Origin of the sequence: Oceanobacillus sp. FSL K6-0127, assembly GCF_037983385.1 — a bacterium.
Classification (GTDB): Bacteria; Bacillota; Bacilli; order Bacillales; family Amphibacillaceae; genus Oceanobacillus; species Oceanobacillus profundus.
The window spans coordinates 2,825,903-2,883,573 of the sequence record NZ_CP150287.1; the positions used below are offsets into that span (position 1 = coordinate 2,825,903).

Consider the following 57,671-nt stretch of genomic DNA (forward strand, 5'->3'; position numbering starts at 1 on the left):
CAGATTCACGTAAGCCAGCTTTGATTAATGCTGGGGTTATTTCATCTTCATCAATCCAAGCATTAATTGTTTCTATCTCAAAAGGAGATAATGGTCTTCCAAATTCTTGTTCAAACACAATAAATATGGTACCAATCGTATCAATCGAATTCTCTTCTTGAATTTCTTCTTTTGAAAATAGCTTTTCCCAAAGGGGATCCAGCGAGTAAGCTTCACTCAATTGCTTACTTTCATTTTCTTTTTTTTCAATGGAAAGGAGGTCTTTTTTGACTAATTTTCGCAATAAGTTTGCACATTCTTGCTCATCCATTGTTACATGAAGAGAAAGCTCATACGGTGTAGGAAAATCATTTCTAATTTGTAGATAACGAAGTAATTGAAGAACAAGCATTACTTCCTTTTCATTTAACCCTAGTTGCTTATACTTAGAAAGCAATTCGATTGGTACCTGTAATTGATTGAGAATAATTTGTTGTAATGAAAATTTATTTGTCATGTTTTGTCTGCACCTCTATTTTAAGTATAGCATGAAAGGTATATTCTAACATAAAGTGGAGCTTATTTAGTAGGATCCCCCCAAATGTAAGCACCACAAGACAGACCAGCAAGTCCTTAAACAGAAATTAAAATCCCTTGCTTATAATTTTGCAAGGGATTTTAAGGGTTGCTTATGGATATAGACGATTAAGCAATCTAGGGAATGGAATCGTTTCTCTTACGTGCTCAACCCCAGACAGCCAGGCAACCGTACGTTCTAGACCTAATCCAAATCCAGAATGTGGTACACTTCCATACTTACTTAATTCTAAATACCATTCATATGCTGGTCCTGTCAGTCCGTGCTGTTCATACCTTTCCTGCATTAATGCTAAGTCATCAATACGCTGTGAGCCACCAATAATTTCACCATAGCCTTCTGGTGCGATTAAATCTGCACAAAGGACGACATCAGAGCGTTCTGGATGAGGCTTCATATAAAATGCTTTAATCGCTGCTGGATAATTAATAATGAACACAGGCTTATCAAAGCTTTCTGCAATTGCTGTTTCATGCGGAGCTCCAAAGTCTTCTCCCCACTCGATATCATCAAAGCCTTTTTCTTTTAACAATTCAATCGCATCATCATACGTAATTCTAGGGAATGGTGCTTTAATATTTTCCAATTTGGTTGTATCTCGTCCAAGAACTTCTAGTTCAAGTTTACAATTTTTCAGTACAGACTGAGCGATATAGCTTACATAATTCTCTTGAATTACTAGGCTTTCTTCATGATCGACAAATGCCATTTCTGGTTCAATCATCCAGAATTCAATTAAATGCCTGCGCGTTTTCGATTTTTCTGCACGGAAGGTTGGTCCGAATGAAAATACTTTACCAAACGCCATTGCTGCTGCTTCCATATAAAGTTGACCACTTTGTGATAAGTATGCTTCCTCGTCAAAATATTTCGTATGGAATAATTCAGTTGTTCCTTCTGCTGAAGATCCTGTAAGAATTGGTGGATCAATTTTTACAAAATCATTTTCATTGAAGAATTGGTATGTTGAACGAATAATTTCATTTCGGATTTTCATCACAGCATGTTGTTTCTTTGAGCGTAACCATAAATGACGGTGATCCATCAAAAACTCAGTACCGTGATCTTTAGGTGTAATTGGATAATCAACTGCTTCCTGAATAACTTCAATGTCACTAACCTGTAGTTCATAGCCAAAAGAAGATCTTGTATCCTCAACAATTTTACCGGTAATATACATACTGGTTTCCTGCGTAAGACTTTTTGCTAGTTGAAACGTTTCTTCTGATACGTCATTCTTTACGACTACTCCTTGAATAAATCCTGTTCCATCACGTAATTGTAAAAAAGCAATTTTTCCACTAGATCGTTTGTTTGTAAGCCAAGCACCAATTGTTACTTCTTGATCTTTATGTTTTGCTGCTTGTGAAATAGTTGTTTTCATATTTATATTTCCTCCAAATACTAAAATGTTTTTCCATAAAATGAAACTCATTCAGTGAAGGCTTTTTTTCCTCCCCACTGAATGTTAGCACCACAAGGGAGAGCCACAGGCCCTTGTGCAGAGTCAGGAATTTACGAGCTGTTTTATCCTTCTTCTTTACATTTTTTATTCTCAATCTTTGAGGTAATGCGTGATAAATAGCTCGTCTTAGAACGCTGGGTGGGTTTAGCACTAATTAAACATTCTTTTAAAGCGATACATATGGACGTCGGATCCATCATAGATGGACTTATAGTCAAGCACATAATCATCATTCATGTCGTTATAGGCAATTTCCCATAATGCTTCGTTTTCTTCCAATGCAGGTGTGACCTTGATGAGCTCACAGCTATCGCATTCTGCTTGCCATCTTTCAATGATTTCTTCCTCTGTCAATATTTCAGATTTGTCAATCGTTGTCAAGCTTTTTTCATTCCCTTCGAGCGGGTAAAAAATAAGCTTTTCTTCATTTGCATCATTTTTTCCAAATAAAACATGATAAGCCGCCGAGCCATTATATTGCTCAATTTTTTCTATTTCTGTAATAGACGTTTGACTTAGGATCTGCCTGCTTGTTTCATCAAATCCTGCTGTCTTGCTATCATATAAGTTATTGTAGAGAACGATACCATAAATACCTAATGCAATAAGGATAATAAGTAAGGTCAATGAGCTCCATAATAGCCATTTTGATTTATTCATCATTATTAATAACTCAGCCTATAGATTGAATTTTTAACTTTATGATGCGAACAATCAACAAAAGTATTTGAAAATAAACTTACTGTATATTGATTCATCAACATCCCTCCAACAATTGTGTTTCTATTTTAGATATTTTTACTATACATAGCTCTTGTAAGGATGTAAACAATAAAAGCAACGTCGAATTAAAAAGCACAACTACAATAATCCAGTAGTCGAAGACTTTGCTTTAATTTGTTAATTTGACCAAAAAACCTAACCCATATCACATCTTCACTCACTACTGGTGTAATAACATCAGTAGTTTTTTTCGTCCCTCTCCTGCGAGCGAGACTTTCCTCTTCTCTTTATACCGCTACAGGCTCACGCTGTTGTTGTTTAAAACCATTCTTCTGCTTTATCCAGTAACTCTTGTGTGGAATCAAACGAAATAGGTACGTCTGGTATTGAGTCTGTGAAATATTTGCCATACCGTGTTTTAATGATACGGGCATCACAAATAAAAACAATGCCTCTATCACTTGATGAACGGATAAGCCTGCCAAATCCTTGCTTAAATTTAATAACGGCATTTGGTAATGATAAATCCATAAATGCATTTTTTCCGGCTTCTTTTAACAGATTAGACTTCGCTTCAAACACTGGATGGTTTGGCGGCTGAAATGGAAGTCTAACGATCACGAGGCACGACAAATCGTCACCTGGTATATCAACACCCTCCCAAAATGAACTTGTTCCAAGCAAAATCGCATGATCAAAGGTTTGAAAATTCTTTTTTAGTCTTGACCTACTACCACTCGTTATTCCTTGTCCAATTAAGACATATTTACCTGTATCAATCGTTTCTTTTAAAAGTGTATAGGATTTCTTCAACATATCGTACGATGTAAATAAGACGAGCATTCTACCCTCGGTAATTTCAGCCAAAGACAATATTGCTTCACATGTAGCGTAAATAAAATCATCAATGTTTCCATACTTAATATCTGGAAAATCATTTGGAACAAGTAATTGAACTTGATTCTTATAGGAGAAAGGCGACGCTATTTTCTTCGTTATTAATCGATCCGTAATTAACCCTAACCTTTTCTGAATGTAATCGAATGAGTTCTTCATCGTCAATGTAGCACTTGTCAAGATAACGCTTTTCTTACTTTGGAAAAAATCATTAGCAAGTAGTTCTGAAACCTCTGCTGGCTCTCTATATAAATAAACCACATTTTTGGTGCCTTTTGTATCAATTTCAATCCATTTAACATGTGGAACGTTTCCTTCAATAAAGAAAAACAGTTCCAATCGATCAATAAAGTCCTCAAATGTGTTCGTAATTCCATCTAATTCTTCTTTATCATATTTGTCCATTATCTTCTTTTTCGTTAAATGCTGTTCCATAAGTGCAAGGACATGAATAAGATCTCTAATAAAAAATGTAAGCCTTGTTACCATTTCTTGAATTGCATCCCATGTTTGTCCTGTTTCTTTTTCTTCAAGTCGGTATTGTAATCTACCGATATCACTTAATGATTTATTGTTTTTATGTTGAGACACTACATATTGATATAAGCTTTGAAATAAGTCATCAATTTCATATTTTGCCTGATCAAATAGGTGATCCCATTTTTCTAGTGGAACATCCACATCTGTCAATGAATAACTCGATACAAGCTTACTAAATAATTTACCATCATGCGTCCGGCCGATCTGATTAAAGGTAAATTGTATATTGTTGTAATCAAGTTTCATTCCATAATGATGTGATGCAGTTTCTTCAAAGTGATGTGCTTCATCGATAATTACTTTTTCATATGCTGGTAAGAATTGATAATCATTGAACATATCTGTACATAGTAATGCATGATTCGTTATCACAATATCAGCTTTTTGCGCTTTTCTGCGGGCTTTTTGATAAAAGGACTTTGAGTACCATGGAGAGAAAGGCTCTACCTTTCCTTCTGCATCTGTGGATATTTTATGATAGAAAAAATATCCACTGGATGGTAACTGTATTTCGTCAATATCTCCAGTATCTGTTTCCGTTAACCATATCAGTAGCATTGCTTTTGTTAACGCAATATCATAGTTGTCGTTTGAACTATCATGTAACTCATATGCAAATTTTTCTAAGCTAATATAGTGGCTTTTTCCCTTTAGGAGTGCTACCTGAAACGGAATGGCAATCAGCCTTCTTAAAGCAGGAATCTCTTCTTCCAGCAATTGACTTTGCAATTGTGTAGTATATGTACTAATAATTAGCCTTTGATTTGACTTTACCGCTTCAAAAATTGCAGGAATTAAGTATGCCAGCGACTTCCCTGTTCCAGTTTCAGCTTCAATCAATGCATGTGAGTTCGCTTGAAAGGAGTCAAAGATTAATTCTGACATTTCACGTTGACCAGTTCTTTTTTCATACCCTTTCATCTGCTTCTCCATAGAACCATTTGTTTCATAAATTCCATCAAGATATTCACCAAAGGACTGATTTAAATTAGGTGTCTCTATTTTTGTCTCCGTTGCTTCTTTAAATGCAAGACCTTGATAAATTGTTAGCTCTTCAGGTGCGGTAGTTGCAAATGCCAATTCATCTATTCGATTTGACAAAATTTCGTGGAGATCGGAAATAAATAGTTTCTCCAGTTTTAATAATTGGGCAATCGTTTCATATGGTAAAGTCTTTAATTTGTCCATCAGTTTTAAAAATAACTTGGCAGTAACATATGCATCGGACAGTGCTCGGTGTGGGTCATCATGATGAATATCCAAATGTTCCGCTAACTGTCCAAGTTTATAACTAGGTGCTTGAGGAAATAGTATTCGTGAAAGCTCTACCGTATCTAAAACTGGATTTGTCAATCGATCTCTTCCATTAGCTGCAAGTTCTGTGTTTAAAAAACCAAGATCAAATTTTACATTATGAGCGATTATATAACTATTTTTAAAAATATCAACTATTTTATCAGCCTTCTCATTAAATAACGGTGCATCTTCCACATCACGATCAGAAATCCCGGTTAAATTAGAAATAAACGGTGGAATTGGTATCTTTGGATTAAATAAGGTTGTACGGGTATCCGTGATTTCGTTATTTTCTATAACAACGATACCAACTTCAATTATTTTATCATTTTTTAAAGGAGAATGCCCTGTTGTTTCCAAGTCAACTACGACAAATTTATTCACCTGATCCACCTTACCTTCTGAGTCCGGTTTATCTAAATGTTATTCTCATTAAATTCATTCGATTTTTTCAGACCTTTTATTTATTAATAGCAAAACTCTTATCGTATATATTGATAAGAGTTTGTTAACTTAGTGGTATGCCCACACATTTTTACAGAATAATGAGCTCCATAATAATGATAGCAGGATTTCTACCAACGTCAACTACTAACTGTTGCTGAGGTTAAGAAGGTTTCAGCTGTTTATTTCATGCTACTATCATCAAACCACTCTATTTCAGCAGAATAAAGTGAGATTGGTTTACCTTCCATTGATTCTGTACAGAGTGCACCATCGTCAGATATCCCAAGAAACGGTGCTCTCCAACGATCCTTAAATGTTTTGATAATAATATCTTCTCCCATTTTGAAACCGTAGCTTTCCCATTTCTTTTTAATTGGTAAAAATCCTTGTGCTATATAGTTGTCGAAGGAAGCTTCAAAAGCAATTAACAGCTCTTGGATAATATTTTTAATGGATAGTTCATTGCCTGTTTCAATTCGCAATGACGTTGCTTTGGATTGGATATCCTGATGTAGATCATCTCGCGCTTGATTTACGTTTAAACCAATCCCGATTAAAATGTATTGTATTTGATCTTGTTCTGCCTGCATTTCCGTTAAGATTCCTGCTGTCTTCTTTTCGTTAATCAGAATATCATTGGGCCATTTGATAAATGGTTGAATAGAATCATATCGATCCAATACATCTGCTAAAACAGTAGCTGCTAATAATGTAAGCTGAGATGCATGGGTAGGTGGGATTTTAGGTCTTAGAATGAGACTTAACCACATACCCTGTCCCTTTGCAGAGTGCCATGATCGGTTCATTCTTCCTCTTCCGCCAGTTTGTTCATCCGCGACAATTATCGTGCCATGTGGTGCCCCTTCACGAGCTGCTTGATGTCCAATTGCTTGTGTAGAATCTACTGTCGGATGATGAATAATCTTCTTTCCAATCCACTCTGTACGGAGTCCCCATTTTAGTGTATTACTACTTAACTTATCTGGAAATTCAGTTATACGGTAACCAATTCTTGATTTAGCTTCGATTTGGTAACCATCTTTTTCGAGTTCTTTCATTTGCTTCCAAACAGCATTTCTTGAGATGCCGATCGCATCGGATAGAGCTTGTCCAGAAATATAAGCATCTCCATTTTCTGCGAGGAGCTGAATCAATCGGTCTCGGGTGGATTCCATTTTATCCACTCCTTTATCTCTTTTTTATTATTATTTAATTCACCGGATACAACCTTATATTCAATACAATTTAGTAATTCTTGTATCCAACGCCCTCTCTTCCTCTCGGGAAAAATCGCCATTAAATCATATCCATCAATTGTCAGCTCTTCTTTCAAACGAATGGAAAGCTGTTGTTCAATTGCTTCCAACTTGTGCAAGCTAACTGTTGTTTGTGTTAAATTTTCGCTAATTCGTATGAAACCTTTATATAAAGACGGTGTTAATTGATAGATAAGCCATCGATCCAAGCCATGCGTTTCGAAATAAGAATAAGCCTCGACTAATCGGAGTGCCTCTTGTTTTGTTTTGTTCGAGCATTTCCATTCCTTGACCCACCGAATGACCTCTATCTTTGGATTGACAAGATGGAATAGCGCAATAACTTCGGCAAAGGATTGTAATGGTGTTATTGATACCGGCAATGAGAAAAGAATCTGAGGGGAATCGCAAAATACAGGTAAGTATCGTTCGATTTGCAAATTCCTCACATAAGTTAAAGCTTGGTTAACATCATTCCCAGCAAATAGCTTCGAAAATTCATTAGCAATCCGCTCAATTGCAAGTGTTTTAATTTCACTGCTTACTTCCTTCATTTCCTGTAAGGTTTTCGGGTCAATTGTAAATCCTAGCTGACTTGAAAAGCGAATCGCACGTATAATCCGAAGTGGATCTTCCGTAAATCGCTCATAGCCATTTCCTACTGTTCGAATAACTCGATTCTCAATATCGTGGATTCCGTCAAATAAATCAATCATATTACCATTTAAGTCCATTGCTAGTGCATTAATGGTAAAGTCCCGTCTCTCTAAATCTTTATCAATATTGTCGATGAATACGACTGAGTCGGGGTGTCGTTTATCCGTATAATCTCCATCGATACGGAATGTAGTTACCTCAAAAGATTCGTGATTATGCCGTACAATTACAGTTCCATGCTCTATACCAACAGGAATCACCTTTGGGAAAATTTTCTGAATGAATGAAGGTGATGCCGAGGTTGCAATATCGATATCACCGATAGGGCGCTTTAACAAATAATCACGTACACATCCACCTACAAAATAAGCTTTGTGCTGATGTTTTTCAATATGTTCAAGCACTGGTATTGCCTGTAAAAATGCTCCTGGTAGCATGGTTAATCACCATTTTCTATATTGGATGTTAAAACAGTATCATATAGATGCTGATATTGGTTTACAATTTTTTCTGACGCAAATTTTTCTTTAGCCTGTATTAAAGCATTTTCCGAAAGACGACGCATTAAATGATTATCTGTTAGCACTTCAATCGCATAATTTGCTGCCGAATCAGTATCTCCCAGCTCGACCAAATACCCTGTTTTATCATGCTCAATCACTTCAGGGATCCCACCTATATTGGTACCAATACATGGTACACCGCATAACATTGCTTCAAGTAGAACAAGACCGAAGCTTTCTTTTTCTGATAATAGCAGCATTAAATTGGATATAGATAATAATTCACTTATATTTGTTTGTTTTCCTAAAAAACGTACATGCTCTTTTAACCCAAGTGCCTCTACGAGTTGTACCGTATCAGGGTATTCCGGTCCATCGCCGACAAGTAGTAATGTACTTTTGACTTCATTTCGGACTTGTTTAAAAGCATATATGATGTCTCGTACGCGTTTTACTTTTCGGAAGTTTGAGATATGGATAAGCACTTTTTCATCGTTTGATATTCCGTATTGTTGCCTTAATGCAGGGACATCTTGCTTATAATAGTCCTCTTCATTTACAAAATTATAGATTGTCGCTATCTCTTTATTTACATCAAGCATTTCAGTTGTTTGCTTAACAAGACTCTTTGAAACAGCAGTAACAGCATCCGATTTTTCGATTCCGTGCTTAATCACCTTTTTAAAGGTTTGGTCAATACCAAGTACGGTAATATCCGTTCCATGAAGGGTTGTTACTATTTTTACATCGTGGTCTGCAATATCCTTAGCCATGATAGCACATATAGCATGCGGCATTGCATAGTGAACATGCAGGATATCAAGTTTTTGCTGATCGATAACCTCAGCCATCTTTGCTGCAAGTGCTAAATCATATGGTGGATATTGAAAAACCGGATAATGATTTAATTCCACTTCATGATAAAATATTCTGGGGTGAATTTTCGTTAGCCGAAAAGGAATGCTAGACGTAATAAAATGAATTTCATTTCCCTGTTCAGCGAGCAGTTTACCAAGTTCTGTTGCAATTACTCCTGATCCACCTACACTTGGGTAGCATGTAATCCCTATTTTTTTCACATTTCTCCTTCTTTCTATACCATTACTCTCACTTTTTACATTTTAGAAAACAAAGACACCCACCAATTCTAGGCCAATGAATGCCTTTCCTCTGTTTTTTATGATTAATGTAGCATAACAAAAGATATTCACAGCTATAAGAATACATCACTATATATTGACTGGATGTTAGAATTTGTACTATCCTAAATTCAACTTCATCCTACTAATATGACTTACAAGATGTTTTCCAATCCGTAGGCAAGCTCCTTCATGTCCATAACATGATTAACAGAAAGTTTAATCCCATTCATAAATGATTCACGGTTTAAAGAGTCATGCTTGATGGATAGGGTTTGACCAGGGCTTCCAAAAATCACTTCCTGATGTGCAACAAGCCCTGGCAATCGAACACTATGAATGTGCATTCCGTCCATTTCAGCGCCACGTGCACCTCTTATTGTTTCTTCTTCATCTGGATGACCTTGTTTTTTATATTCTCTAGATTGCCTGATTAATTCTGCAGTTTTCTTTGCAGTCCCAGAAGGGGCATCCAATTTTCGGTCATGATGCTTTTCAATTATTTCTACATCGGAAAAATATTTGGCAGCCATTTGGGAAAATTTCATCATTAGTACAGCACCAACTGCAAAATTGGGTGCAATAATACAACCTAAATTACTGGACTTTGCAAGCTCCGCTAGCTCATTTAATTGTTCATCTGTAAATCCTGTCGTTCCAACTACAGGTCTTATATTATTTTCTAATGCCAATTTTGTATGGTAGTAGCCAACCTCGGGTACAGTTAAATCGATAAAAACATCAGCTTTTACTGCTTCAAAACATTCTTTTGCATTTTCGTACACTGGTACATGTAATGGAGGTAAACCCGCAATATCCTTAACTTCTTTACCACCATTTTTCCGATCGATGCAAGCTACTAATTTAAAGTCGGATTCCTGATTCACCATATTTACTGCTTCTTGACCCATTCTGCCTCTTGGTCCAGCTAAAATAATATTTATTGTCATCAATTTCTCTCTCCTTTAGTTCTGATCATTTTTACGAGTCCAACGATCTTTATCTCTTGTCTCAATTTTACTTATCGCCATATGAAATGACTCGGAAAGGTCGATATCTAATGAATTTGCAAAACAAGCGAGAACAAATAAGATATCCCCTAGTTCTTCTTCAACAGTATGTGTTTTCTCAGAAGTTTTTTTTGGCTTTTCGCCATGATAATGATTTACTTCCCTGGCAAGTTCACCGATTTCTTCTGTTAATCTTGCCATTTGAGATAAAGGTGAAAAGTATCCCTCTTTAAACTGAGAAATATAAGCATCAACCCGTTGTTGTATTTCTTTTGTGCTATATGTAGGTGTATCGATGATATTCCCTTCTTCCTTTTTGTTCTCCTTTCATGTTAGCTAAAAGCTACACGTTTGACAAATTTTTTATATGGGAAAATAAAATTGTTGTTCAAAATTAAATTGACTATAATAAGAAGAGGTTTAATTCATATACGAAATTGATATCGTTATCTGGAGGTTATGCAGATGCTAAAAGGGTTAAGACTTAAAAATATACTTTTTATTGTACTAGGAGCCGCCATTTTTTCATTTGGTATTGTTCACTTTAATATGCAGAATAACCTTGGTGAAGGTGGTTTTACCGGAATTACATTGCTGCTTTATTTTCTATGGGAATGGGATCCTGCTATCTCCAATATTATATTAAATGTTCCACTGTTTTTTATTGGGTGGAAATTTTTAGGAAAAAACACCTTTATTTATACAATACTTGGAACGGTTATGGTTTCGGTTTTTCTAAGGATTTTTCAGACCTACCAATTTAATGTCCCGTTAGAAAATGATATGACGTTGGTTGCTTTATTTGCTGGTGTATTCATCGGTGTTGGCCTAGGAATTATATTCCGTTTTGGAGGAACAACAGGTGGAGTTGATATTATTGCAAGACTGGTGAACAAATATGTCGGATGGAGTATGGGCCGAACAATGTTTTTATTCGACTTTATTGTTATAGCAACATCCGTATTTGTAATATTAGATTTAGTGGAAGGTATGTATACACTTGTCGCTGTATATGTTGGTGCTCGGGTAATTGATTTCCTTCAAGAAGGAGCTTATTCAGCTAAAGGAACAACCATCATCTCAGGGAAAAGCAATGAAATCGCAGAAAAAATTCTTACTTCAATGGATCGAGGAGTAACTGTATTAGATGGGCGCGGTAGTTTTTCAGGTGAAAAGCGAGATGTACTTTATTGTGTTGTTGCAAGAAACGAAATTGTAAAAATAAAAGCGATTATTAACAGTATAGACCCACATGCATTTGTCGCTGTAACGACCGTACACGATGTGCTTGGTGAAGGCTTTACTCTCGATGAGAATAAAAATCCGATACAAGATTAAGCAAGAACACAATCGGGACGCCCGGTTAGCGACGTACGGACTGCGCCCCGAACTCTGGTGTTCGATGAGTCGAACATTCCTACACAGGAGATTCACTCCAAAGTATAAGATGAACGATGACTTTCGTCTCCACGGGCGAAAGTCATCGTTCATCTAAAAGGAAACATGCCAATTTAGGGGTATGCCGATATCAGGCGTAGTCTGGTTTTAATCGGCCACCCTTTTAATTGGAGACGATGCCCGATGTCACCACAAGGGTATAAGTGCGCCTAAGCCTTTTATAGTTTCCTGAGCAGATAGAAAAAAGGATGGCCCGTAGCGTCATCCTTTTTTCTACTTTATTTACCTAAAATGGTGTTCAGCAAATGATCGTTTTTACATACTATTCTCTGCTGGCAAGATAAATCAATATAAATCTAACAAGTTCCGCTACCGCTACAAGTGCTGCTGCTACGTATGTTAAAGCTGCGGCATTCAGAACCTTCTTTGTTTCTCGTTCTTCATTATTTCGAATTACTCCTGAAGAAACTAATTGCCCCATCGCGCGGTTAGATGCATCAAATTCTACAGGAAGTGTAACAAGTTGGAATAATACCGCGGCGGACATAAAGATGATACCAAATAGTACTAAGTTCATGGCTCCTAATATCATACCACCAAGGATCAAGAAAAGGGAGATGTTGGAACCAAAGTTTGCTACAGGTACCAATGCACTTCTAAACTTCAAAAATGCATATTCCTGCTGGTCTTGAATAGCATGTCCTACTTCGTGAGCTGCTACAGCAGAGGAAGCCATAGAGCGACCATCGTATATTCCATCAGAAAGTTTAATTACTTTATTTCGCGGGTCATAGTGGTCAGTTAATGTTCCTTTTGTTCGTCCTATTTGAACATCATAAAGTCCATTATCATCTAAAATTTTGCGAGCAACTTCAGCACCCGTCATTGCAGATGATGTTGGCTTTTTTGAATACTTTTTGTACGTGCTTTTTACTCGCGATTGCGCCCATATTGGTACAATCATTAATATAGCAATATAAATCAAGTAACTCCCTAAACTCATTTGCATTCCTCCATTAGAAGTTTAAAATACTTTCTAAGGTCAATTTTAGTCAAATTTAATGTATTAGTCAACTGATTTATCCTTATTACGTGCTTCTCTTGCTTTTACTTCTGCTTTATATTTTCTCCAACTTACATAGGATAATGTAGCCGTTATACAGCCACCAACAATTATAGCTGCCCAAATAAACGGAGTAATACCAGACTGCTTTTCAACTATATGTTCAGTATTTCCCACACTCGCTTCAATCCATACAACTCCAAAGTAAATGTTTAACCCTATCCCTATGAGTACCGCAGCTGTGACCCGAACAAGCAGTTTTAATCTGTTTACCATAGAGATCACCTCATATTTTTATTATTACTTGAAGTGTATGAGGAAAGATCTCGGTATATAACAGTTAAGTTTATAATACTTCCTTTAATAAGGAAGTCAAAAAACTAATCCGATGAATACCGTTTGTTCTCGAAGCCATTTTAATGGCTATTGGAACAACAACCACTTATATCAATTTTTTTCGATGAATTGTTAACCAATACGTGATAAAGATACAAAGGATACTTAGCCAGAAGGTAAAATAACCAATTTCATTCATGTACTTTGTCAAAGAAGAATACATTGGCATCATTTCAAATACATAGTCTATAACATCATTATGTAAAGTCCAAATTGCAGCGACTGCAATATGTTTTAATTTAATTTTATAGAATGGAGCATACAAAAGCCCTTGGATTGCCATTCCTGCATGAGAAGCCATTAACATATACCCTTGCCAGCTTAGTGATCCTTCAATGATTAATGTAAGTAGGTTCATCACAACCGCCCAGGTACCGTATTTGAGTAAGGTCACTACACCGAGAGCTTCCACATACGGAATATTTCTACCGAAAAGAAAGAACAACAAAAAAATGGTAAAAAACAAGCTTGCAGTAGGACTATCTGGAACGAAGATGAGAAAAATACTTGGCGTTATGGAAAGCTGCGCCTTATACCAATAATAACCATAAATGGTACCCAAAAAGTTAATTAGAAAAAGGCAGAAAATAAATCGCTTGTCTAGTAATATATATTTAATCATTCTTCCTATCCTTCCTGTCATTCCGATGTAAAAACACCTTCACCAATTTTAATGGTAAAGGTGTTTTAAAAAGCAATTATTCAGCTGATTCATTTACTGTGATGATAAAGTCGGCTAACTGCTCTAACTCTTCATCTGTTCCTTGGAATTGATCTGCTGGCATCGTACCGATACCATCTACAGCAATCGTAGCAATTTCCTCGGCGCTAAGTTCAATTCCTACTAAAGATGGCCCCGCGCCACCCTCTAATTCAGCACCATGACATGCTAAACAGCTATTTTCATAAGCTGCAAATCCAGGATGACTCTCATCAATTGTCACTTCTGCTTGTGGGACTGGCTTGTTCGCTTCAGCACGGCCTTCCCAATCAACATGTGCTGCCGATGTATAGGTTAACCATATAACAGCTACTAATCCAAGTAGCATCATTCCAATTGCAACTGGACGTTGGTGTGGTCTGCGGCCAGGACCGTTGTCCAAGAACGGCGCAAGTAATAACGCACCAAATGCAAGCCCTGGAAGGATTAGTATCCCCATTAATGTCCAATCTCCACTTGCAAATTCATATTTCAATAGTTCATATAGGAATAAGAAGTACCAATCTGGCAATGGTATATACGACGCATTAGTTGGATCGGCCATCCCCTCTAATGGTGATGGATGTGCCAATGTTAAACATAAAAATCCAACTAAAAATACTGCACCAACCAACCATTCTTTTAATAAAAAGTTGGGCCAAAAAGCTTCTGTTCTTCCAGGATACTCAGAATAATCTTTCGGTATATTAGGTTTTCTTTCAGCAGAGATTCGAGAATCCCCAACAAACTTCATACCTTTACCCTTATGCATCACTTACCCTCCTTTTTATAGTGGTCCGGATATACCTTGTCTACGAATTAAAATAAAGTGAATTGCTAATAGCGCAAATAATGCTCCCGGCAGGAAGAATACATGAATTGCAAAGAATCTTGTTAATGTTTGGGCACCAACAATGGTTGCATCTCCAGCCAGTAAAGTTTTCAATTCTTGTCCAATAAATGGAACTTGTTCAGCTATTTCTAGTCCAACTTGTGTTGCGAAATATGCTTTATTATCCCAAGGTAATAAATAACCAGTAAAACCTAAGCCGAGCATAACGAAGAAGATTAATACACCGACCATCCAGTTAAGTTCACGTGGTTTTTTGTAAGCACCTTGGAAGAATACGCGTAAGGTATGTAATAATAGCATGACAATTACAACACTAGCACCCCAATGGTGCATACCTCTTACAATCTGCCCATGAGCTACTTCAGTTTGCAGATAGTAAACGGACTTCCATGCATTTTCAATATCTGGAACATAATACATTGTTAAAAACATTCCAGAAAGAATTTGAATTACCACAACGAAAAATGTTAAACCACCAAAACAATACACAAATGCAGAAAAATGATGAGCAGGGTTAACATGTTCTGGTACTTCATGATCTGCGATGTCACGCCATATCGGCGTAATATCAATACGATCATCAATCCAATCATATATTTTCTGTAACATTCGTCATTACGCCTCCCCTCTTGGTTTTGGTTCGCCTAGGAATAGCATTCCATCTCTTACTTCCTGCTCATATTCGTCTAGAGGAGCTAATGGAGGTGTACCTGGAACGTTGGTACCATCCTTGTAATAGCGTCCATCATGACAAGGGCAGAAATATTCGTTTGGATGCTGGTCACTGCCTTCCCATGAAACAACACAACCTAAATGTTTACATACTGGGGAAAAAGCTACAATTTCATCATTTTCATTTCGATAAACCCATGCAGCACGATTTACTTCAGATTCATACCAGCCATCAACTTGATCAATCGTCCAATCGATTCGCTGTGGCTCTGCTGTAATATCGTCGACTGATAAACCTACGTTTGCCATGTCTCCTGCAGAAGATTCTTTTAATACTGGATCAATGGCCATCCTTATTGGAGAAATAAGTAGCCCCGCTGCCATAAATCCTCCTACCCCTGTAAGCGTATAATTTAAAAACTGTCTTCGGGATACTTGCTGTTTTTCATCACTCATGATTTTCCCCCCTCTTTACCATAATCACGGACATATCATTTTTAATCAGATTACTAGGACAATACCATGATAGCGCAATCTTTTTATTCGGTCAATATAAAACAATATTCACAAACAAAAGATGACACATTATCGAGAATTTTTTAATTACTGACACACTAAAATATGACGTTTTTTATACTTCTACTATATCTATTATTACCAATATGCACGAATTAACTCTACCATTTGAGCAACTTGTTCACGGACGGTTTTATGCATTTCTTTTGAGTTCAACTCTCCTGTTTGTACAGCCGGTATCCATAACAGGGTACTTTCTAGTTCCTGCTCATGCTTTTTCCAACTTGGGTCAAATGTTAAGTGAAAGATATGCTTAAAAGGCTGTTCTTTCATTTCTGCCGACCACCTATTCAATCGGGCTACCTCTGTTTGTTTATCAATTGACTTCAAGTAAGAATAATGTGGTGCTAGTAACATTCTTCCGGTTAACTCTTTTTCGAGTTCGTGTGAGAGGAGGGTAATCATCTCGGCTTGAATAGCTGCTTTTTCTGACTCTTCATCATTTGCAATACCAAACGGGACTAGAGGAACTACAATAGAATCTATGTATTCTTTACTCTGGAAATATGTTTGAAGATCTGCTTTTCTCCATTTCACCGCTGTATCATCCTTTCTATAACGATAATTGTGTACTATTATTAAATCTTATCTTATATAGACAAAAAAAATCAACCTAAAGCTTAGGTTGATTTTTTCAAATCGGCTAATTCTTTTGTAAGTACCAGGAACCTCTCACGGTCTTTGCTCTTCAATGCATTATCAATTTCAGAGAGTATTTTTTCCTTTTTATATTGATGTAAGGAATAATTTAATAGCTGGTTAGCAATATCCTTATCCTGATTTGTAATATAGTAATCAACTGGGATGAAAGGATTTTCTTCCAGTACAGAAGCATAATATGAATTCTGATTAGCATTTTTAAAATTCAGCTGTAAATATAAGGACTCATCCTGATTGAGCCGAATATCATGGAAGGACTTTTCTGCATCTGTGGTTACAAGGTGGTCCTTGTAAAATCGAAATGCTACTTCATCAGAACAGTGACTTGTCATCATAATCCCTCTAGAACAATATTTCACATCTCTGACAAAATGCACATTTGCTAATAAATCACTATGATTGATTAAATAATTCAGGATCCAGACGCTTTCTCGTTTTTTAAGGCGGTAATGATTTAAAAACCATTGAATAAAACTTTTTTTATCTTTGGCAGTGACAGGCGTTATCATCTGTTTTACCCCCCTTTTAAAGTTTTATTAGAAAACAAGGCTCCTTTGTGTATATCTTAGTTGCACTTACACGGCTAACACTTTAATAGCTGCTGAAATTCTACTCACCTAATTCATATGTTTGTTTTAAACGTGCTAAGTATGACTCAACTTCCTCGTCCAACGGCTGCAAACGAACATAGGATTCAAAAACTGGGATAGCTTCTTTGATCTTACCGTCTTCCGTAAGAAAATAGCCAAACTCTTTCAGGAAGTCGCTATCTTGATTTAAACTAGTATATGCATCACGGTAGCTTTTTAATGCATTATCAAACGATTCAATTTCATTAAATGCACGTGCTAATTCCCAATCATAAAGTGGATCCTCTGCACCTAATTTCTGCACCTCTGTTATAAGGTCTGTAATATTTATATGTGCTTCGTTCTTTTTAAATAACTCAATTAAGAACAGGATAGCCTCTTTATAATCAGGGTCTAATGCGATTGCTTCTCGAATAAATTTCTCACTCTCATCATCCTGACCTAACTGATGTGCAATAGAACCTGTTAGAAAGAATAGTTCTTTATTGTATTCATCCATTTCGAGCCCTTTTTTTGCGGTTTTATACGCATCCTCTAATAGCCCTTCCTTTTCATAAACCATTGCTAGCTGATAATAAGCTGTATGGTAAGACTCGTCGATTTCAATTACATGCTCCCATGCTTTAATTGCAATATCATTTCGATCTGTTTGATATGCAGTAATTCCATATTTAAATAGCTTATCGGCATTTTCATTACCATCCTCAGTAAAGTAGGTTAATGATTTTTCATATTCGCCAGCAGCTGCATAGGATTCACCAAGTCTGTCATCTATTGAAATATGGGCAACTTCATCACGCTTTGACTTAACCTTTTCGTAATAGGTAATCGCTTTGAGATACTCTCCAATCGAAAAATATAATTCTCCAAGCGCAAAGTCGATGACAACCTCTCCTGGTGCAAGTTGCTTCGCCGTTAATAGTTTTTGCTCAGACACCTCGAATAATCCTTGCGCTTGATATAAATCAGCTAATTGGATCAGCGCTTGTATATATGCTGTATCGTCCTTTTCTATTTCATTAAGGAGCGTTATTGCTGGTTCATCTTCCTCGAGCTCAATAAAAATATCTGCCAAAGAGGTTTTTAAATCGCTTTCGTCCGGGTATCGTTTCAATAAATCTTCTAAAATAAGTCTTGCATCTTGCAGATGTCCCCATTGTCTATAAAGCTCTGCAATCGTATATTTTTCATCATCATTTGCTTTAGATAAGTAATCCCCCAATAGTTGGATCCCTTTTTCAGCTTGATTATTTTCTATTAATTTTACTGCTTCCATAATGGTGTCCATGACGAACATCCTCTCTTCAAAAAACTCGCATGAATTTCGACTATTATTAATGAAATAAATGATTGATTCAATTATACAATAAAAGCGAAGATGACTGAAACAGAAATGCATCTATATACGTTTGTTTTTGCATCAAAGTTGTACATTATGTTAAAAGAGAAGAAATTGTTATCTGGTTTTTAGTTTGAAACAAAAAGAGCCTGCTTTGCGCAGACTCTTTTATTAGGAGATGGATTCTAAATCTTTAAAGAAGTTCGGATATGAAATTGCGATACAGCTAGTATCATCGATTGTCACTTCACCATCTGTTATGAGGCTGGCGATTACTCCCATCATTGCGATACGATGATCATCATAAGAAGCTATTTTACCACCTTTTAATGGTGTTTGTCCTTTTATAATTAATCCATCCTCAGTTGCTGTAATATCAGCCCCTAGGGTTGATAAAACATCTACTATTGCTGTGATTCGATCTGTTTCCTTGACCCGTAATTCTTCTGCGTTTCTAATTACCGTTGTCCCTTCTGCCTGTGTCGCTAAAAGAGCTATTACTGGAATTTCATCGATTAATCGAGGAATGATTTCTCCTTCAATTGTGATACCTTTTAAAGAGCCATGGGCAATTCGAACATTTCCAAATGCCTCTCCACTTGTAGAATGCTCAGTTACAATTTGAATTTTTGCGCCCATTCTATTTAAGACTTCAATTATACCAGTTCTGCTAGGATTCAACCCTACATTTTTCAGTAAAATTTCACTACCAGGTACAATAGCTCCCGCAACTAAGAAAAATGCAGCAGATGAAATATCGCCCGGAACATGTACATCTGTCCCAGTTAGATCACTTTTGTTCGTAACAGTGATTGTGTTTCCATCAATTGTTAGATCTGCACCAAAGGCTTTAAGCATATTTTCCGTGTGATTTCGCGTCGGAATTGGCTCTGTAACTTTTGTTTCACCTTCTGCAAGTAAACCAGCAAGAAGAATCGCTGATTTAACTTGAGCGCTTTTAACTGGCAGGGTATAATTGATTCCTTTAATCGCCGTCCCTCTGACTGCTATTGGAAGTAAGCTTCCATTAAATCTGCCATCAATTATTGCGCCCATCTGTCTCAATGGATTCACTACTCTGTCCATTGGTCGTTTGGAAAGAGAGGCATCCCCATAGATTGTCGTAAAGAAAGGTAACCCAGCTAGGATTCCAAGCATTAGTCTAGTTGTTGTTCCTGAATTACCGAAATCTAAAGGTTGATCTGGCTCAACTAATCTTTTTACACCCTTACTTTTAATTATTAATGTTGTATCATGAACATCGATAGAAACGCCCATTTCCCTAAATGCTTCCACCGTCCTCATGCAGTCTTCCCCATCAAGAAAATGCGTGATTTTCGTTATTCCATTTGCTAAAGAACCGAAAATTACTGCTCGATGCGAGATTGATTTATCTCCCGGAACTAAAATTTCTCCCGAAAGCGGATTGTTCGATTGCTGCAATGTACATTCGCTCACTATCTATTCACATCCTTTATTCTATTGGCATTATTGTTGTATCATCGTTTCGTACCCATTATTCTCTAATAATGTTGAGCTTGCTACCTGAGCTTTCTTTGAACTAAAGCTCAGTCTCATATGGCCCGTAATATCTTCACGAACTTCAAGAATTTCTATGTTCTTAATACTAATTTTCTCTTGGGCCAATAACTGCACAATGGAAGCAATTGCACCGGGCTGATCTCTAATATCAACATACAAGTCGTAAAAAGCAGGAATAGCACCTTTTTTTGATTCTGCCAAACCGTCTCGATATAGCTTTGCTTTATTGAGATATGTAATCATTTCCTCTTTTTGATCATGATCCAGAAGCTGCTTTAGACCTTTCATCTCTTCTATCCACTCTTGAAGTAACACGGACATTTTATCCCGATTATGATAGAAGATATCCTGCCAAAGCTCTGGATTGCTTGAGGCAATGCGCGTAATATCCCGAAAGCCTCCTGCTGCGAGCTTTGGTAGGAATGCATGCGTATTTTCCCATTTTTTTGCTTGATGTACAAGGGATGAAGCGATTAAATGAGGAAAGTGTGATACAACACCAGTCATTTCATCATGCTCATTTGGCATTAAGACAACAAATTTACTTTTCGTTTGAATTAAAACGCCTTTTAAAGCTTCAATCTCATTGTGTTGATTTCCATTTGTAGGTGACAATACATAAATCGCATTTTCAAATAGATGTGCCTTTGCTGCTTGCACACCTCTTTTATGTGAACCAGCCATCGGATGGCCACCAATGAAAGTTACATTTTCACTGTTTAACGAACTTGCTGTTTTTAAAATCGCTCCCTTTACGGATGCGGTATCAGATATAATCACTTTCCGTTTAAAGGATACCGTTTTAAGTAGATTCACCAATGCGATTGTTTCCGAAATTGGTGCTGCCAGAATAATAAAATCGGATCGCTGTGCTGCTTCTATAAAATTAGTACTTGCCTCATGAATGATACCGTTTAAACGTGCAAACTCAAGTGAAGCTTCATTCAGATCATATCCGATAATATGATGATCACTTGATTGCGCCATGCCCTTTGCAAGGGAACCTCCAATTAAACCAATTCCTGCTACTAAAATCGTCTTTCGCATTTTATCACCTTACTTTACTATTGCTTCGTTATGGAATTCTAACAGAACGCGTTGTAGGTCTTCCATATCTTCACCTGTCCCTAAAGACACTCGAATTGTCTTTGGAATACCAAGTAGTTCACCAGGCCTTACTATAAAACCACGCTCTAATAAATACTGAAATACATCGATACCGCTTATCGGTGTTTCTACTAGGAGAAAGTTTGTTTCTGAGTGAAAGTATTTCCAACCGATTTGATTGAGAAAGTTTTTAAAAGATGCTTTCACCGTTTTATTTTTTTCATAACTATTCGTTATAAATACGTCATCGGATAGTGCAACAAGTGCAGCTTGCTGTGCAATAGAGGTAGTGTTAAAAGGTCCTCTAACAACATTTAACTTATCGATAATCATATGATTTGCTATACCATAGCCAATTCGTAACCCTGCTAATCCATAAGCTTTAGAAAATGTGCGCATTACAATCAAATTGTTATGACTTTTGATGTACGAAAGCACATCTATGTTAGCTTCTGGATCAACGTATTCAAAATAAGCCTCATCAAAAGCAATAAGAACGTGTTTCGGACAATTGTTCAAGAAAGCTTCAAATGCTTCTTTTGGAATTACAGTCCCGATTGGATTATTCGGTGAACAAAGCCAAATGATTCTTGTTTTTTCATCAATAGCTTCAAGCATCTTATCCAAGGCATGATAACCGTCAGCAGTTACTTCAATTTCCTTTACCTCTGCCCCTTCGATTAGGGAATAGTGTTTATATTGGCCAAAAGTCGGTGTTGCTGTAACAACATTCGATCCCGGAGCAAGGTATGTTCTGCACAGCATTTGAATGATTTCTTCTGTCCCGCTTCCAAATACTAATTGTGATTCTGCTACCTCCAGCTTGTTTGCTAATGCAGACCTTAATTCAGCAGTATAGCCATCTGGGTATATATTAAAGTCGGGCAATCCTTGTAAAAGCGCCTCTTTCACTTGATTTGAATAACCATATGGGTTTTCATTCGACGCGAGTTTTACGATTCGTTCTAACCCAAATTCTTGCTGGATTTCTTTCGTCTGCTTTCCCTGCTTGTAAGGAGTTAGCTGACTTAAGACTGGCTTTGCTTCCATTAGTTATTATCCCCCTTTACAAGGTCAGGTCGTAATTTAACAGCATCATGATGGAAAACATGCTGAATTTTTTCTTGTTCTTCCGTTGTATTAACAACCATCATTACTCGAATACATTTCGGTAAACTGTTCGGCACATCGATTTCAGCCATACACATGACAGGAACATATGTCCAACCCGAAATCTCCCTTAGAGCTTTTGCGGGAAATCCTGCATTTAAATCTTTCGTTACAGATATGAAAACGTGTGAAACATCAGTAGGTTGGACATTATTTTTCGCTACCATTTCCTCAATTAGTAATCTTGTATTTTCTATCATTTGGTTTTCTTCGTTTTGTAAGACCGTAGTCGCCCCTCTTAATCCCCTATTCATTGTACCATCAACCTTCTCTCAAATGATGTTAAATAAATTTCGATTTCAGTATCCTCTAATTCTCTTGTAACTGGTTTAGCTACATCCTCTAATAGCACCATTTGAATTTTGCTCTTTAATGCCTTTTTATCTGACTTCATTTTACTTATTAATGCTAAATTGTTTAAGTCCGTTCCAATAATCGGATATTTATTCGTTTTAAACCATTGAACAAGCTCATCAAATGGTAATTTTATCGAATATAATGCTTCGCTCACATGAATAGAAAATAAAAGACCAATCGCTACTGCTTCTCCATGAGTCAATGTCCCATATCCAAGTTCAGCTTCTAATGCATGACCTAATGTATGTCCAAGGTTTAAATACTTACGCACCCCTGATTCTCTTTCATCCGCTTCTACAATAGCAGCTTTAATTCTAATGCCTTGCTTCAGATGCTTCTGTAGCCCATGATTCGATACATTATAAATATCCACCATTAACAATGTATTGAAAAAATTCTTATCAGCAATCAACGCTTCCTTAATCAATTCCGCATAGCCTGACCGCACTTCACGCTCACTTAAAGAATGTAGTGTGTCAACATCATAAATAACTGCTTCTGGCGGATAGAAGTTACCGATCAGGTTTTTACCAAACTCATGATTAATTGCTACCTTCCCACCGACACTACTGTCATGAGCAAGAATCGTTGTCGGTATTTGAATATAATCAATCCCACGCATATAAGTTGCAGCAACGAAACCGGCAAGATCTCCAACAACGCCTCCGCCAAGGGCAATGATTAGTGATTCACGATCCAGACCAAATTCAATGGCTTCGGTTTGTAATTGGTAGAAGGTTTGGAGGTTTTTTGACTTTTCTCCAGCTGGGACGATAGACTGGAAAACCCGATATGCAGGTAGGTTTTCCAGAATATCCTTTAAATAGAGTGCTGCAACATGCTCATCCGTTACAACCAAAATGGATGAATATTCTTTATTCAGAAATTGCTTGATTTGCAATCGTAATGATTCTCCAATTGAAATCGTATAGGCGTTAGTGCTTGATTTAACTAAAATTTTCTCCACTAAAAACACCTTATTTCTTCGCGATAATCGTCAATTGCTTTTTTCAGTCTAGAGAATTCATCACTCGGAAATTGCTCCGTAATAGCTTTTGCTAGTTCAAATGCGACAATATGCTCCATGACTACAGAAGCAGCAGGAACTGCACATGCATCAGAACGTTCAACAGTTGCTTTGAATGGCTCCTTTGTTTCAATGTCGACACTTTGTAGTGGTCGTTTCATCAATGTCGGAATTGGCTTCATGACACCTTTTACAACAATCGGCATACCAGTTGTCATGCCCCCCTCAAAACCGCCAAGTCGGTTTGATGTACGGTAGTAACCTTTGTCTTTGTCCCAAGCAATTTCATCGTGAACTTCACTACCAAACAATTCAGCAGCTTTAAATCCAATTCCAAATTCGACCCCTTTAAATGCATTGATACTCATTACACTTCCGGCGATTCTGCTATCAAGCTTACGATCATAATGAACATAAGACCCTACTCCAGCAGGCATGCCTTCTACATATACTTCACAGACTCCGCCAATGGAATCTCCTTCTTTTTTCGTTTTATCAATTTTATCCATCATTTCTTGTTCTACATTTTTATCCAAAACCATAACTGGTGATTCCTGCGATATCTTTATACGTTCTTCAATCGTAAGGTCGTCCTTATCTTCTGCACGAATACCCGCGATCTCTTTCACATATCCGCATACCTCGATCCCAAGGTGCTTTAAGAAAGTTTTGGCAACGGCTCCTGCAGCTACACGAGCAGCAGTTTCTCGGGCAGAGGATCTTTCTAAAACATTTCGCATGTCACGATGGCCGTATTTCAATGCACCATTTAAGTCTGCATGGCCTGGTCTTGGTTTTGTAACAACTCGTCTAAGCTTTGTATCCTCTTTAATAGGATCTTCTCCCATAATATCTGTCCAATGTTTAAAATCATCATTATGTATAACGAGCGAAATAGGAGAACCCAACGTATATCCATGTCGAATACCACTTGTTACCTCGACCAGATCCTTCTCGATCTGCATTCGCTTTCCTCTTCCATGCCCCCCTTGCCGACGTATTAAGGACTCATTAATGTCTTCTTTTAATAATGGCATTTGTGCAGGGAGTCCCTCGATAATTGTTGTTAGTTGTTTCCCATGAGATTCCCCTGAAGTTAAGTAGCGCAATGAACATTCTCCTTTACAATGATTTACTTAAAAAGCGGATATGATAAATCCAAAGTTTTTCTAACTACTATACCATAACTCCATTTGTTTATGTTGCATTTTTTCGAAAAAAATAATTTTACAAGTGATGAAGTCGGAGTAACCCAAAATTAAAGAGACGTTTTAACTGGTGACTCATTAATTTTTTGATAAAAAAATGTTTCTGCAAGATTGAAATCATATTTAGCTGGGTTAAAAATTTGCTCTGTACTTCCAACGAATAATACGCCATTTGGTTTTAATGCATTGCTGAAGTTTTTATAAATATTTTCCTTAGCAGAATCCGTAAAATAAATTAAAACATTTCTACATACGAGTAGATCAATGTTTGTAGGGTAGCGATCAGCTAGTAAATTATGCTTTTTGAATGTAATCATTTGCTTTAGTGACTCATCAATTTTATAAAGACTGCCCGTCATTTCAAAATACTTCTTTTTATAACTTGTTGGCAACTCTTTCAAAGCCTGTTCCATATAGATTCCTTGCTTTGCCTTTGCCAACACATTCGTATCAATGTCTGTTGCCAATATTTGAACAGGTACAGTGGGGAAATGTTCTTTCATCAAAATTGCTAAACTGTATGGTTCTTCACCTGTTGAGCAAGCGGCACTCCAAATAGATAACCGATTCCTATCCTTTAGCAGAATTGGCAGGATAGTGTCCTTTAAAACCTCCCACCTTTTTGCATTGCGGTAAAATTCAGACACGTTAATTGTTAATCGATCCGTAAATTCATTTAGCATATCTTTATCTTTGTTGAATGCTTCAAAATAAGTTACGAAGCTAGAATAGCCTCTTTTATTTCGCAGTGTTGTAATTCGTCTTTTCATCTGTGTTTCTTTATATAACTGTAAATTAATTCCTAGCCTTATCTTTACCTTCTCAATGAACTCCATATAGTCATCTTTCATTGTTCTTAGCCTCTTTCACCCATAATTGTAAAAAAACCTCCGTTAAAAACGGAGGTTTTTTTTTACTTAGTAAATCCATGCACTATCTTGTTTATTGTAAGAAACGATTTCACTTTCATCAAAGAATAGTGAAATTTCTCTCTCCGCACTTTCTGGAGAGTCAGAACCATGGATAATATTCTTTCCGACCGTCACGCCAAAATCTCCGCGAATTGTACTTGGAGCAGCTTCTTGTGGATTTGTTTTACCCATCATCTGGCGTGCAGTCGCGATTACATTCTCGCCTTCCCAAACCATTGCAAATACAGGACCAGAAGTAATAAAATCAACAAGCTCGCCAAAAAATGGTCTTTCTTTATGCTCACCATAATGCTTTTCCGCAAGCTCGTTTGAAATTACCATTAGCTTTGCACCAGCAAGTTTAAATCCTTTTGATTCAAATCGTTTTACAACTTCTCCAATCAAATTACGTTGTACGCCGTCTGGTTTTACCATTAAAAATGTCTTTTCCATTATTTCACCTCGTTATTATGTATAAAAACAGTAACCTCTAAAATTTTAACAAATTTTTATAAAAATAACAATATACATTATGAACGCCTTTTACCAATATATTTCGCAATATCCTGTAAGGTTTGCTTTGCCTTTGAAGCCGGTAACGAATCCAATGATTTTAAAGCTTTTTGGAGGTATAAATCGCTCGTTTCGTATGCCTGCTTAATCGCTTGTGTCTTTTTCAATTCAGAAATAATCTGCTGCATCTCCTGATCGCCAACTGTGCTGGGATTTGCAAAAATCTCCCTCAACAATTTGTAAAAGCTTTGATCCCTCATCGCATATAATACAGGCAATGTTATATTTCCTTGCAGCAAGTCATTTCCTGCTGGCTTTCCAAGTTCCTTGGCAGATGATGTAAAATCAAGGATATCATCGATAATTTGATAAGACATACCAATATAATATCCATACCGATACAATTTCCCTGCATCCCGTTCAGATAAGCCGCTTGCGATCGCACCAAGCTTGCAGCTCGTTGCAATAAGCAATGCAGTTTTACGTTTAATTCTTCTTAAGTAGTCACGAAGTGTTTGATCCCACTTAAATTTATCTTTGATCTGCTCTACTTCTCCAATACTTACCTCAACAAGTGTTTTAGAAAGCAATTGGTGAACTTGCACGTCTTTAATAGACGTTACAACCTCTAAAGCTCTTGCTAATATGTAATCACCTGTATACATAGCAACACGATTGCCATATACAGATTTAATGGTTGGTTTCCCTCTCCGAAGTTCAGCTTCATCAATTACATCATCATGGACAAGTGTTGCCATATGAATTAATTCAAGGGTAACTGCAATCTTTTGAATACGTTCTATGTTATAATTTCCAATTTGTCCTGCAAGCAATACAAATACTGGACGGATTCTTTTTCCTCCAGCATCCAAAAGAGCAACAGAAGCATTACGCAGAACAGGATGTTCTGCTTGTATACTTTGATGCAGTGCGGATTCAATTAGATCTAAATCTTTTTTTAAAAAACTATACATTTTTGGAAGTCTCATATTATGTCACCTTATTTATAACCTTGAAAAATAAATAGTATATTTGCGGGGTTAATTTGTATTTTGTGAATAACTTAGTTACCGGTATAGCCACGTCCACAAAGTGCTAAAGCCGCAGTAAGCCTTCCACACCCTCTTGACAATCTAAATTAACATCAATTTTATATGAAGAATGGCCGAATAATACCGGGACAAAACCTAACTTCGGCATCTCCCTACAGGAGCATGTTCCATTTTAGATGAACTTGACTTTTCGTTCAAATCGGGAAAAGTCATAGTTTATCTTATACTTAGGAGTGAATCTTCGCCTAAGGTATTATCGACAAGTTTAACCACCCGGGACAAGGTCCATATGCCACTAACCGAGCTTTTGTTCTACCATTATTTCTTAAAGCCCATATGCATTGCTGCAACCCCGCCTGTATAGCTTTTCATCTCAACATGAGAGAAACCAGCATCCAAAAACATCTGTTTTAATTCGGTTTTTCCAGGGAAATCCTTCGCAGATTCTTGAAGCCAGGAGTATTCTTTATAGCTTTTCGCAAATAGCTTGCCGAATAAAGGCATAATAAAACGGAAGTACAAGTAATAACCCTGTCTGAAACCAATTAGCGTAGGTTGTGATGTTTCTAAACATACAACCTTTCCACCAGGCTTTACAACCCTGTACATCTCTTTTAAGACCGTCATATAATCAGGAACATTTCTTAACCCGAATCCGATTGTAACATAGTCAAATGTATTATCATCGAATGGAAGTTCCATTGCATTTCCATGTACGAGTTCCAATTGATCCAGTTTTAATTCCTGTTGCTTCTTTTTAGCGATAGAGAGCATATTCTTACTAAAATCAAGACCAATCACGGTGCCTTCTTTTGCAACAGCTTCTGCAAGTGAGATGGACCAATCCCCAGTACCGCAGCATACATCTAATGCTTTAGACCCCTTCTTAACCTGCATTCGCTTCATGACATCTTTACGCCATGCAACATGTCGTTGAAAAGAGATAATCGAATTCATCGAGTCATACTTCGTATAGATTTTTTCAAAGACGTGGTGCACACGTTCTTCTTTACTTTGTTCGTGCATAAGTCAACCTTCTTCCACAATCGAGGATTGATAAAAACTCATATTTTCTAGTTTTTTTCTAATTAACGATTGAAATGCTGCATATTTACCAGGTACCTGTGATAGAGCTTTATCAACTTTATCTAGTTGTTTTTCGATTAACGAATCAATTGGATTTAACCCCGTTTTATACGAAGTATCGATATTCATTTCCTTCCACTGTACGAGTAATGGTGTCCTATTAGCCGTAGCACCTATTTTTTCATGAACTAACCTTTCTGTTAGCAACCAATCACTTATAACTTGATTCAATTCGTCTCCATGAAGAAATCGCGCTACTCGTACAAGCAGCATGGAATCAATTTGTTTTGTTACATCCATAAACGTCTCAAATGTTTCAATCTCTTTGTAATAAAGTTTCATTTTGTATTCATTAATATTCTTAATTGCAATTGCAAGTGTATGTATTAGTTCAACATCTTCTATTTCAGACAATAGATAATAATATAATCCACTGTAATAATCTCCTGCTAAAACATTAAGCTGCTTGCTTAGCTTCTCTTCTTTCGTTTCATTCTCTTCATTACCAATTGGTACTAAATCATGTGTATCAAGTGCCATCTGCACCATCATCGTTGTGATGACGAAACGTTCCTTTTGAATGATGCTTAAAGAATCACAACTAAAGACTAATTCAGCTAAAATCTGCAGTTTCCCTTCATGAATTATGGGCTTTTGTATATGTCTTTCAAGATATTCATTATGGATTTTATCTTCTAGTAGATTTCTTATATGTTGAATTTCTGTCATTGAAGTGTTCAAAGATATCACCTTAGCCCTTTCATCCTTCGAGTGCTTTCGTTATTATAGCATATATTGTCGGTTATAAAAACGAAAGAATACGGAGGATGGTTAAAAAGTGATAGGATTTACTAAAACCTTATCGATTATCTAGTTCACCGTGACTCGTTTGAATAATTGCCTTACCTCTAACTTTTACAGCTGAAGTGTGCTCTGTAAATTGCGCTATCATAACTTCACCTTCATCCAGTTTTTCGGTGTGATGAAATTTCGTGTCATTCCCTCGGGTCAAACCGATTACATTTACTCCATCTTCTAAAGCCTTAATAACAAAAAAATCCGATTTAATCGAAGAATTGTTCATTGCTGTTTTTTGCCCCTTTTTATATTTACTATGTCCTATTATATTATGAAAGTCAATTTAATTCTCGGCGTTTTTAGAAAACTTGACGTTCTTTAAATGGATTCCTAGTAAGTGTATTTTGCTTTCTTAGAATCACTTATGCAGATATGAAAGTTTTATACTTTCATATCTGCCAAAATAATAGAAAAAGGGTACGTATGATTACGCACCCTTTCTACGCCCTATGTAGCTTATTTTACGCTGTCTTTAAGGGCTTTTCCTGGTTTGAAAGCAGGAACTTTACTTGCTGGAATTTCAATCTCTTCTCCAGTTTGCGGATTACGTCCTTTACGTGCTGAACGCTCGCGTACTTCAAAGTTACCAAATCCGATTAACTGTACTTTTTCACCATTTTTAAGTGAATCCATGACAGATTCGAAAACTGCGTCTACAGCTTTTGTAGCGTCTTTTTTAGAAAGCTCACTTTTTTCAGCAACTGCATTCACTAAGTCTGTTTTGTTCATGACATTCACCTCCTCCCAAAATGTATGCTTCGACATGGGAACAAAATAAATCCATTTCTATGAATCCATTCTGCACACTTGTTTGCCTCTTTATACGCAAATGTCATTCAGTTCATTTGATGACAAGGCTTATATTAACTGAGTTTGCGATAAAATTCAACAATAAGTAACGATTTTATTGATATTTATTTGCAAAAAAGCCAAAAATGCCCTCTGAATGACGAAAAACCACCCATTTTTTGGTAAATCTGTAAAAGCTATGTGTCCCATGGATTACAGCTGGTTTATTATACATATACGACACTAGCTATAAATTTCCTTCCGTTCATAAAAATTTTTTTATCAATAATTAGCCTATAAGAAGTAAAAATTTCAGCTTTGCAAACTGAAATTTTGTTAATTTCTATGAAAAAAAGGTAATTAATACGTCATTTTTATATCCCTATTTTCACAGCGTGAGATTGAAATACATTAGAATTGAAAGAAACTGCGAACTAACTTCTCGGCTGTTTTCTTCAAGTATGTGCAATAATCGCTGTCCGGGATCGCTTCGAGCGGATGCTTTCCGTGGGCACGGCTTCAGGCTCTCCGGAAGAAGAGCATCGGTGAGACTACGCAGTGCGACAGAACAAGGAGGCTCACCAGCACCCCTTTGGATGCGCGAATTATATTTCCGGAGCGGATATACGCACAAACATTATGTGTTAATTCGAAGTTTATATTCATTTTGAGCTAAGTTAAAGCAAAACAAAAAGCAGCTTATAATCAGCTGCTATAAAATAATTGCTATTAGTCCTCCGGATCCTTCATTTATGATTCTTTCTAGCGTATCCTTCAGTTTATATCTGGCGTTCTCAGGCATTAGTGATATTTTAGCTTGGATGCCTTCGCGCACAATGGAGCTGAGTGATCTGCCAAAAATATCGGATTCCCAGATGGATAATGGGTCTTCTTCAAAGTCCTGCATTAAGTACCGAACAAGTTCTTCACTCTGTTTTTCCGTTCCGATAATAGGAGCAAATTCAGATTCTACTTCTACTCGAATCATATGGATGGAAGGTGCAACGGCCTTCAAACGAACACCAAATCTTGAGCCTTGGCGAATGATTTCAGGCTCATCCAATAACATATCCTCCAAAGTTGGGGCGGCAATTCCATATCCCGTTTGCTTTACCATTTGTAAAGCTCCGGAAATATGATCATATTCCCTTTTCGCATATGAAAAGTCTTGCATTAATTCTAAGAGATGATCTTTCCCGCGAATTTCTTCTCCAACAATTTCCTTTAAAATTTGATCATATAAGTGATCTGGTGCATGCAAGTCAATCTCAGCTACCCCTTCACCCATTTCCATTCCCGCAAGGTTTGCTTTATCAATATACTCGAATTCAGAAAAATTGCCGACAATATGATCAACATCCCGTAATCTTCTAATATCTTTCACGGTTGTTTGAATTGCTTCTTGGTAGTTCTCTCTTAGCCAATGGTTTTCTTTTAAAACCATGACCCAACTTGGAAGATTAACATTCACTTCAAGAACTGGGAATTCATATAACGCTTCACGGAGAACATTATAAACATCATGTTCTGTCATCGATTCGATACTCATAGAAAGTACTGGGATATCGTATTTTTCTGCTAAGTCTTGACGTAGTAATTCTGTTTCCTGGCTAGATGGTCGAACGGAATTAACTACCATAATAAATGGCTTCCCGACCTCTTTCAACTCTTCCACAACTCGAGATTCTGCATCTTCATAATCATTACGCGGAATTTCTCCAATGGATCCATCTGTGGTCACAACTACACCAATCGTTGAATGCTCTTGAATAACTTTTCGTGTACCGATTTCGGCTGCATCATGAAACGGAATCGGGTCTTCATACCATGGTGTGTTAATCATCCTTGGTCCATTTTCATCTTCAAACCCCTTAGCCCCTTCAACTGCATAACCGACACAATCCACAAGACGAACATTTACGTCAAGCCCTTCATCCACAGTTAGTTGAACAGCTTGATTTGGGATAAACTTTGGCTCTGTCGTCATAATTGTACGTCCAGCTGCACTCTGGGGTAATTCGTCATGCGCCCTCGTTCGTTCACTCTCATCTTCAATATTCGGTAACACAACTAACTCCATGAACTTTTTAATAAATGTCGATTTTCCTGTACGGACTGCACCAACGATTCCTAGATAAATATCTCCATTTGTCCGTTTGGAAATATCTTTAAAAATATCGATTTTTTCCAAAAGATCCCCTCCCGATCTCCGTACTTTAATATGGACCACCCGTAATATATTGACATTATGAGTCTATGATGTTGTCCTATTAAAATATGACTTGTTTCAGTCTGTTTCCTAAATTAATTCACCCTAGAGCAATTTATTCAGGCAAAATAAATGAAAAAAATAAAATTCCCTTGCAACAATATATGTTACAAGGGAATTTATATGTTATATTTATCAAAACTTTAACCGTTATTTCTAATTTCCTCACATCCTACGCTTTACTCCTCTTCCATTAAGAAAACCGGCTCATTATCTTTAATGGTATAAGGAAGGGAATATGCTGGCACAAAAGGAGTATGATCGGCTAAAATGTAACGGATGTCGTCGCCTTCTTTATAATCATGATCATATTCATTTAAGGCATTATTTAAATCGATACTGTAATCAACATAGAGATTACCATCCACATCCATAATAATAGGCAAATTCTCCTGTGAATACGGACTGACTACAGTTGGAGCGTTATTTAAACCTAGTTTTTCATAATCAATTGTATATAGACCGTTTACAATTTTTTCGCCGTATGCTGGATAAATATGTTCACTCCGAAAAATATCTAATTGGACATTTACACTGCGAATTGCTTCGGTTACACGTAAGTCAATTAATTTAACCCTTGGATCATCTTCAGGTGTGATTAATGTATATTGATAAACGCCGCCTTGTTCATAAGCATTTCCAGGTGCATTAGATAAATTGCCGTTTTCTTTTAATAAAGTGAAATCAACTAAATACTTTTCAAAGATTGGCGTATCGCTCGACTTTGTACGTATTGGCACCAAACCTTGTTTCTCTTCTCGATAATCGTTAACAGCATTTTGAACGGTATCCAATTGATCTTCGTATGGAATTTGATTTTGCTCTCTTTCACTTTGTGGATACAGACAGCCACTTAATAGCACTGAAAGTAATAGTATTCCGATAATCTTATAATATGTATGCTTCATTGCAATAGCCTCCTTATCAGCTACCGTGTAGGACCACTTAATACGACGTAAAGAATGATTAATCCACCCGAAATTAATGAAAGGTATGCCATAAAGGACACAATCCCAGCTAACCATCCCTTCAATTTTTTTCTACTCAGTACAATTAAACCAATAGCTACTATTAATAAAAACATTCCAACAAAAGAGATATACATCATAAGCATCGATAATGACATTTTTGTTCACCCCAGATCTCTATTTTCCTTTGCACACCGTATTATAACATATGAGTCATACCTGCACGTATCGAAATGGTAAATTAGTACAGCCGCTTTCAACAAACAAATACCCGAAATGAAGGGGGCCTCTCCATCCCGGGTTGACTAAATAAAATCCTCAGCAACTCTATCCATGAATGCTTGTGCGATTTATCTTATGCAAGGATATAGTATATCGTATCCGCAGGTTACCTATGATTCGTTATTTTTTAAATAAATGGTTTAACGATTGCATGTCCCCTGGCATTTTATTATTAACAATTGCTTGAACAATTTTATCTTCTTTTTCTTTTGTTAAAGGTCTATCTGCCATTTTTGCTAAATGCCTCACTAAATTTCGAACTGTTTTTTCATCCGAAAAATTTGCGTTTTTTACAGAATCGGCCACCTTCATAACATCATCCGGGTTAATATTGGCATTTTTTTGTAACTTGTCAAACATTCCCTTTTGAAAATTATTCACTTATTCTCCTCCTTGCTATAATCATTCAACATAGTATATGCAAGGAGGTTGATAACGTGTTATTGCGTATAACGCTCGTTTAATAAGATTGAAATATCATCCATTTCGTCTCGTTTATCTCTGCTCATGAGTTCATCAACAACTGCTTTAGGTGTTTTTTCTTCAAATAATATTTGATAAATTCCCGAAGTAATTGGCATCTCCACTTGTTGCTCTTTTGCAAATTGATATGCTGCTTTTACGGTCCTTACACCTTCAACAACCATTCCCATTTGCTCAAGAACATCATCTAGCTTATTGCCTTTTCCTAATAAATTTCCAGCACGCCAATTTCGGCTATGGACACTTGTGCACGTTACAATTAGATCTCCAACACCTGGCAGCCCCAAAAAGCTAAGTGGATTTGCACCAAGCGATGTTCCTAACCGAGCAATTTCAGCAAGCCCCCTAGTCATTAATGCAGCTTTTGCGTTATCGCCATAGCCAAGCCCATCCGAAATTCCCGCTCCTAAAGCGATTATATTCTTTAAAGCCCCACCTAGCTCTATACCAAGTATATCTGAGCTTGTATAAACTCGAAATGTATCACTATTAAAAAGGTCTTGTGCGATCTTTGCATTATCCATGTTAACAGCAGATACTGTAACAGTTGTAGGGTGCCTTAATGCTACCTCTTCTGCATGACTAGGACCTGAAAGAACAACGATTTCCTCATAATCGTAGGTTGTCAATTCCTCACTAATCATTTCAGAGACCCTTTTTAATGTATCTGGTTCAATTCCTTTCGATGCATGAATAATGGTGGGCTTTTCTGCTAACATGTTATTTAAATTCTGGGAAACTTCTCGAATCGCTTTTGTTGGAACTACAACAATTATAGCGGCAACTCCAGTAACAGCTTCTTTTAAATCGTGAAAAGCTGTTATTTGCTCCGGCAAAATGCCCTGTAAATATTTTTCGTTTTTACGAGTACGATTAATGGTTTCTGCCTGTTCCTTACGGTGTGACCATAGGCGAACATCATGCCCATTATCTGCTAGTACAATACTTAATGCAGTACCCCAGCTTCCTGCTCCTAACACTGCAACATTTGCCATAAGTCTGGTCTCCTTTTTTCTAGCTCCAGCGCCTAGCGAGACTTCCTTCACCTCCGTATGATAAAGAAGACTTGCCGACTGTCAAGACACGAGGCCTAGTCGCACTTATACCCTTCCGGTGAAGTGAATCTCCAAAGTACGGGAGTCCGTACATCGCTTACCGGGCGCTTCCGCTTTTGTTCACTATTGTCTTCTTCTTGCAAATAGTTTAATTGGTGTACCAGTAAAACCAAATGCATCCCGGATCTTGTTTTCCAGAAAACGTTCATAAGAAAAATGCATCAATTCAGGATCATTAACAAAAATGACAAAGCTTGGCGGCTTCACAGCTACTTGTGTCGCATAGAGCACCTTTAATCGTCTCCCTTTTACGGTAGGAGTTGGATTCATAGCGAGTGCATCCATAATGACATCATTGAGTACATTTGTTGGTATACGTTTTGCATGACTTTCACTTGCAATTTTGATGGCTGGTATTAGTGTATGCAGCCTTTTCTTCGTCTTTGCGGACAAGAATACAATTGGCGCATAATCTAAGTATTGGAAATGCGCACGTACATTTGCTTCAAATTCTTTCATTGCCTTTTCATCTGATTCAACAGTATCCCATTTATTTACAACAATTACAATACCTCGACCAGCATCGTGGGCATACCCAGCAATACGCTTATCTTGTTCTCTAATGCCTGTCTCTGCATCAATCAATATAAGGACGACATCTGATCGTTCGATTGCCTTTAAAGCTCGCAAAACACTGTATTTTTCTGTTGTTTCGTATACTTTCCCTCGTTTACGCATTCCTGCAGTATCAATAATCACGAAATCCTGATCATCTTTATAAAGATGCGTATCAATGGCATCTCTAGTCGTTCCTTCTATTTCACTTACAATAACTCGGTCCTCATTCAAAAGTGCGTTTACCAATGACGATTTACCAACATTTGGTCTACCAATCAGACTAAAATAAATGGTATCTTCATTTACTTCGTCCTCTGAAACCTCTGGAAAATGACTGACAACCTCATCCAGTAAATCACCGAGTCCAAGTCCATGTGAACCTGAAATTGGGAATGGTTCTCCGAATCCGAGTGAATAATATTCATAAATCGTCTCACGCATTTCAGGGTTATCAATTTTATTGACTGCCAGTACTACTGGTTTATTCGATTTGAATAATAATTTTGCAACTTCTTCGTCTGCGCCCGTTATTCCTTCCTTACCATTGAGAATAAATATAATAACATCTGCTTCATCAATAGCAACTTCAGCTTGTTGACGCATTTGAACAAGTAAAGGTTCATCACCGATTTCAATTCCACCAGTGTCAATTAAATTAAATTCTTGATTCAGCCATTCAGCAGAAGCGTATATCCGATCACGGGTTACACCCGGTATATCTTCAACGATTGATATTCTTTCACCAACCAATCTATTAAAAATGGTTGATTTTCCCACATTTGGTCTTCCTACAATTGCAACCACAGATTTCCTCATATAAAGGAACATCCTCTCTCTTTATGTCTATTTACCTTGTTCACGCGATAACGGACTGTAATCCCCACCTTTATGCTTATAGTAGCCAAAACATGTGAAAGTGGAGAGGAACAGCTCATAAATTCCTAATTCTGTTCAAGGCTTTCGGTCTCCCTTGTGTACTAACTTTCAGCAGGAGTAAGACCACCCACTGAATGAAGTTTCACTTTATACATTCTAGCAAAAGAAGGAAATATTAACAATAAGTATTAATGTTTCACAATAATAAACAGTTCTTCACTTAAAGCATGCGCAATCCCATCCATAATTGCTTCAAGATTAGCTGCAATTAGTTCCAGTTCCTGTTTTGTTTCGCATAAAAAGATCGGGGCACCACCAGCTATTTTTTCCCTATTGGTTGTAATTACAGCTAGAATAGCTTTTTCGATATTCATTTCTTATGCGCTCCTTTTTTATAAGCGTTTGTTTCCGAAGGCATTCGAACTGCATTTTCTAGTACTGGTACAGAGCCGATCACTTTTTTAGCTACCGCTGCATCACGGATTTGCGGAAGAACAAAAACACCCAAACGACCATCGTCTAAGTCACGTTTAATTAATGGCATAAGTGCAGGTGTCCCTGAGTCTCGAAAAACACCTAATGCAACAGATACATCGTGAATAATCGCTTGACGTTGACCAAGATTGCCAATTGTAGTTATTGCATTCATATTCTTAGGTGTTACAATAAACCCCATACCATATTTCATAATCTCCTTTTGCCGCTCAGCTAATCCAATGTTCATAATATAAATATTATCTACATGAAGTCCAGCTCCATCAAAGGAAATATCTGCTCGATTAATTTCTGCAATATCTTCTAGTATTGAGCCACTCATCAAAATGTGCCCTAAAATAAAGCAGATAATAGCAATGATAATTGCGATAAACACATTCCATATAATATACGTTAGACTTGTTAGAAATCCTGTAAACATAACTAGATAATTTCTGCTTTCAAAGGAGATTGCTATTCCTTCAATATATGTCTTCCCTCTTGTTACAAGTTCAAAGCTGTCCATTTCTGTTAATGTATTTCTTTCCATATTGCGTACATCCCTAAATTGAGTTGCAGCAACCGTTAAGAGCGTCACAGCAGTGAATTCTTTTTCCAATAAAGCAGGTACAGCCAATGCCCCCAACGACGCGGCAATAAATCCTAATGACAAATGAATGATTTTGCCGTGTAAATAAGTAGGATATTGTCTGTAATCCGTTCGCAATAAAAGAATTCTCGCTATTGTTCCAGTCACAATCCCAAATAGAATCGGGAAAATATATCCACTCATTTTCTCACCTCTAGAAATTCTGTAGAAATGCTTATTTGTAGTATGTCTAAAAATGAATAAAATAGTAGTGGATATTAAAAGTTATCGAGAATAGTATTTCGAAAAGTTATTAATTTATTACCTACAAAAAATGATCCCTGTTTTTATACAGAGACCATTTTCATTTAAAAATGGGTGAGAACACCCCAAAATGTATTATTTTTTATATTTATTTAATTGATCACCGATAAAGTCACCAAGCTGGAACCCAGTTTGTTCGTCATCTTTTTCGTATTGCTGATATTCTTTTTGTTCTTGCTCCTGTTCTAGTTCTTTAATACTTAATGAGATACGTTCTTCAGCTTCATTCACATCAAGTACTTTTACTTTTACTTGTTGCCCTACTTCCAGAACTTCTTGTGGTGTGCCAATATGACGGTTTGCAATCTGTGAAATATGAACCAACCCTTCTACACCAGGTAGAATCTCAACAAAAGCACCAAAGTTCACTAAGCGTTTCACTGTACCTTCAATAGTCGATCCAGCAGTAACACGATTTTCGATATCTGACCATGGCCCTGGGAGTGTGTTTTTATGTGATAGTGAAATACGCTCATTATCGCGATCTACAGATAGTATTTCTACTTGAATCTTATCTCCCTCTGAAACAACATCCGAAGCTTTAGCAACATGTTCATGTGCTAATTGAGAGATGTGAACTAAACCATCGACACCACCGATATCTACAAATGCACCGAAGCTAGTAATCCGTTGAACAGTTCCTTCTAAAACCTGTCCCTCCTCAAGTGATTGCAGTAACTCATTCTTTTTTGCGTTTGCTTCATCTTCCACTACTGCGCGGTGAGAGAGGATAATACGATTTTGCTCACGGTCTAAATCAGCAATTTTAACAGTTAGAGACGTATCCTTATAATCAGAAAAATCCTCTACAAAATGCGTTTCTACTAACGATGCTGGGATAAACCCTCGAAGCCCAACATCAACAACTAGTCCGCCTTTAACAACTTCTTTAACAACCGTTTCAAATACCTCATCGTTGTTGTATTTCTGCTCTAAATCTTCCCAAGCAGCTTCAGCATCTACTGCCTTTTTTGACAAAATAACTTCATCATCTTCTAATTTTTTTACTTTTAGTGTAACTGTATCGCCTTCTTTTACAACATCAGACGTACTTTCAACATGCAAGCTTGAAAGTTCACTGATTGGCAAAATACCTTCCGTTTTATAGCCAATATCTACAAGAACTTGTTTCTCTTCTAATTTTATTACAGTTCCTGTAACCGTTTCCCCTACATTTAATTGCTGTAAATCTTTGTTTTCTTCACTCATATCCATAGCCCTCCTAGACAGTCCAATATCCCAATATAATGGAAATAGTAAACATGATTAAAACTATTCTTTCTATAACTTCTAATAATTACAATTATTTGTCAAGTAAAGTTTACTCATTTTGATATTTTTCTTTTAAAGCGATCATTTCCTGTGTGATGTCATGTGCCGTTTACTTTGGAGATGCTTTAGATTCTAGTTAGTAAACTTTCTATCTGAAAGACCTCTTTTTACTGGAAAGGAATTGATTCATAAACATAATTCCCCTAAAAAACGTCTTTCAAACAATTCCTTTTTCACTATAGACAGATGTTTGCTGTAAAAGTGATTTCAACAAAGGATCCAATTTCGAATGTGGTTGAAGCATATAATTAATGGCCCAATTTTAGGTATGTTGTCTCTTCCAATGGACCCTATCTCATATCTTTGCCACAGCTTTTAGAATTTCCCCTGCTACTTCATTAATACTTAGGGATGTCGTATCAACCTCGATTGCATCTTTTGCTTTAATTAAAGGAGAAGCTTCGCGATTTGTATCAATCCGATCTCTTTCTTCGATTTCTTTCTTTAATTCTTCCATACTCGATGCAATGCCTTTCTTGATGTTTTCCTCATATCTTCGTTTCGCTCTCTCTTCAACGGAAGCAATTAAGAAAATCTTCACCTCTGCATCTGGAAGTACATGTGTACCTATATCTCTTCCATCCATGACTACACCACGATCGTTTGCCATCTCTTGTTGTCTTTGAACCATTTCTTCCCGAATCGATGCATGCTTGGCAACGTGAGATACCTTCGTCGTTACATCTTGAAATCTTATTTCATTGGTTACATCTTTTCCGTCCAATAAAACAACTTGTCCAGCTTCCGATTGTTTTAATTCAATTACTGTATGCATTAATACTTCTAAAATAGCTTGATCATTTTCTAGATCAATACCTTGGTTTATTGCTTTTAACGTTAACGCCCGGTACATAGCACCAGTATCGATATAAATATAAGATAATTTTTCTGCGACAATTTTAGCTACGGTGCTCTTCCCAGCAGCTGCCGGGCCATCGATGGCAATTGCAATGTTTCCTTTTTGCATTGTTGACATTCATTCCTCTCATCAAGTAAAACTTCATGCCTGCTAATTACTGAATAATCCCATCTTGTTTATTATGTACCTATTAAGTAGGATATAAAGCAGCAGATAACTAATTAAAACTTGGCAAACGCCAAGTTTTTCATACTTAGTTTATCATAACATAACTCCTCTGTTGCACCAATAAAATACGTCAAACCAGTCAACATATTATGTTAATTCTTTCTTTTTCGCTTCTCGTTGTTTATCAAAACAGAATCGTACAATCAGTTGACGATTTGGCTTTGTGATAGTATGGAATTTCAGCGATATAAGATTAATTCGACTATTAGCTTCCCTATTTAAAACTACTTCAGCCCGGGCATATATATAATAAAATTGATTATCATTCATTTGTAACGCAAACCAAGCATCAACTATTGTACCAATCTCCAACGAAATATGTTTTGGTACGAGGACTGCAAGCCCACCTCCACTAATATCGGAGGTAACTGTAACAAATGGTTCAAATTGATGATTCGTACTATGTATGGCGATATCGACTGCTGTTTCAACCCTTACATATTCCCTGCGTTGTATCCGCTCCACTTTATCTGGTGAAGGACTTTTAATAGCGAGTGCTGGTATGTTTAAATTTACCTTTGCCACTATCTCAGATGTAAATTGATAGACGACTTGATCTTTTCCTACGAATTTTACTTTAAATAGTCTTCTTTTCGGTAATATTTTTGTTTTTCTCGTTTTTTCATCGATTGGATAATCAATAATTAAATAGTTATCATTTTTTTCAATAATTTTGCAATAATAAGTATACTGTTTTCCGGACTCTTTTAGTTCAAGATTAAGTAGTGTTCCGATTTCCATAATGAATCACCCCAGTTTATGCAATTTTCAAACGTCATACGATATACCTATATTATTGCAGAAACATAGAAAAAGGGAAAGGCTTTTTGCCTATCCCTAAAAGTTTGCTGCAAAATTAATTTCAGTGCCGTCTAATTTCTCTACCTTTTCCTCTCTGCCATTCATTGCATTAATAAATATACGATAGGTGTCATTATCCATAACACCCAAAAATTCATAGGTCAGTACTTCTTCGTCAAGATCATTGTCGATAACAGCTAAAAACTCTTCCTGAATATCCACATTCGAATTAACCATTTCTTTCGCTTCTTCCATCGATAATGTTGGTTCAGGTATATCACGTTCGGTGTGATTCATATAGTAGTTACGCGCTGTTAATCCAATAACCTCTCCATCATCCAATGCTACTTTTACTTCTACTGCATCCGAGTATACTCTTACTCCATCTTGATTATAAACAAAGGAATAGAGACCGACATTATCGTATTCGCTGCTTTCAAAAAGCATCATACTATCAAGATCGTGCTTTTCTAAATAGTCTTGTGCCTTTTCTGCTCCTTCATTCAGACTAATTTTATTTTCAGCAATTGGTCTTGTAATCAAGACTGTTAATGGGTGACCTCCTTGCTTGGCCAAATCCATATAACCACTTTCATCTCCATTCTGATAGGAAAGACTGTAAATCGGAATATCTGATCCTTCGCCAGTTTCTGCTATAGTCAGGTTTTCTTGATTTTCTACATTTAAAATTTCCATTCCCTTTTTTAATGCCTCTTCTTCTCGAATTTCTTTCCCGTTTAAATGTTTGTACTGATGTTCTTCTGAAGAGGTCCCAATAATTGGAGAATCCGCATATCCCTCGGAATAACCTTCAACCGATTTTTCAACGGTCGTGAAACCATCAATAATCGTGTTATCCATCGGTTCATCTTCATTTGCCAATGCTAGTTGTACATCCATCCAGCGTAAATTATTCTCTAAAGCCATATGCTGAACTTCTCTCAACTCATCCTTAATATCTCCTGATTGACTATATAGCTTTTTCAATGTACTCGTTTCATCATCTGTAAGAGGTGAATCATCCAAATCCCTTACAGCTGTTCGATACGTAAAATCACCGATATTGGAAAGAAATTCCTCGGTTTTATTAAAAGGTAGCAAACCTAATGGCAGCTGCCCTACATTGGTTAACGCCTCTGATGTCAATCTCCAAATTTCTACAAATTGGGGTGATAATTTTTCTGACGAATTCATTGCTAAAGTAGTTCCGATCTGATCATGCAACAAGTCCATATGATACGTTAATTCATGGAATGAACGTTGATACGTATTTTCCGCTTGGATTAGAATGGAGTTTTTCTCTTGATGTTCCATATAGCCCCAGAACGCTGTTCCTGCAATTCCTAAAGCAAGTAAACCAATTAATATCCACCGAAACATTTTCTCACACCTTTCTAATTACAGAATATATGTTTACCAATTTTCTTGATTTGAGGTCTTGTCCAAATCCATCCTGATGTTGCGGTATCCGGATTAAAATAGTAAGTAGCATTTCCTGAAGGATCCCACCCATTTATTGCATCAAGAACAGCTTGTCTTGCAGTCTCGTTTGGTGTTAGCCAAATCTGACCATCCGCAACTGCTGTAAAAGCTCTCGGTTCAAAAATAACACCTGATACAGTATTTGGGAAAGTCGAACTTTCTACTCTATTTAGAATTACGGCAGCAACTGCCACTTGACCTTCATATGGCTCTCCTCGTGCTTCGCCATATACAGCATTCGCCATCAATTGAATATCATTTTGGGAATATCCCTGAGGCACATTTACAGCCGTTACATTTGATCCGGATTGATCACCTTGCCCTTGTTGCTGCTGTGCATTACGATCGCCACCACCATAATGGGAGAAGTCCTTCCCTTGATTAATATTTTCTTTTACAAACCCCTCATCATAGTTACTAGCTTGAACAAGTTTATCTTTAGTAGTCTGACCAGCTAACCCATCCACTTCCATACCAAATTCATATTGAAAGTTGCGAAGTGCCCAATACGTACCCCAGCCAAATACACCATCAATTTTACCATTGTAGAAACCAAGGTATTGCAACCGGGATTGTAATTCAATAACGTCATCCCCTACCGCTCCATGCTGTATGACTTGTGAGCTAAAAGCATTTACAGTTTTTGTAGTTGAATCTGGCTGCAGTCCAATTAGTGATATAATCATAATCATGAGTAAAAAGACTGCTTTTCGATTGACCATACTTTTTCCTCCCGTTAGTTCTATTGGATTGCAATACCTATTTTTTGAGTAATTAGCCTTTTTATTCATCTTTGGCCATTTAAATAAAAAACCTCCTGCAAATCCACAGATTTACAGGAGGTAATTTTCTTTATAATGAATGAAAAGGACTGAGAAGTTCGAGGCAGCAAAGCTCTCCGTAACGGGCTTAAAAGGATGTGGTGACTTCAACGTTCGACACAGGACGTGTGGGTACTTAGTCGAAGGACCTCTGTTCTTTTTCACCGGACTTTTTGAATAACCTGTTTATGATGTTCCATTTGAAGTGGTGTTTTGTTCGCTATTTTCATACGATGCAAAGCAATAACCCACAACACGACCATGAATGGGATTAAGAAGTACATCCAATAGCTAACCAAGCTCGTTAATATATAGTTATAGATTCCATGTAACGTAAACGGAATAATAAATGCTAATCCTAAATTTAGTTTCTGCTTTTGTTCATTCATCTTGGCCTTTCCAAAATAGTAACCCATAATAATACCGAACAATGCATGGGACGACACAGGGAAAAATGCACGTAAAAATGCGTACTCAATCCCATTTGTTACTAGGTAGAGAACATTCTCGACAGATGCAAACCCCATACTAATAGATCCAGCATAAACGATACCGTCATAATGGTCATCAAATTCAGGATGGTGATAGATAGCAAACATAAAAATAAACCACTTAAAAAATTCTTCAAAAAAAGCAATCTGAAAAAAAGATTCAATGATTCGATTACTATTTATCCCTTCAGCTGCAAAAGCATATTGGATAAACATAATTGGAAACACCAATAAAGCCCCCAGTATAAACATTCGAATAATTAAAGGGATTGGTTCCGTAATACGATCTTTTAAATAAATGAATGACATTAATGCAACAATCGGTGCAATTCCAGCTGATAAAATTGCAATCATAATAGTTTACCTCTTTCCAATTACATTACTTTTATCGTATCATTAAGTCATGTAAATGAAAATAGAAATTAAAGAACAGGTGATTTTCATGAAAAATATACTCATTATTCATACTGGTGGGACGATTTCCATGCTGGAAGATAAAGAGACGGGTGAAGTAAATACAGCAGACATCCATCCATTAAGTGCATTAGGTAGTCAATTAGGACATTACGCAACAATTGATGAGAAAATTGTTTTTGAGTTACCCTCCCCTCAAATCACGCCAGTTCACATGCTAGAATTGGCAAAGAAAATTATTGAATTCATTCCTAACTATGATGGTATTGTTGTAACGCACGGCACGGACACATTAGAAGAAACAGCTTATTTTCTAGACGTTGTATTGGAAATTGACAAGCCCGTTATCGTAACAGGAGCGATGCGTTCGAGCAACGAAATCGGCTCTGATGCATTGTACAATCTAATTAGCTCCATTCGCGTTGCCAGCGATGAAGATGCAGCACGTCAAGGTGTATTAGTTGTGATGAATGATGAAATCCATGCTGCTAAAAACGTAACAAAGACATCAACTAGTAACGTAGCAACCTTCCAAAGTCCGCAATTTGGACCAATTGGCTTAATTACAAAGGATTCTATACTTTTTCATCGAAGAATCCGCACTCGCCGAGTACAGCCCGTTCAAACAATATCGAAAAAGGTATTTCTGCTGAAAGCCTTTGCTGGTATGGATGAACAATTTTTGCAATCAATTCGGCTAGCAAAACCGGATGGTCTCGTGATTGAAGGTCTTGGACAAGGCAATTTACCAAAGGATACAATTAAACCAATCCAACAACTGATTGAAGACAATATACCTGTAGTACTAGTATCTAGATGCTACCAAGGTGTTGTCCAACCGACATATGGCTATGACGGTGGAGGCAAGCAGCTGAAACAGTTAGGAGTCATTTTTGCCAGGGGGTTATCTGGTCCAAAAGCGAGAATTCGTTTATTAATTGCTCTAGAAAAGACATCTAATTATAACCATCTAAAAGAACTATTTGAAACGCTATAGAGCACAAAAGCAGACGCATTCGGTTAGCGACGTACGAGTTGCGCCCGCTGCGTGTACCACTGCTCACACATTCTTATGGAGACGATCAAGTCAATACTCTTGGACCGTAAGGAGTCGAAGCTGACCAAGATCGCTAGCTGGGATGGAGCTGTTAAAGAACCGAATCTGTCCACAGTAACTTTATAGTAATCCTTATAACCTAAAAAACATACTAAGATTAGTGGGTAAGGTCATCGACGGGTGACTTTACCCACTATTTCTTTTTTAAAGTTATAGTGAGACTGAGACAAAAGTACTTTTATGAAATAAAAACCGAACATGATTAATGCAAATAACTCGCTCCCGAAATATAATTCGTGCACCCAAAGGCGGCTGGTGAGTCCCCTTGTGCTATCGCACTACGGTGTCTCACCTATGCCTTACCTCCCGCTGGAGTCTACGTATATTTCCTGCGCTAAGCTTATGCATCGTTCGTCTTTAACATTAAACACTTTTGTTATGCCCCAGCTTCTTCTATGATTGACCTGGCAATTTCCTGACCATGAAACCGCCCATTTTCAATGAATATTTCGTTGTTGTTGTAACCAGCAGCCACAACGCCTGCTACATACATCCCTTTTACGTTTGTTTCGTATGTTGCTGAACTATAGTTCGGTTTCCCGTTCGATGCATCAACCTCTACTCCACTTGCATTTAGAAATGAAATATCAGGCTGATAGCCAATCATGGCAAATACAAAATCATTTTTAATTACATTTATTTCTCCATCAGCTTCAAAATAAACTGCATCCTCCGTAATTTTTGTAACCTGTGAATGGAAAACCATTTTTACAATCCCTTTCTTAACGAGCGAATCAAACTCTGGAAGGATCCAAGGCTTAATACTGTTTGAATACTCACCTCCACGATAAAGAACTGTTACATTAGCTCCGGCTTTATGCAGTTCCAATGTCGCATCAACAGCAGAATTTTTCCCTCCAATGACAACAACATCTTTATTAAAGAAAGGATGTGCCTCTTTAAAATAATGCATTACTTTTTTCAAATTTTCTCCAGGAATATGAAGATAATTAGGTTGATCATAATAGCCAGTCGCAATAATGACCTTTTCTGCCTGATAGGTCGTTTCTTGTCCATCAACCTTTTCCGTCATCACACGAAATATATCGTTATCCTTTTTTACTTCCTTCACTTTTTCATATGTATGCATACGAATCTGTTTCCGCTTCGCAACTTCACGATAATAGGCCAATGCCTGATTTCTAACAGGTTTTTTCATTTCCGTTATAAACGGCATATCACCAATTTCTAACTTCTCACTAGAACTGAAAAAGGTTTGATGCGTAGGGAAATTATAAATGGTGTTTACTACATTACCTTTTTCAATAATTAATGGATTAATTCCGTATCGTTGCAATTCAATAGCACATGACATACCACACGGGCCTCCACCAATAATAATTACTTTTTCCATTTGCATATAAGGCACTTCCTTTATTGTTGAAATAACTTTTAAACTTCAAAATTTAGTAATGATAAACTTTTGAACGAATGGCAGTTTAGTGCGTATTCTGCCACTAAAATAAAAAACTCTTATCCGATAAGAGTTTTTTATTTCACATATGGATTAAATCAATTGGTACAATACAGCTAAACGGCTTCATTAAACCCAACCACGGAATCTAGATGCTTCGGCCATCTTTCGTACACCCACCATATACGCTGCTAAACGCATATCCACACGTCTTGTTTCAGCTGTGTTATATATAGAATTAAAAGATCTAATCATAATTTCATGAAGCTTTTTATCGATTTCTTCCTCTGACCAATAATATCCTTGATTATTTTGAACCCACTCAAAGTATGATACGGTAACCCCACCAGCAGATGCTAATACGTCCGGGACTAGAAGAATGCCCCGTTCTGTTAAAATTTTAGTAGCTTCCATTGTTGTTGGACCATTGGCAGCCTCTACCACAATGCTTGCCTTAATATTATGTGCATTGTCCTGTGTAATTTGATTTTCTACAGCCGCAGGAACAATAATATCACAATCCAACTCAAATAATTCTTTATTTGAAATTGTATTGTTAAATAGCTTGGTTACGGTTCCAAAACTATCTCTTCGATCTAAGAGATAATCAATATCTAGTCCATCCGGATCATGCAGCGCGCCGTATGCATCTGAAATACCAACAACTTTTGCACCTGCATCATGCAAAAACTTGGAAAGGAAGCTTCCAGCGTTTCCAAATCCTTGAACGACTACCCTTGCTCCTTTTAACTCAATACCTTTTTTCTTCGCTGCTTCATTCAATACAATCGTAACACCTTTTGCAGTAGCAGATTCTCTGCCATGTGAACCACCTAGAACAATTGGTTTTCCCGTAATAAAGCCGGGACTATTGAATTCGTCTATTTTACTATATTCATCCATCATCCAAGCCATAATCTGAGAATTTGTAAATACGTCTGGGGCAGGGATGTCTTTTGTAGGGCCCACTATTTGACTTACTGCACGAACATAACCACGACTTAACGCTTCTAATTCGCGGAAGGACATCTCTCGTGGATCACAAATAATTCCACCTTTTGCTCCTCCATAAGGTAGATCAACAATTCCAGCTTTCAAGCTCATCCAAATAGAAAGAGCCTTTACTTCTGATTCCGTTACATCTGGGTGAAAACGAATTCCGCCTTTTGTCGGACCTACTGCATCGTTGTGTTGTGCACGATATCCGGTAAATACTCTAACCGATCCATCATCCATACGTACTGGGATGCGAACCGTCATCATACGCAGAGGTTCTTTAAGTAACTCAAAAACCTCCTCCGGGTAACCTAATTTTTCTAATGCAGTTTTTACAACAGTTCGTGTTGAACTTAAAACATCTGTATTTTCTTGGTTTTCTTTGATAGAATCTGCTGCTTTTTCGGCTACCATGAACTTACCTCCTACAATATATATAAAAGTTTTATATAGCCCACTCAGAGTTTAGTATACACGTTCAATTTAAATATGCAATAAAAATAGGTTTCATTTTTTAATTCGTTATACCTGTCTAGAATGCATGGTTAGTTCTACAAATTTCTCGATCATTTCATGATATTCAATTCCAATCGATTTCGCTGCATCAGGAAACAAACTAGTTGGCGTCATACCTGGTAATGTGTTTACTTCCAGAATCATTGGCACATTTTCTTTATTTAAAATAAAGTCTACTCTTGAGTAAGTTTCACAGCCTAACGATTGATGGGCTAGAACTGCGTATGTTTTAATCTGTTCTGCTGTTGCTTCATCTATAATTGCTGGAACAATGTGCTCGCTCCCGCCCGGTGCATATTTTGATTCATAGTCATAGAAAGCATTTTTCGGAATTATTTCGATAATTGGTAGGGCGAATTCATTCCCGCCTGCTCCCATTACGGCCACTGTTAACTCTCTACCAGCAATGAACTCTTCTACTAGAATCGCATCGTCACTTGCTTGAGCATTTGTTAGTGCTTCCTCAATTTGGCTGGTATCTGTAACAATTGTTAATCCAAGCGTAGAGCCTTCTTTATTCGGTTTTATAACAAATGGTGGTGTAAAAGCTGTCTTTATTTCGTTACCAATCTGTTCAACTTGATTCGACTTAGAAAGCCTGTAAACTTCGCTTTTAGCTTGTGGAATATGGTTCATATTAAAAATTTGTTTTGCTTTTGCTTTATCCATCGCTAAGGCAGAAGCAAGAACCCCTGAACCAACATAAGGTATACCTAGCATATCCAATAGTCCCTGAATTCTTCCATCTTCCCCATATTTCCCATGGAGTCCAATAAATACCAAATCTACATCTAATTGTATAATATCCTGCAATTGATTCGGATTAAAATCAATTCCAATAACTTCATGTCCGTTTTTTTCTAAGGCTGCTATGATTCCTTTTCCTGATGAAAGCGAAACTTCACGCTCACCTGAAACACCACCATACAATACTGCTATCTTCATTATCTGCACTCCCTTGACATCCACTATTTCTCTACAATGTTGTGTTAATAAAATAACTTGATGATATTCTTGACTGCTTGTGAATCGAAAATAATTTTGCCATATTCATGTAAGCGATAGGATGTCACAATGCTTGGGTTTGAATACTCCGACATAATCCCTATAATATCCTCTTTATTTACATCGGATAAATCATCTTCATCTAAGATCATATAATATCGTTCATCCATATGATATACCTTACCACCTTCAATCGCTAATGGTGATAAATAGGACGTGACCTGGATAACCGATTCAAATTCCTCAAAGGAAAAAATTAATTCCTTGCTTTCATCAAGCGTTACTTTCATTTCTATGAAATCATCATCCCAATACATATCTTCCTCTTGTTGCGTGACGAATATATGCATTCCTTGTGCCTGCATTAAATGAACCTGTACGAGTAATATTCCTTCAAGCTCAATACCTAATTCTGAACTCGCTTCATACATCATATCACTGAAAAGGCTGCGGACGCTCGATGCATCATGCCAGAGGTCGTCTTTTGTAAAACCTCGTTCAATCAAATCATCAAACGTTAAAAAAATCGTAAATTGGTCATTTGATAAACGTTCAATACGCATACTGCATCCCCCTCATTTAGGCGCTTTTTAAATGGTTTTCTAATTTCATCATAACTACGAATTATAATGGAAAGCACTTCATTTATTATATGCAACTTCGTCATTTGTTGAACAGTACAGCACAATTTCTTAATTCTATTTAAATGTAGAAGTTTTGCTTACAAAAATATAAAATACAAATGGTGTGGACCTTTCCATAGCGTTACTTTTACTATTAGTATGATTCGAATTATGCAAGATGATAACTTTTTCCTTGGCTTCTTATACTGGAAAAGTCATTTGACCATTCTGTGTGCTATATACCATATCTATCCACAACATTATGACAGATTTTGAATTAGTACCCAAAGCTCGTTTCCCCATATGTAGTATGCACCAGCTAGTCCAACAATTAAAATAAAAATCACAAACAATAATCGAATAAGCGGCCCGCTTAATTTAAGGCTTGTTCGACTATCCTTTGAATGAATTTCCTTTCTGGGCGGGAGGTTTAAAATATCAATGTCTCGCTTTGCTTCACTTTCCTGCTCAGAATTCTTATTTCCCACATGTTGCTCAGTGGACTGTCCATCTTCAATTTCTTGAAATAATTGACGAAGTTCGTCCGCTTGATCCTTTGGTTCTTCTGATTTTACATTCACTGTAAAGCACCTCACTTTTTAAAGCGAATCACTAAACCTAATAGAAAGTCTATAATAAAATGCATCGTAATTGTCACAAGTAAGTTTCCAGTAATCTCAAATAGATATCCAATCAAAAAACTAATACCAACTACCGAAATAAATAAAACCGGCTTTTTCAAATATCGAAAATGGACAAGTGCAAATACCATACTAGCTATGATATAACCAAATACTGTTTGAATGACCCCTCGAAACAATAACTCCTCTGAAATAGCAACAACGAGTGATATTATTAAAATAAATGGAATGGATTGATTATAAAATACTCTTTCATTAATTCCGCCATCATCTAAAAATTGTTTTGGAGTAATCCATAATAGAACGAGGTCAATGAGAACTACGAAAAAACCCGAAAGAACTCCGTAAATCAAAATTTCACGAAAATTCCAGTTAAAATAAAACAGCCAGTCCGAAAAACGATCAAAAAGAAAAAAGCTCAACCCGATACTGATGCATATGAATATGCCCTGTGATAAAAATAGCTGTTTCCTTAATTCTGCATCGGATAATTGCTTGATTATTTCAGCTTGTTTCATAAGTTTCTCCAACTAACAGCAGATCTTTAAGGCGTTCTCTCCAGTCTTCATGCCGCTCTATTATTTTTTTTGTATTTTCTGGATGCCATTCATTCCATAAAAACCCACAATTACTACAGCATTGTTCCATTGGTTTTCGAAAAGTTGACTGAAAAGATTGATAAAGGTCTTTTCGCAAGCAACTTTCACATTGCACCCAACTTAATACCTCATGTAGTTTGTCTTCTTTATATTGCATTCTCTCTTTAATCACTTGCTCAATGGAATGGTAGGCTATTTTCCAATTGTTCTCATGATAGATAATATAATTATTGTTTATCATACCATGTTTTTCTATCTGATACTTAAAAAATTTCCAATGAATTTCATTTAATTGTAAATGTTCTTGGATTTGTTCATCTGCTGGAATTTCCCTTTCGGTGTGGCAGATTGTATATAAATAATTGAATACATTTTTCAAATCCTTTTCATCTGGAAGTTCATTTTGAATAATATGATTTGGAATGATCGCATCCCTCGGCGAAAACAGCAATATACCTACACTGGATTTACCATCCCTTCCTGCTCTTCCTACTTCTTGAATATAAGCTTCAAGTTGTAATGGAATATGAAAGTGGATGATTAAACGAATATTACTTTTATTAATCCCCATTCCAAACGCACTCGTACAACAAATGATGTCTAATTGATCATTCATAAATTGTTGCTGGATACTGATGCGATCTACCTGTTCCATACCACCATGATAAAAAGCAACTTCCCTATTTGCAAGTCGTTGCGTCAAAATGCTCGCAATATTTTCTGCTGTGGCACGACTTGTAAAATAAATCAGCGCCGGTACTTGATACATGTTAAATATGGAAATAAGTCTGTCAATTTTTTCTTGGTCATTTGCAACTTCCTCTAGAATAAATGCTATATTTTCCCTGTCCATTGGATAAATTCGCTTGATCATTTGGCGCTTTTCTAGGGCATTCATTATATCAGATTGAACTTCTGGGGTTGCTGTTGCACTTAATGCAAGTACAGTTGGATTACCTAGCTCTTTAATCGTTGCGGAAAGTTTTAAATAATCTGGTCTGAATTCATGCCCCCATTGTGAAATACAATGTGCTTCATCAATTACAAACAAACCCACATGTATTTCTTTCAGCTTTCTTATTAGTTCTTGCTGCTGTAACAACTCTGGTGAAACATATATCAATTTATAATTAATAAGATTTTGAAAAACATTTCGCCTTTCCCTTGGTGTCATAAAGCTATTAAGAGCAACAACTTCCTTAAAATTAGCGGCCTTTAACTGCTTTACTTGATCAATCATCAAGGAAATTAAAGGAGAAACGACTATCGTCACCCCTTTCAGGATTCTGGCTGGTAACTGATAACAAATGGATTTTCCTGACCCTGTGGGCAAAATTCCAAGTACATCCTTGCCTGCCAGTATATCTTGGATTATTTCTTTTTGGCCAATTCGAAAAGCATCATATTGAAAATATTGTTGTAATGCTTCTTCTAAGTTAAGCGTGTGTTGTTGCATACTATCACCTTATTTCAATAATATCATTTTCCAGTGCTTTTATTTTTCGTTGCCGCCAATACAAGTCGAATTTCAAAGTAGCTAATGTCATCATGGACAGCATTCTTAATATCTCTTAATTTAAACGTACTTCTCCGATTGACTACATTGATAATTTGTTGTTGCCTTTCCTTTGTTATGTATTGATCTAAGGAGAATAATGGATCATATAAAGCAATTTCTACAATATGATCATGGATTGTATTGATTTTTAAATTTCTCATCAGCGCTATTTGATCGAGCGTATACTTCTTTTGTAACAATTGATAGGTTTGATTAGTAGAATTTGTAATCGGGATCTTCTCTGTTAAGTCACCTAATAAGAAGGAAAGAACAGGGAACTCTTTTCGTTTTTCTTCGATTATGGCAATTATTTTATGGATAATGCCTGTCAGTATAAGATTCACATCTTCAATTGACAGCATATTTAATTCTGCTAATTGGTTCAAGCTCTTACCATAAGTTTTATATCCCGTTAATCGATCTACAAATAATGAGGCAAAGTTATTTGGAAATATTTCTAACAACTGGTACAGTTCTTGATAAATCCCTTGCAATGCATGTGTCTCATTGGTTTTTAATTTCCTATAAATTTGTTTAACCCATTGTTCAACGGAAGGCCGGTCAGTTATCGGGATAAAATGATAAAATTTCATTTTTGTATTGGTTAATGCTTGGATGAGTAGCAGTAAACGTAAATAAAACATGTCTGCAGTTTCATTGTATCGTAATCCATTGAAATACTCGAATGGAAATTGCTGCTCGGACTGAGCAAGAAATGGTAATGCTTTTTCTGTTAATTGAAAAGTGTTCACTTCACCTTCAGAAGCATGTATATATTCATTTTCTAACAAAAAAGATACACTTTGATTGAACGAGTTCCTGTTTAAATGACGATAAACACCATAAAACATGTTAAGCTGATAATTATGCACGTCTTGAATCGTTTGAATTGATTTACTTCCATTTAATAAATGAAACACGCTGGATATGGTCCTTTCTCCATTTAGCTGGGAAAGGCATTTTAAAATAATACTTTCAAAAAACAAGAATGACTGCCCCCTTTTTAAAAGATGCATACAAACCGGGTATTGAAATGGATAGCAATCAGTTTTAGAATAGGATTAAGGCTTTTGATTTCAGGAGGTAAATATAAAGTGAAGTACACCATTGTAGACAAAGAAACATGTATAGCCTGTGGTGCATGTGGTGCAGCTGCTCCCAGGATTTTCACCTATGATGACGAAGGACTTTCTTATGTTCTCATCGATGAAAATACAGGTACCTCTATAATTCCAGAAAGCTGCGAGGAAGATTTATTCGATGCATATGAAGGATGTCCAACTGATTCAATTAAAATTGCAGAACATCCGTTTCACGGTAATCCGTTGAGGTATAGTCAAACATAAACTCAAGTTTTATCCTAACAATGCTATCATAATTGGGTAATTGTTGTTACTAGTATACATGGAAAAAGTGCTTTTGAAAAATATAATTTCAAAAACACTTTTTTTAATTTTTTGCTTATTCATCTCTTAAATCGACAGGATTAGCTGCACTTGGAACACTTATAGGCTTGGATAGATTATATTCACTAACTTGTTGCAGAGGCGAATTCTGAAATTGTACTTCTTCAAACCCAAAGCTTTTTGCAGTCATTAAAATGGCTTCGACCATTGTTAAAATATCCTGATTGTCAAGAAGCACTTGCTCATCAGCAAATGTTAATTCCAATAAGCTGCCACTTGATTGTACTTCCAATTGAACATCGTCTGGTATAGTTCGACTAACATTAAACTCAGGCTTATTTTGACTCATTTCAGCAATAGCCTCTTCAATTGACAGCTCTTTCGAGGTAGGTACCGGGATTAGAAACTCATTATTATAAAGTTTATATAATGCCTCATCTTGATACAAGACCATTTCCTTTATAGAACCTATGGACCCTAAGTCAGCTCCATTTTTAAAAACAGCTTTTTCAATACCAAGTGGTGTAAACATCGTAGCAAGCATCTGTTCAAATATATAAGCATTTGTAGAGCCTTCTTCAAGGGTAAATTCATTTTCAAGCTCAATAAATACCTCTTTATCCGCCTCATTTAGTTCAAATGAGGCGCCTTCAAGTAAATATTCAGCCGTATTCCACGAATCCTCATGGATATATGTTGCCAATTGATTATAGAATGCAGCAACATTTACAGAGTCCTCCACAATAAAAGTAATCGGAATAACGTACTGATTCTGTGCATCCGCTACAGCACCATATACAAATGTACCAGCTTCATCAGCAGAAATAATATGGCTTTGCATTGGTGCTTCATCCATTGCCACCCGTGTCTCAGCAGACTCTTCTTGACTATCATCTGCTATCCCGCCTGAATGGGCTTCTTGCTCATTACTACTCTCCGTTTTTCCTGACTCTTCCATATAATCATACGTATTTGCAACATCAAGATTCATGGAATAATCTGCCTGTTGAGTTGAAGAATTATTGAGTATAAATGGAATGATAGCCAGAAGTACAGCAACCATCGCAGTTGCCAGAATAGGCACCACTTTTACCTTTCTCTTCGATTTTACGTTCTGGCTATCTTTCAGTTTTGGGGAGATGCGACTGTATAAATCGGATTTATCCATCTTATCCTTAACTACAGGTAGCTGCTTTAAACTAGCGATAATTTTATCATATTCTTCATTGTGTCGCATTAGCATCCCCTCCTCCGTTGATGTTCTCAAGCATTGCTTTTTTTAATGCTTTTAATGCACGGTGCTGAGTCGTTTTCACCTTACTGACGGTAAAATTAAGTATTTCAGCAGTTTCTTGAATAGAAAATGATTGCAAATAACGCAGTATTATTACATTCCGTTGGTCAAGTGTACAGTAGTTTAAGTATGTATACACCTGTTTGATTTGATCGTTTTCTTCAGCAATCTCATCTGGTAGCTTGCTTTGATCAGGAATTACATCTCCTTTATCATTCCAATCAAAAAACTCAAATATTCTATCTCTCTTCCTTTTTAATGAACGGAAATAATCATATGTAACGTGACGCGCAATTGAGAAAAGCCATGTTTTCTCACTACTTTCACCCTTGAAATTAGCATATGATTTTAATACTTTTATATAAACCTCTTGAACCAAATCCTCTGTTGTTTCTTTATCTTTCACCATATAGAAAATATACTGGAAAAGGTCTTGATGGTAGGTATCATAAAATTTATCGAAAACGGCCTTCATAAAGACCCTCCCGTTCAGTTATATAGTCGTTATAAATGTAAAAAGGTTTCATCTAAACTATAATGTAAATGAAGAAAAAATACCAACTGAATATCAGTCGGTATTTTTTACATCAAACCTATTATATGCATATCTTGTAAATAAAAAGGAGATCATCGGATACAAGAGTACAATAAATACCGCATTACCAATTGCATGGCTTGTATCAAAAGGGAGTCCTGCAATATAATATGGCCAAAATTTCCCTGTAACCTGGTATGTAGTTAGTGATATGATAAAGCCATAGAAGTAACCACTGAATATAGCCAAAAGCACAATGATAAGAAATGGAACTCGTTTTAGCATTTTACCCAATAGTCCGCTCATTATCCCAATAATACCCCAGGAAACAATCTGCCACAAGGTCCATAATCCCATGCCTAAAAGCATGTTAGAAAGAAATGTAGTTAAAATTGCTAAAAGAAGAGCGGATGTTGGACCAAGTATAATACCACAAATGATAATGATCGCTGTTACCGGCTGTACGTTTGGAATAAATTGAAAGATATATCTTCCACCTACTGCCAAAGCAGCTAATAATGCAAGGATTGTAAGTTTGTATGTGCTCATTTACTTATTCCCAGGGTTGTAGATCAAAAACAACGACATCTCCAGGCGATAACTCATAGTCACTTGCACCAACTGTTGCCATTTCATCATTTACGAAGAACATCCATGCAGTTTTCTCTTCATCGCTAGCAGCAACTCGTTCAATGCTTGTAATATACTGACCGTCATGCGCTGTTTCGATGTAGAAGTTTTCCTCCATAACATCCATCAGAATATCACCTTCTTCTATCTGAATCACTTCCTCTGTTACATATTCTTCCCCTTCATTAATAGAAATGGTAATCCGTACAGAGTCTTCTGCAACTTCTTCAGATTGTGAAGAGTTATTCGTACTTACAGACGTATTTTGGTTTGTATTCTCATCTGAAGAACAACCAAACAGCAATCCAACTGACATTACAATGACCGCAAACTGAAAAATCCATTTTTTCAACTTAATTCCTCCCCATCTTTATAAGTATTTAACTGGAAATATTCGGGAACAAAAAAATCCAGCTCACAAAGAGGAGCTGGATTTTTAGACAAACAAATAATTATAGACAAAAAGCTATATGTATTCGAATGTCTCAATCACTCATACCTCGAAGCATTGAGAAAAACAAATTGAATTTGGCAGGTCTACTGACTTAAGATTCAAACCTACTTTAAGCCCTTCCCGTAATTACTACGGTGGTA

60 protein-coding genes and 1 riboswitch (2 of these 61 running past the window's edge) are annotated in these 57,671 nt (G+C 36.7%); of the genes, 3 read left to right on the top strand and 57 right to left on the bottom strand.

Translation table 11 applies throughout. The features are described 5' to 3' along the window. The 9 genes from MHH64_RS14035 to MHH64_RS14075 all read right to left on the bottom strand — a co-directional run. Nucleotides 1-496, bottom strand: the 5' portion of a protein-coding gene (locus MHH64_RS14035; RefSeq protein ID WP_340001933.1) for a DnaD domain-containing protein. Its footprint begins 194 nt before the window's first position; 496 of the gene's 690 nt are visible here — the first part of the coding sequence; its start codon is at nt 494-496; the stop codon falls past the left edge of the window. 172 nt (nt 497-668) lie between these two features. Then, nucleotides 669-1,961, bottom strand: a complete 1,293-nt coding sequence (gene asnS, locus MHH64_RS14040) for an asparagine--tRNA ligase (RefSeq protein WP_095309101.1) — start codon at nt 1,959-1,961, stop codon at nt 669-671. Between the two features lie 231 nt (nt 1,962-2,192). Continuing rightward, nucleotides 2,193-2,705, bottom strand: coding sequence for a DUF5590 domain-containing protein (locus MHH64_RS14045; protein ID WP_240033788.1), 513 nt, complete (start codon nt 2,703-2,705; stop codon nt 2,193-2,195). Nucleotides 2,706-3,083: 378 nt separating this feature from the next. Then, on the bottom strand, nt 3,084-5,882 hold the full coding sequence (dinG, locus tag MHH64_RS14050) for an ATP-dependent DNA helicase DinG (RefSeq protein WP_340001934.1): 2,799 nt from the start codon (nt 5,880-5,882) through the stop codon (nt 3,084-3,086). 242 nt (nt 5,883-6,124) lie between these two features. Beyond that, nucleotides 6,125-7,120 carry a biotin--[acetyl-CoA-carboxylase] ligase gene (locus tag MHH64_RS14055; RefSeq protein ID WP_340001935.1) on the bottom strand — a complete coding sequence of 332 codons (996 nt, stop codon included), beginning with the start codon at nt 7,118-7,120 and terminating at the stop codon, nt 6,125-6,127. Continuing rightward, nucleotides 7,096-8,295: a CCA tRNA nucleotidyltransferase gene (locus MHH64_RS14060; protein ID WP_340001936.1), complete on the bottom strand. Its 1,200-nt coding sequence runs from the start codon at nt 8,293-8,295 to the stop codon at nt 7,096-7,098. The genes MHH64_RS14055 and MHH64_RS14060 overlap by 25 nt, the downstream gene beginning before the upstream one ends. A gap of 2 nt (nt 8,296-8,297) precedes the next feature. After that, a complete protein-coding gene (gene bshA / locus MHH64_RS14065; RefSeq protein WP_251658880.1) occupies nt 8,298-9,440 on the bottom strand; it encodes an N-acetyl-alpha-D-glucosaminyl L-malate synthase BshA in 1,143 nt (380 codons plus the stop codon). Nucleotides 9,441-9,655: 215 nt separating this feature from the next. Next, nucleotides 9,656-10,450 carry a 4-hydroxy-tetrahydrodipicolinate reductase gene (gene dapB / locus MHH64_RS14070; RefSeq protein ID WP_340001937.1) on the bottom strand — a complete coding sequence of 265 codons (795 nt, stop codon included), beginning with the start codon at nt 10,448-10,450 and terminating at the stop codon, nt 9,656-9,658. Nucleotides 10,451-10,465: 15 nt separating this feature from the next. Further along, nucleotides 10,466-10,810, bottom strand: a complete 345-nt coding sequence (locus MHH64_RS14075; protein WP_095309011.1) for a nucleotide pyrophosphohydrolase — start codon at nt 10,808-10,810, stop codon at nt 10,466-10,468. Nucleotides 10,811-10,975: 165 nt separating this feature from the next. Here MHH64_RS14075 and MHH64_RS14080 point away from each other — a divergent pair, with 165 nt between their 5' ends. After that, complete coding sequence (locus tag MHH64_RS14080; protein WP_340001939.1) at nt 10,976-11,848, top strand: YitT family protein; 873 nt, start codon at nt 10,976-10,978, stop codon at nt 11,846-11,848. Nucleotides 11,849-12,230: 382 nt separating this feature from the next. On the opposite strand, the gene MHH64_RS14085 is transcribed toward MHH64_RS14080, so the two are convergent. From MHH64_RS14085 to prsW, 36 genes are all read right to left on the bottom strand, one after another. Further along, nucleotides 12,231-12,911: a zinc metallopeptidase gene (locus MHH64_RS14085; protein ID WP_095309007.1), complete on the bottom strand. Its 681-nt coding sequence runs from the start codon at nt 12,909-12,911 to the stop codon at nt 12,231-12,233. A gap of 63 nt (nt 12,912-12,974) precedes the next feature. Continuing rightward, nucleotides 12,975-13,247, bottom strand: coding sequence for a sporulation protein YpjB (locus MHH64_RS14090; protein WP_095309006.1), 273 nt, complete (start codon nt 13,245-13,247; stop codon nt 12,975-12,977). 166 nt (nt 13,248-13,413) lie between these two features. Then, complete coding sequence (locus MHH64_RS14095; protein WP_095309004.1) at nt 13,414-13,989, bottom strand: DUF1405 domain-containing protein; 576 nt, start codon at nt 13,987-13,989, stop codon at nt 13,414-13,416. Nucleotides 13,990-14,065: 76 nt separating this feature from the next. Then, complete coding sequence (locus MHH64_RS14100; protein ID WP_095309003.1) at nt 14,066-14,839, bottom strand: menaquinol-cytochrome c reductase cytochrome b/c subunit; 774 nt, start codon at nt 14,837-14,839, stop codon at nt 14,066-14,068. Nucleotides 14,840-14,854: 15 nt separating this feature from the next. Then, nucleotides 14,855-15,529 carry a cytochrome b6 gene (locus MHH64_RS14105; RefSeq protein ID WP_095309001.1) on the bottom strand — a complete coding sequence of 225 codons (675 nt, stop codon included), beginning with the start codon at nt 15,527-15,529 and terminating at the stop codon, nt 14,855-14,857. 6 nt (nt 15,530-15,535) lie between these two features. Further along, entirely contained in the window at nt 15,536-16,048 is a 513-nt protein-coding gene (locus MHH64_RS14110; RefSeq protein WP_095308999.1) for a ubiquinol-cytochrome c reductase iron-sulfur subunit, read from the bottom strand. A gap of 198 nt (nt 16,049-16,246) precedes the next feature. Then, on the bottom strand, nt 16,247-16,705 hold the full coding sequence (locus MHH64_RS14115; protein ID WP_095308997.1) for a YpiF family protein: 459 nt from the start codon (nt 16,703-16,705) through the stop codon (nt 16,247-16,249). 83 nt (nt 16,706-16,788) lie between these two features. Next, on the bottom strand, nt 16,789-17,337 hold the full coding sequence (locus tag MHH64_RS14120) for a ReoY family proteolytic degradation factor (RefSeq protein WP_095308995.1): 549 nt from the start codon (nt 17,335-17,337) through the stop codon (nt 16,789-16,791). A gap of 100 nt (nt 17,338-17,437) precedes the next feature. Next, complete coding sequence (locus MHH64_RS14125) at nt 17,438-18,706, bottom strand: tetratricopeptide repeat protein (protein WP_095308993.1); 1,269 nt, start codon at nt 18,704-18,706, stop codon at nt 17,438-17,440. Nucleotides 18,707-18,928: 222 nt separating this feature from the next. Further along, a complete protein-coding gene (gene aroA / locus MHH64_RS14130; RefSeq protein ID WP_095308991.1) occupies nt 18,929-20,215 on the bottom strand; it encodes a 3-phosphoshikimate 1-carboxyvinyltransferase in 1,287 nt (428 codons plus the stop codon). A 30-nt stretch (nt 20,216-20,245) separates the two neighbouring features. Then, nucleotides 20,246-21,346 (bottom strand): prephenate dehydrogenase, encoded by a 1,101-nt coding sequence (locus MHH64_RS14135; protein ID WP_095308989.1) that lies wholly within the window; start codon nt 21,344-21,346, stop codon nt 20,246-20,248. Nucleotides 21,347-21,355: 9 nt separating this feature from the next. Beyond that, the gene (gene hisC / locus MHH64_RS14140) at nt 21,356-22,456 is read right to left on the bottom strand and encodes a histidinol-phosphate transaminase (RefSeq protein WP_095308987.1); all 1,101 of its coding nucleotides are present in this window, start codon (nt 22,454-22,456) and stop codon (nt 21,356-21,358) included. Then, on the bottom strand, nt 22,456-22,830 hold the full coding sequence (aroH, locus tag MHH64_RS14145; protein WP_095308985.1) for a chorismate mutase: 375 nt from the start codon (nt 22,828-22,830) through the stop codon (nt 22,456-22,458). Before aroH ends, hisC begins: the two co-directional genes overlap by 1 nt. Next, nucleotides 22,827-23,900: a 3-dehydroquinate synthase gene (gene aroB / locus MHH64_RS14150; protein WP_095308983.1), complete on the bottom strand. Its 1,074-nt coding sequence runs from the start codon at nt 23,898-23,900 to the stop codon at nt 22,827-22,829. The genes aroH and aroB overlap by 4 nt, the downstream gene beginning before the upstream one ends. Further along, entirely contained in the window at nt 23,900-25,069 is a 1,170-nt protein-coding gene (aroC, locus tag MHH64_RS14155; protein ID WP_095308981.1) for a chorismate synthase, read from the bottom strand. Before aroC ends, aroB begins: the two co-directional genes overlap by 1 nt. Before the next feature lie 149 nt (nt 25,070-25,218). Next, a complete protein-coding gene (locus tag MHH64_RS14160; RefSeq protein WP_340001940.1) occupies nt 25,219-26,019 on the bottom strand; it encodes a protein-glutamate O-methyltransferase CheR in 801 nt (266 codons plus the stop codon). Between the two features lie 66 nt (nt 26,020-26,085). Next, a complete protein-coding gene (gene ndk, locus MHH64_RS14165) occupies nt 26,086-26,532 on the bottom strand; it encodes a nucleoside-diphosphate kinase (RefSeq protein WP_095308977.1) in 447 nt (148 codons plus the stop codon). A gap of 77 nt (nt 26,533-26,609) precedes the next feature. After that, nucleotides 26,610-27,581 (bottom strand): heptaprenyl diphosphate synthase component II, encoded by a 972-nt coding sequence (gene hepT, locus MHH64_RS14170; protein ID WP_095308974.1) that lies wholly within the window; start codon nt 27,579-27,581, stop codon nt 26,610-26,612. A gap of 381 nt (nt 27,582-27,962) precedes the next feature. Continuing rightward, complete coding sequence (gene menG / locus MHH64_RS14175; RefSeq protein ID WP_095308972.1) at nt 27,963-28,670, bottom strand: demethylmenaquinone methyltransferase; 708 nt, start codon at nt 28,668-28,670, stop codon at nt 27,963-27,965. A gap of 3 nt (nt 28,671-28,673) precedes the next feature. Beyond that, entirely contained in the window at nt 28,674-29,471 is a 798-nt protein-coding gene (locus MHH64_RS14180; RefSeq protein WP_187393155.1) for a heptaprenyl diphosphate synthase component 1, read from the bottom strand. Between the two features lie 118 nt (nt 29,472-29,589). After that, nucleotides 29,590-29,814, bottom strand: a complete 225-nt coding sequence (mtrB, locus tag MHH64_RS14185; protein WP_095308967.1) for a trp RNA-binding attenuation protein MtrB — start codon at nt 29,812-29,814, stop codon at nt 29,590-29,592. 230 nt (nt 29,815-30,044) lie between these two features. Next, on the bottom strand, nt 30,045-30,317 hold the full coding sequence (locus MHH64_RS14190) for an HU family DNA-binding protein (protein WP_010650679.1): 273 nt from the start codon (nt 30,315-30,317) through the stop codon (nt 30,045-30,047). A gap of 772 nt (nt 30,318-31,089) precedes the next feature. Beyond that, complete coding sequence (gene spoIVA, locus MHH64_RS14195; RefSeq protein WP_095308961.1) at nt 31,090-32,568, bottom strand: stage IV sporulation protein A; 1,479 nt, start codon at nt 32,566-32,568, stop codon at nt 31,090-31,092. A 257-nt stretch (nt 32,569-32,825) separates the two neighbouring features. After that, nucleotides 32,826-33,554, bottom strand: a complete 729-nt coding sequence (locus MHH64_RS14200) for a hypothetical protein (protein ID WP_095308959.1) — start codon at nt 33,552-33,554, stop codon at nt 32,826-32,828. Nucleotides 33,555-33,574: 20 nt separating this feature from the next. Then, nucleotides 33,575-33,772, bottom strand: coding sequence for a DUF2768 domain-containing protein (locus tag MHH64_RS14205; protein ID WP_095308956.1), 198 nt, complete (start codon nt 33,770-33,772; stop codon nt 33,575-33,577). Between the two features lie 244 nt (nt 33,773-34,016). Beyond that, entirely contained in the window at nt 34,017-34,277 is a 261-nt protein-coding gene (locus MHH64_RS14210; RefSeq protein WP_095308954.1) for a stage VI sporulation protein F, read from the bottom strand. Between the two features lie 59 nt (nt 34,278-34,336). Next, nucleotides 34,337-35,374 carry an NAD(P)H-dependent glycerol-3-phosphate dehydrogenase gene (locus MHH64_RS14215; RefSeq protein ID WP_095308952.1) on the bottom strand — a complete coding sequence of 346 codons (1,038 nt, stop codon included), beginning with the start codon at nt 35,372-35,374 and terminating at the stop codon, nt 34,337-34,339. Nucleotides 35,375-35,557: 183 nt separating this feature from the next. After that, nucleotides 35,558-36,868: a ribosome biogenesis GTPase Der gene (gene der / locus MHH64_RS14220; protein ID WP_118889606.1), complete on the bottom strand. Its 1,311-nt coding sequence runs from the start codon at nt 36,866-36,868 to the stop codon at nt 35,558-35,560. 248 nt (nt 36,869-37,116) lie between these two features. Then, nucleotides 37,117-37,302, bottom strand: a complete 186-nt coding sequence (locus tag MHH64_RS14225; RefSeq protein ID WP_095308948.1) for a hypothetical protein — start codon at nt 37,300-37,302, stop codon at nt 37,117-37,119. Beyond that, nucleotides 37,299-38,195 (bottom strand): YIEGIA family protein, encoded by an 897-nt coding sequence (locus MHH64_RS14230; RefSeq protein WP_095308946.1) that lies wholly within the window; start codon nt 38,193-38,195, stop codon nt 37,299-37,301. Before MHH64_RS14230 ends, MHH64_RS14225 begins: the two co-directional genes overlap by 4 nt. Nucleotides 38,196-38,390: 195 nt before the next feature. Continuing rightward, the gene (gene rpsA / locus MHH64_RS14235) at nt 38,391-39,524 is read right to left on the bottom strand and encodes a 30S ribosomal protein S1 (RefSeq protein WP_095308944.1); all 1,134 of its coding nucleotides are present in this window, start codon (nt 39,522-39,524) and stop codon (nt 38,391-38,393) included. Between the two features lie 418 nt (nt 39,525-39,942). Further along, nucleotides 39,943-40,614: a (d)CMP kinase gene (gene cmk / locus MHH64_RS14240; RefSeq protein WP_095308965.1), complete on the bottom strand. Its 672-nt coding sequence runs from the start codon at nt 40,612-40,614 to the stop codon at nt 39,943-39,945. Nucleotides 40,615-40,821: 207 nt separating this feature from the next. After that, on the bottom strand, nt 40,822-41,475 hold the full coding sequence (locus MHH64_RS14245) for a flagellar brake domain-containing protein (RefSeq protein ID WP_118889605.1): 654 nt from the start codon (nt 41,473-41,475) through the stop codon (nt 40,822-40,824). A gap of 96 nt (nt 41,476-41,571) precedes the next feature. Further along, nucleotides 41,572-42,915 (bottom strand): germination protein YpeB, encoded by a 1,344-nt coding sequence (ypeB, locus tag MHH64_RS14250; RefSeq protein ID WP_118889604.1) that lies wholly within the window; start codon nt 42,913-42,915, stop codon nt 41,572-41,574. Between the two features lie 14 nt (nt 42,916-42,929). Further along, nucleotides 42,930-43,739: a spore cortex-lytic enzyme gene (gene sleB / locus MHH64_RS14255; protein ID WP_095308939.1), complete on the bottom strand. Its 810-nt coding sequence runs from the start codon at nt 43,737-43,739 to the stop codon at nt 42,930-42,932. 260 nt (nt 43,740-43,999) lie between these two features. Continuing rightward, nucleotides 44,000-44,683 (bottom strand): glutamic-type intramembrane protease PrsW, encoded by a 684-nt coding sequence (prsW, locus tag MHH64_RS14260; protein ID WP_095308938.1) that lies wholly within the window; start codon nt 44,681-44,683, stop codon nt 44,000-44,002. A gap of 88 nt (nt 44,684-44,771) precedes the next feature. Between prsW and MHH64_RS14265 the strand changes: the two genes are divergently transcribed. Beyond that, on the top strand, nt 44,772-45,740 hold the full coding sequence (locus tag MHH64_RS14265) for an asparaginase (RefSeq protein WP_118889603.1): 969 nt from the start codon (nt 44,772-44,774) through the stop codon (nt 45,738-45,740). 496 nt (nt 45,741-46,236) lie between these two features. Here MHH64_RS14265 and MHH64_RS14270 read toward each other — a convergent pair whose 3' ends face one another. The 8 genes from MHH64_RS14270 to MHH64_RS14305 all read right to left on the bottom strand — a co-directional run bounded on the left by MHH64_RS14270 (nt 46,237) and on the right by MHH64_RS14305 (nt 54,198). Continuing rightward, nucleotides 46,237-47,220: a YpdA family putative bacillithiol disulfide reductase gene (locus MHH64_RS14270; protein ID WP_118889602.1), complete on the bottom strand. Its 984-nt coding sequence runs from the start codon at nt 47,218-47,220 to the stop codon at nt 46,237-46,239. Nucleotides 47,221-47,403: 183 nt separating this feature from the next. Beyond that, nucleotides 47,404-48,684, bottom strand: a complete 1,281-nt coding sequence (locus MHH64_RS14275; protein WP_095308935.1) for a Glu/Leu/Phe/Val dehydrogenase — start codon at nt 48,682-48,684, stop codon at nt 47,404-47,406. 108 nt (nt 48,685-48,792) lie between these two features. Continuing rightward, nucleotides 48,793-49,731: a D-alanine--D-alanine ligase gene (locus MHH64_RS14280; RefSeq protein WP_095308933.1), complete on the bottom strand. Its 939-nt coding sequence runs from the start codon at nt 49,729-49,731 to the stop codon at nt 48,793-48,795. Nucleotides 49,732-49,775: 44 nt separating this feature from the next. Beyond that, nucleotides 49,776-50,354, bottom strand: a complete 579-nt coding sequence (locus MHH64_RS14285) for a genetic competence negative regulator (RefSeq protein ID WP_095308932.1) — start codon at nt 50,352-50,354, stop codon at nt 49,776-49,778. Nucleotides 50,355-50,674: 320 nt separating this feature from the next. After that, nucleotides 50,675-50,995 (bottom strand): hypothetical protein, encoded by a 321-nt coding sequence (locus MHH64_RS14290; RefSeq protein ID WP_303449174.1) that lies wholly within the window; start codon nt 50,993-50,995, stop codon nt 50,675-50,677. A gap of 11 nt (nt 50,996-51,006) precedes the next feature. Next, nucleotides 51,007-51,573, bottom strand: coding sequence for a CPBP family intramembrane glutamic endopeptidase (locus MHH64_RS14295; RefSeq protein ID WP_095308930.1), 567 nt, complete (start codon nt 51,571-51,573; stop codon nt 51,007-51,009). Continuing rightward, on the bottom strand, nt 51,560-53,110 hold the full coding sequence (locus MHH64_RS14300) for an ATP-dependent DNA helicase RecQ (RefSeq protein WP_340001941.1): 1,551 nt from the start codon (nt 53,108-53,110) through the stop codon (nt 51,560-51,562). Before MHH64_RS14300 ends, MHH64_RS14295 begins: the two co-directional genes overlap by 14 nt. A gap of 23 nt (nt 53,111-53,133) precedes the next feature. Then, nucleotides 53,134-54,198: a helix-turn-helix domain-containing protein gene (locus tag MHH64_RS14305; RefSeq protein ID WP_340001942.1), complete on the bottom strand. Its 1,065-nt coding sequence runs from the start codon at nt 54,196-54,198 to the stop codon at nt 53,134-53,136. A gap of 108 nt (nt 54,199-54,306) precedes the next feature. On the opposite strand from MHH64_RS14305, the gene MHH64_RS14310 reads away from it, so the two are divergent. Continuing rightward, nucleotides 54,307-54,558, top strand: coding sequence for a ferredoxin (locus MHH64_RS14310; protein WP_303449168.1), 252 nt, complete (start codon nt 54,307-54,309; stop codon nt 54,556-54,558). Nucleotides 54,559-54,673: 115 nt separating this feature from the next. Here the strand turns inward: MHH64_RS14310 and MHH64_RS14315 are convergent, their stop codons facing one another. From MHH64_RS14315 to MHH64_RS14330, 4 genes are all read right to left on the bottom strand, one after another. Then, complete coding sequence (locus tag MHH64_RS14315) at nt 54,674-55,855, bottom strand: hypothetical protein (RefSeq protein WP_340001943.1); 1,182 nt, start codon at nt 55,853-55,855, stop codon at nt 54,674-54,676. Next, nucleotides 55,842-56,387 (bottom strand): RNA polymerase sigma factor SigX, encoded by a 546-nt coding sequence (locus MHH64_RS14320; RefSeq protein WP_303449164.1) that lies wholly within the window; start codon nt 56,385-56,387, stop codon nt 55,842-55,844. The genes MHH64_RS14315 and MHH64_RS14320 overlap by 14 nt, the downstream gene beginning before the upstream one ends. Nucleotides 56,388-56,480: 93 nt before the next feature. Next, complete coding sequence (locus MHH64_RS14325) at nt 56,481-56,996, bottom strand: ECF transporter S component (RefSeq protein WP_340001945.1); 516 nt, start codon at nt 56,994-56,996, stop codon at nt 56,481-56,483. 4 nt (nt 56,997-57,000) lie between these two features. Beyond that, nucleotides 57,001-57,429 carry a DUF4430 domain-containing protein gene (locus MHH64_RS14330; protein WP_240033787.1) on the bottom strand — a complete coding sequence of 143 codons (429 nt, stop codon included), beginning with the start codon at nt 57,427-57,429 and terminating at the stop codon, nt 57,001-57,003. Nucleotides 57,430-57,589: 160 nt separating this feature from the next. Further along, a riboswitch (cobalamin riboswitch) is annotated at nt 57,590-57,671 on the bottom strand; it runs 117 nt beyond the window's last position.

Bases quoted from the DNA above. Each gene is read 5' to 3' on its own strand.
- MHH64_RS14230 (WP_095308946.1), bottom strand. From the start codon at position 38,195: ATGAGTGGATATATTTTCCCGATTCTATTTGGGATTGTGACTGGAACA.
- hepT (WP_095308974.1), bottom strand. From the start codon at position 27,581: ATGAGACTTCCAAAAATGTATAGTTTTTTAAAAAAAGATTTAGATCTA.
- MHH64_RS14205 (WP_095308956.1), bottom strand. From the start codon at position 33,772: ATGTCATTATCGATGCTTATGATGTATATCTCTTTTGTTGGAATGTTT.
- MHH64_RS14270 (WP_118889602.1), bottom strand. From the start codon at position 47,220: ATGCAAATGGAAAAAGTAATTATTATTGGTGGAGGCCCGTGTGGTATG.
- MHH64_RS14215 (WP_095308952.1), bottom strand. From the start codon at position 35,374: ATGGCAAATGTTGCAGTGTTAGGAGCAGGAAGCTGGGGTACTGCATTA.
- MHH64_RS14095 (WP_095309004.1), bottom strand. From the start codon at position 13,989: ATGATTAAATATATATTACTAGACAAGCGATTTATTTTCTGCCTTTTT.
- prsW (WP_095308938.1), bottom strand. From the start codon at position 44,683: ATGATTGCAATTTTATCAGCTGGAATTGCACCGATTGTTGCATTAATG.
- cmk (WP_095308965.1), bottom strand. From the start codon at position 40,614: ATGCAAAAAGGAAACATTGCAATTGCCATCGATGGCCCGGCAGCTGCT.
- der (WP_118889606.1), bottom strand. From the start codon at position 36,868: ATGAGGAAATCTGTGGTTGCAATTGTAGGAAGACCAAATGTGGGAAAA.
- MHH64_RS14090 (WP_095309006.1), bottom strand. From the start codon at position 13,247: ATGGTAAACAGATTAAAACTGCTTGTTCGGGTCACAGCTGCGGTACTC.
- dapB (WP_340001937.1), bottom strand. From the start codon at position 10,450: ATGACAATAAATATTATTTTAGCTGGACCAAGAGGCAGAATGGGTCAA.
- MHH64_RS14200 (WP_095308959.1), bottom strand. From the start codon at position 33,554: ATGAAGCATACATATTATAAGATTATCGGAATACTATTACTTTCAGTG.
- MHH64_RS14315 (WP_340001943.1), bottom strand. From the start codon at position 55,855: ATGCGACACAATGAAGAATATGATAAAATTATCGCTAGTTTAAAGCAG.
- MHH64_RS14100 (WP_095309003.1), bottom strand. From the start codon at position 14,839: ATGCATAAGGGTAAAGGTATGAAGTTTGTTGGGGATTCTCGAATCTCT.
- hisC (WP_095308987.1), bottom strand. From the start codon at position 22,456: ATGGAAGCAAAGCCAGTCTTAAGTCAGCTAACTCCTTACAAGCAGGGA.
- MHH64_RS14300 (WP_340001941.1), bottom strand. From the start codon at position 53,110: ATGCAACAACACACGCTTAACTTAGAAGAAGCATTACAACAATATTTT.
- MHH64_RS14085 (WP_095309007.1), bottom strand. From the start codon at position 12,911: ATGAGTTTAGGGAGTTACTTGATTTATATTGCTATATTAATGATTGTA.
- MHH64_RS14285 (WP_095308932.1), bottom strand. From the start codon at position 50,354: ATGCGTATTGAACGTTTATCAAATGACCAATTTACGATTTTTTTAACG.
- MHH64_RS14105 (WP_095309001.1), bottom strand. From the start codon at position 15,529: ATGTTACAGAAAATATATGATTGGATTGATGATCGTATTGATATTACG.
- MHH64_RS14045 (WP_240033788.1), bottom strand. From the start codon at position 2,705: ATGATGAATAAATCAAAATGGCTATTATGGAGCTCATTGACCTTACTT.
- MHH64_RS14060 (WP_340001936.1), bottom strand. From the start codon at position 8,295: ATGCTACCAGGAGCATTTTTACAGGCAATACCAGTGCTTGAACATATT.
- MHH64_RS14135 (WP_095308989.1), bottom strand. From the start codon at position 21,346: ATGCGAAAGACGATTTTAGTAGCAGGAATTGGTTTAATTGGAGGTTCC.
- aroH (WP_095308985.1), bottom strand. From the start codon at position 22,830: ATGAATAGGGGATTAAGAGGGGCGACTACGGTCTTACAAAACGAAGAA.
- MHH64_RS14245 (WP_118889605.1), bottom strand. From the start codon at position 41,475: ATGGAAATCGGAACACTACTTAATCTTGAACTAAAAGAGTCCGGAAAA.
- rpsA (WP_095308944.1), bottom strand. From the start codon at position 39,524: ATGAGTGAAGAAAACAAAGATTTACAGCAATTAAATGTAGGGGAAACG.
- MHH64_RS14055 (WP_340001935.1), bottom strand. From the start codon at position 7,120: ATGGAATCCACCCGAGACCGATTGATTCAGCTCCTCGCAGAAAATGGA.
- ndk (WP_095308977.1), bottom strand. From the start codon at position 26,532: ATGGAAAAGACATTTTTAATGGTAAAACCAGACGGCGTACAACGTAAT.
- MHH64_RS14120 (WP_095308995.1), bottom strand. From the start codon at position 17,337: ATGATAACGCCTGTCACTGCCAAAGATAAAAAAAGTTTTATTCAATGG.
- MHH64_RS14320 (WP_303449164.1), bottom strand. From the start codon at position 56,387: ATGAAGGCCGTTTTCGATAAATTTTATGATACCTACCATCAAGACCTT.
- MHH64_RS14295 (WP_095308930.1), bottom strand. From the start codon at position 51,573: ATGAAACAAGCTGAAATAATCAAGCAATTATCCGATGCAGAATTAAGG.
- ypeB (WP_118889604.1), bottom strand. From the start codon at position 42,915: ATGTTTCGGTGGATATTAATTGGTTTACTTGCTTTAGGAATTGCAGGA.
- MHH64_RS14080 (WP_340001939.1), top strand. From the start codon at position 10,976: ATGCTAAAAGGGTTAAGACTTAAAAATATACTTTTTATTGTACTAGGA.
- MHH64_RS14225 (WP_095308948.1), bottom strand. From the start codon at position 37,302: ATGAATATCGAAAAAGCTATTCTAGCTGTAATTACAACCAATAGGGAA.
- MHH64_RS14275 (WP_095308935.1), bottom strand. From the start codon at position 48,684: ATGGTAGCCGAAAAAGCAGCAGATTCTATCAAAGAAAACCAAGAAAAT.
- MHH64_RS14160 (WP_340001940.1), bottom strand. From the start codon at position 26,019: ATGAAAGATGACTATATGGAGTTCATTGAGAAGGTAAAGATAAGGCTA.
- menG (WP_095308972.1), bottom strand. From the start codon at position 28,670: ATGCACGAACAAAGTAAAGAAGAACGTGTGCACCACGTCTTTGAAAAA.
- asnS (WP_095309101.1), bottom strand. From the start codon at position 1,961: ATGAAAACAACTATTTCACAAGCAGCAAAACATAAAGATCAAGAAGTA.
- sleB (WP_095308939.1), bottom strand. From the start codon at position 43,739: ATGGTCAATCGAAAAGCAGTCTTTTTACTCATGATTATGATTATATCA.
- MHH64_RS14110 (WP_095308999.1), bottom strand. From the start codon at position 16,048: ATGAGTGATGAAAAACAGCAAGTATCCCGAAGACAGTTTTTAAATTAT.
- MHH64_RS14125 (WP_095308993.1), bottom strand. From the start codon at position 18,706: ATGGACACCATTATGGAAGCAGTAAAATTAATAGAAAATAATCAAGCT.
- MHH64_RS14280 (WP_095308933.1), bottom strand. From the start codon at position 49,731: ATGAAGATAGCAGTATTGTATGGTGGTGTTTCAGGTGAGCGTGAAGTT.
- MHH64_RS14265 (WP_118889603.1), top strand. From the start codon at position 44,772: ATGAAAAATATACTCATTATTCATACTGGTGGGACGATTTCCATGCTG.
- mtrB (WP_095308967.1), bottom strand. From the start codon at position 29,814: ATGAACAATTCTTCGATTAAATCGGATTTTTTTGTTATTAAGGCTTTA.
- MHH64_RS14190 (WP_010650679.1), bottom strand. From the start codon at position 30,317: ATGAACAAAACAGACTTAGTGAATGCAGTTGCTGAAAAAAGTGAGCTT.
- MHH64_RS14325 (WP_340001945.1), bottom strand. From the start codon at position 56,996: ATGAGCACATACAAACTTACAATCCTTGCATTATTAGCTGCTTTGGCA.